The following is a 57,671-nucleotide window of genomic DNA, read 5'->3' as shown; positions in this document are numbered from 1 at the left end:
ACCGTTCACCGCGATCGCGACCGCGTTGCGGAGGCCGAACGGCGCTACGCCCAGCGATATCGGGAGCCGAAACCGAATCCCGAGCGCGTCGTCATCGAGATCGACGTGCAGCGTGTGCTCGGGTCGCACTCGCTGCTCGATTGATCGTCACCCCTTCCCGTGGGGCCTGGGTTTACAACACCACCAACTCGTGCGGGCGCACATTGACCGGTTCGCATCCGTCGTCGGTCACGATGACGATGTCTTCGATCCGCGCGCCCCACTGCCCCGGGAAGTACACGCCCGGTTCGATCGAGAACGCCATCCCGGCCTCGAGGACGAGATCGTTGCCACTGACGATGTAGGGCTCCTCGTGAACAGACAGGCCGATGCCGTGGCCGGTTCGGTGGATGAAGTTCTCGCCGAATCCAGCGTCGACGAGTACCTCGCGCGCGGCGGCGTCGACCTTTTCCGCAGTCACTCCGGGGCGTACGGCGGCAACAGCGGTCCGCTGAGCGAGCTCGAGTGCGGCATACGCTCGTGCTCTGTCGTCGTTCGGTTGGGCGAAGCAGTACGTCCGCGTGGAATCGGAGTTGTAGCCCGGTTCGACAGGTCCCCCGATGTCGATCACGACGATGTCGTCGGCTTGAATCACCCGCTCGGACTGCTCGTGGTGCGGGTCGGCGCCGTTCGGACCCGACCCGACAATGATGAATTCCGGCGCGGTGTGCCCCTCGGCCACGATCGCCTCGCCGATATCGGCGGCGACGTCGGCTTCCGTGCGTCCCGGACGCAGCCACTCACCCATGCGTGCGTGTACCCGGTCGATCGCGGCGCCTGCGCGTCGAAGGGCCTCGACCTCGTTGTCGTCCTTGATCATTCGCATCTGGCGGAGCACCGGCGTCGCGAGGACGGGGGTGGCTCCCAGACGATCTGCGATCGGCACCAGATGCAGCGCGGGCATCGACTCGGAGACCGCAACCGCAGCGGGAGTCGGCAATCCGGCGACCGCCAGCGCATGTGCGTCGTCGCCGTCGACCCAGTCGACGACGTCGATGTCGAGTTCGCTGACCGCGGAGTCGCGCACGGAGGCGAGCTCGAGTCGAGCAATCACCAGCCGAGGGGCGCCGGCAGCGGGGATCACCAAGGCCGTCAGACGCTCGAAGGTGTCGGCCCGCGAACCGGTGAGATAGCGCAGGTCGGGGCCGGGAGAAACGATGAGGGCGTCGAGTCCGGCTTTGCCGGTCAGCACGGCGGCCCGTGCAAGGCGACGGCGGTACACCTCGGCGTCGAAACGCTCTTCTGCAGTGGCGGTCACGAGTCGAAGCCTACGCGGATGGCAGAGTTGAGACATGCCAGGATCCGTGATGTTGCTCGACGGCGCAAGCCTGTGGTTCCGCTCGTTTCACGCTCTGCCCGAGAAGCTCACCGCGGCCGACGGACGGCCCGTGAACGCGGTCCGTGGATTCGTCGACACGATCGCCTCGCTGGTGTCCCAACACCATCCGACGCGTCTCGTCGTGTGCCTCGACCTCGATTGGCGGCCCGCGTTTCGTACGGATTTGTTGCCGTCTTACAAGGCTCACCGGGTGGCGCAAGAGGCGCCGCATTCCGGCGATGCAGGTCGAGAAGAGCCCGACATCGAAGAGGTTCCCGACACCCTCACGCCGCAGGTCGACATGATCCTCGATGTGTTGGCCGCCGCGGGACTCACGACATCGGGAGCGGCTGGGTGCGAAGCCGATGACGTCATCGGCACACTCGCAGCGACCGAGGCTGACGACGACGTGATCGTCGTCAGCGGCGACCGCGATCTGCTGCAGGTCGTGGCCGACGACCCGGTGCCGGTGCGGGTGCTCTACGTCGGACGCGGGCTGGCGAAAGCCGAGCTGATGGGGCCTGCAGAGGTTTCCGACCGATACGGGGTGCCCGTCGAGCGCGCGGGCACCGCCTACGCGGAGATGTCGATGCTGCGCGGCGACCCGTCGGATGGTCTGCCCGGCGTCGCGGGGATCGGCGACAAGACCGCCGCGAAACTGATCACCACCTACGGCGACCTCGACGCACTCGAGGCTGCCGCCGACGACCCCTCGTCGACGCTCACTCCGCGCGTGCGGTCAGCACTGCGTGACTCCACGGACTACCTCCGTGCCGCGCGCACCGTGGTCACTGTCCGCACCGACGCACCGACGGTGGAGAGCATCGACGACGATCACCTGCCGTCGGCGCCCGCCGATCCCGAGCGACTCGCCGACCTCATCGACGAACTGCGTATCGGTACCTCGGTGGGAAGGCTCGCCGATGCGCTCGGGTGGGAGTTGGTCTCGCGCTGATCAGCTCGTGGGACGCGACACCTCATACTTGCCGTCGTCGTCGAGGATCGTGACCTTGACCTGCTGTTTCTGGCCTCCAACGGTGACCGAGCAGCTGAACGAATTGCCCTTCTTCACGCTCTGACCCGACGGGCACGACACGTTCGAGACATCGGTCGCCTGGTAGTCCTTGGTCAGCACCTGCTTCACGCCGTCCTGAACCGCATTCTGGTCGAGCGACTTCGGTGCCCACCCCGGCCAGGCGAACGCGGTGATGAGCAGGATCGCGGCAATGACGACCACGGCTCCGACACCGCCGAAGAGGCCCACGCGCTTGTTTTTCGACGACCCCGACGCGACCGACATCGCCGAGAACTGGTCCCCTTGCTGGCCGGGCTGACCGAACTGGCCCGGCTGGGTTGCCGCCTCACCCGCGGCGCCTGCCTGCCCGTACTGCCCCGGCTGGCCGTACTGACCGGGCTGACCGTACTGGGGTGCCTGACCGTACTGGCCCGGCTGCTGTGGCTGGCCGTACTGGGGCGGCTGTCCGTACGCGGGCTGGCTTGCCTGGCCGTACTGGGGAGGTTGCCCGTACTGGCCCGGCTGCTGCAGTTGACCGTACTGGGGAGGTTGCCCGTACTGGGGCTGGCCTGCCTGGCCGTACTGAGGTGCCTGACCGTACTGGCCCTGCTGCGGGGGCTGGCCGTACTGGGGCGGCTGCCCGTACTGACCCGGCTGCTGCGGTTGGCCGTACTGGGGAGGTTGCCCGTACTGGGGCGGCTGTCCGTACTCGGGCGGTTGCGGGGAGTTCTGCCCCTGCCGGCTGTCCTCGCGCGGCTGATCACCGGTCGAGGACTGGTCACCGGCGTTGCTGGGATCGTACGGATGGCTCATGCGTCTCTCTCTCGATCGGCCCGGCAGTGGCGCACCGGTGTGCAATGTCGAACGGTCACGGTATCGCGGCGTGACGCACTCTCCCCTGCCGTCGTCGCCGACCGATATGCGAAGTGAAGGTTACCCCAGCAAACTGGGGTCGTCGGTCAAGCGGTACACGACTCCCGATCACGTCAACCCGGCCGCGTACACCCACTACGTCAACCGAGTTCGGCAGCGACAACACCGCGTCTGATCGCTCCGACCGCCGCGCGCGCCGAACGGGCGAGCGGAGCGTCGTCGCCGACGCCGAGTCGGACCTGTTCGAGCAGGTCGACGACCTGCCGGTTCCAGCGAACGAAGTCGCCGGGCGAGAGCAGCGTGCCGCGTTCGCCCGCAGCGGCCAACGACTCGGTCAGTGATCGACCCGACGCCCAGAGCGACACCGCGACAGAGAAACCGGTGTCCGGCTCGCGTGTCGGCGACACCCCATGACGCCGCTCGACGTCGGTGACCTGACGCCATATGTCGAGGGTCTCGGCGATCGCGGTCCGCAACTCGACGTTTCCGGACATCGCGTCGGCGCCTGCATGGCTGTCGCGACGCGACTCGAACACCATCGCGGCGATAACCGCAGCAAGTTGCGGCGGTCCGAGCCTGTCCCAGATTCCGGCGCGGATGCACTCGGTCACGAGGAGATCGCTCTCGCTGTAGATGCGACTGAGGAGCTGACCGGTGGGTGTCACCACCACCTCACCACGCTCCTTCTCGACGTACCCGAGTTCGGTGAGCACCCCGACGATTCTGTCGAAGGTCACGCCGAGTGTTGATGTGCGCTCGCTGATCGAGCGTTCCGCGGACACGATGTCCCGTACGAGCCGGTTTCGTTGCTCGGCGAGTCGGAACAGGTCGTCGCCGTTGTCGAGCTGATGAGCGGGGTGGGCGCGCAGTTGATGGCGCATCCGTGCCAGCTCTGTGTCGTCTGCCGCCAGCGCCCGCTTCTTCTGGCGTCCCCGCGGCATTTCGATCCCGGTCGACCGCAGTGCCGACGCCAGGTCGCGTCGACCTCGTCCTGTCCTGCGGTCGGGGTTCTTGGGTAGCCGCATATGACCGAGAACCTCGGGCGGATTCACGAAATCGCGTGTACCCACGCGGCCGCACCAGGCGTCCTCGCTGAGAACGAGCGGCTTGGGATCTGCGGGCTGACTCGCGGCCTCGAGCACCACGGCGAGTCCGCGGTGGCGCCCCGATGACACACCGATGACATGTCCGCGTTTGAGTCCGGCGAGGTCGGCGACCGTCGACTCCTGCGTCGCCACCCGACTGCGGAACTTGAGATCACGCTCCCGTCTGCGAATCTCCTCGCGCAGCGTCACGTAACCGAGGAAGCCTCGATACGAGTCGGATCCGTCGGCCGTGCTGTCGGCTGGATCGCCGTCGTCGAGTGCGGTGATGGTGCCGGGTTCGATGCCGCGTTTGTCGGCGGCTCCCGCGAGCTCGACGTCGAGTTTGCGCAGTCGGCGGTACATGTCGTCGACCTTGCGGGATTGTCCGACGACGGAGCGGTCGGCCTGGAACTGCGCGAACGACCTGTTCAGCAGCTCACGTGATCCCGCGAGTCCTCGACGGCCGATCAGGTTGACCGCCATGTTGTATTCGGGCGCGAATGAGCTGCGCAGCGGGAACGTGCGTGCCCCTGCCAGGCCCGCAACCTGTTCGGGAACCAGCTCGGGCGTCCACACGACAACGGCGTGGCCCTCGACGTCGATGCCCCTACGACCGGCGCGTCCGGTGAGTTGGGTGAACTCGCCAGGTGTCAGATCGACGTGTGACTCTCCGTTGAACTTCACCAGACGTTCGAGAACCACCGACCGGGCAGGCATGTTGATACCGAGCGCGAGGGTTTCGGTGGCGAACACCATCCGCACGAGCCCTCGGACGAACAGTTCCTCCACCGTGTGACGGAACGTCGGGAGGAGGCCGGCGTGATGAGCGGCGAACCCACGCTGCAATCCCGCACGCCACTCGTCGACGCCGAGTACGTCGGCATCTCCGGGGGCGATCTCGGTGAGATGGCGGTCGATGACTTCGTCGACGGCACTCGACTCCTCGGGCGTCAGCAACGACAGTCCCGACCGCAGACATTGGGCCAAGGCGGCGTCGCACCCCACCCTCGAGAAGATGAATCCGATTGCGGGCAGCAGGCCCTCGCGATCAAGGCGAGCAACGAGTTGCGGACGCGAGAGGGCGCCCGGTCCCCTGCCGCGCGTCGACCGCGGTCGTCCACGACCGGAACGTCGATCGTGCCCACGACCGCTGTCGCGCTCGTCGGCCAATAGCATCCGGTGTCGGATGTAGCGTTTGAGTTCGGGGTTGACCTGGGGCTTGCCGCCGTCGCGGTGAGAATCGAACAGGTCGAACATACGCGAGCCGACGAGCATGTGCTGCTGGAGAGGCACCGGTCGATGTTCGTCGACGATGACGGTGACCTCGCCCCGTACGGTCTGAATCCAGTCGCCGAACTCCTCGGCATTACTGACCGTCGCCGACAAGCTCACCACTCGCACCGACGGATCGAGCCCGAGAATGACCTCCTCCCAGACCGCGCCGCGAAAACGATCGGCGAGGAAGTGCACCTCATCCATCACCACATGCGAGAGTCCCTGTAGTGCAGGTGAATTCGCATAGATCATGTTGCGGACGACCTCGGTGGTCATCACCACCACCGGGGCGTCGGAGTTGATCGAGCTGTCGCCGGTGAGGAGCCCGACATTCTGTCTGCCGTGAACGGCGACGAGATCGGCGTACTTCTGGTTGCTCAGCGCCTTGATCGGCGTCGTGTAGAAGCACTTGGTCCCGGCAGCCAACGCCAGATGCACCGCGAACTCGCCGACGATCGTCTTTCCTGCACCGGTCGGCGCACACACCAGCACTCCCTGACCGTCTTCGAGTGCGTGGCAGGCCAGTCGCTGGAACTCGTCGAGCTCGAATGAGAGGCTCGCCGCGAAGCGGTCGAATTCCGCGTGGTCAGTTGACATCGGTCTCAGTGGACATCGGAGTGAGGGACATCGGGGTCAGAGGACATCGTCGAAGGTCGAGGCGTCGCGCACCGAGGCGCGGCCCTGCGTGGCCATTCCCGACGACACCGACGTCGGCGCTCCGACCGTCGACGGTTGCGGACGCGGCGAGACATCGGGCAGTGGGCTCGCCTGGTCGTCTGGGATCGACGCCCAGTCGGGTGTGTTCCGATCGCGGCGCCGGTCGTTGAAGCGCGAGAACTGAATGGCCACCTCGAGCAGCACGGTCAGCGCGAGAGCAAGCGCAAGCATGGTGAACGGATCCTGGCCAGGAGTCACGATGGCCGCGAATACGAACAGGGCGAAGATCAATCCGCGACGCCATGCCTTGAGCCGCGGATAACGCAGTACACCCACGGTGTTCAGCGCGACGATCAGCAGAGGCAGCTCGAAGCTCACGCCGAAGATGATGAGCAGGTGGATCATGAAGCCGAAGTACTGATCGCCCGCCAGCGCGGTCACCTGGACATTGTTGCCGACGGTCAGCAGGAAGTGGAAAGCCTTCGCAACGACGAGGTATGCCAGCACAGCGCCGGCCACGAAGAGCACCGCGGCTGCCGTCACGAACGAGATCGCGTACTTGCGTTCCTTCTCCAGCAGACCGGGGGTGACGAATTGCCAGATCTGGTAGAGCCACACCGGGCAGGCGAGCACGACGCCCGCGGTCAGTGCGACCTTGAGTCGCAGCATGAACTGATCGAAGGGCCCTGTCGCCAGGAGGCGGCAGGAGTCGTCTGCGGTCAGGGTCGCGCGCGAGGATGCCGGTAGCGAACAGTAGGGCTCACGGAGCAGATCGCCGAGCGTCGGGAGTCCGAATATCCCGTAGGAGTACCAGACGAAGCCGAGGATCGTCGAGACGACGATCGCGGCCATCGAGATCAGCAGACGGGTACGCAGCTCGAACAGATGCTCCACCAACGGCATCGTGCCGTCGGGGTTGAGTTTGCGCCTGCGGTACCTCGGGTCGAATGGAATCCGCACTCAGGTGTCCCGGTGCGCGGCTACGCCGACTTCTTGGTCTGATCCGGGGTGGATTGCGCAGTGGTGCTCGCGTCGGAGGACGGGAGTTCACGCTGCGGTGTGGCTTCGTCGGGAGACGCCGTGGTCTTGGGAGGGGTCGAATCGCCCTCGCGCTGCATCTCCTGGACCTCGCTCTTGAAGATCCGCAGCGACTGACCGAGGCCACGCGCCGCGTCGGGAAGCTTCTTGGAGCCGAACAGCAGTAGCACGACCACCAGCACGATCAGCCAGTGCCACCACGACATTGCACCCATCAGGACTACCTTCCGCTTGTCTTCACAACGATCCTACCGCGACACTCAGCGATAGCGCGCTCGAGCTGCGTGTGCCGCATTGGTCACAGCGTCGTCGATCTCTCGATCGTCGACGACCCGCACGGTCCCGCCGAACCCCAGGAGGAATCGCGTCAACCACTCCGGTGAGCCGTACGCGAGTCGACCCCTGATCGGTTCATCGGTCTCCCGGGCGACGACCACGTCGTCGAGCGGATCGATCCGGTAGTAATCGAGAACCCAGGCCTGTTCGGGATCGATCTCGATCTCGACCGAGCGGTGGTCGGGGTCGTCGCCGAGAAGCACGGACTGCTGCGTGCCCGCCACGGATGCGGGCGGCGTCGACGGCTCGTCGCGCAGCTGCGCGGCCTCGATCCGGTCGAACCGGAACAGGCGCACGCCCTCGCTGCCTCGGCACCAGGCTTCGAGGTAGGTGTTGGAGTTCAGACCCTGCAGGCGTATCGGATCGACGATCCGCTGACTGACCGAATCGCGCGTCGCCGAGTAGTACGTGAGGTCGAGTGCTCGGCCTTCGGTCACCGCGCGCCGCACAGTCGCGTAGGTCGGGTTCTTCTCGTCGTCGTCGACCGACACCGTCGCGACCGCCGGAAGCGATTTTCCGACGGCTTGCTCGATCTTGGCGATGGCTCGCCGCGCGGCCTGCTGGTCGAGAACTCCGGCCATATCGACCAGTGCCTGCAGGGCCACCAGCAGCACGCTGGCCTCGGCGCCGGTCAACCTCAGCGGGCGGTCCATGCCCGCCGTGAATCCGACATCGACATAGCCTTCGGAGAACTCGAGCTCGATGAGGTCGTCCGGGTAATAACCCGGCAGTCCGCAGACGAAGAGCTGCTCCAGATCTTTGCGGAGTTGTGCAGGTGTAACCCCGAGGTCACTCGCGGCCTTCTCCATGGAGATGCCGCCGCGCGTCGAAAAGTACGGGACGAGCGCGAGAAGTCGGCTCAGGCGCCGCGATTGTGCGGTCGACATCAGGCGTTCACCCCGGCGATCCGGTCGAGACCCGCGACCACGAGGTCACGAAGTTCGGCCGGTTCTCGGACCACCGCGTCGGGGCCGACGGCCAGGATCATGCGGGCCAGCGTGCTCAGTGACCTGATCTCGATGACGAGGTCGTCGCCGTCCTCACCGTCGAAGACAGCGGGTGCGCTCGACGTCGCGAGACGTCGAAGCCCTGCCGCCCGGCCGCTCGCCACCCAGACATGTGCCGCGCGACCATCCGAACCGGTGGCGGAATCGACTGCGTCGGCGACGATCTGCTGCAGGTCGGTGTGTTCCGGACGGTGCACCACCCCGGCCGGGCCGGTGGCGGTGACGTCAGAAAGCCTGCTCAGTCGGAAGGTCCGTGTTGCCTCGCGACCACGGTCGTGGCCGACGACGTACCACCGACCCCGATGAGTCACCACGCCCCACGGTTCGAGCGTCCGGAGCTCTCCCGACGACGTCGCGCCCGCACGGTAGGTGAACGTGATGGCCTGGCCACCGTCGATCGCTGCCAGCGTTGGCGCGAGCGACTGCTCACCACCGAGGGAACGCTGCGATACAGCCGCAACTCCGATCTCGTCGTCGGCACGGACGTCGATTCCCGCTGCCTGGAGTTTGAGGACGGCGGTCTGCGAGATGGTCGAGACGTCGGAGTTGTCCCAGAGCGCTGCGGCCATCGCGATCGCCGCAGCCTCCTGCTCATCGAGCGTGATGTCGGGCAGTGAGTACGAGTCGGGATCGATGCGATATCCCTCGATCCCGCTCTCCGGCGAAGGACCGGTGACCAGAGGCACCCCGAGGTCGCGCAGATCGTTCTTGTCACGCTCGAACATCCGATTGAACGCCTCGTCGGAACGCTCCTGGTCGTGGTAGCCGGAGACGTTGCGGTGGATGTACTCAGCGGTGACGTATTGCTTGGTCGAGAGCAGACAGATCACCAGGTTGATCTGACGCTCGACTTTCGACGTAACCACGCCATGCAGCTTACGGCTACATGGATGCGATCAAGCGATCGACGCGCTCGTCGACGCTGCGGAACGGGTCCTTGCACAACACCGTGCGCTGAGCTTGGTCGTTGAGCTTCAGGTGGACCCAGTCGACGGTGAAGTCGCGACCGGCCTTCTGCGCCGCGGAGATGAAATCACCGCGCAACTTGGCCCTCGTCGTTTGAGGCGGCTCGTTGACAGCGGTCTTGATCGCCTCGTCCGTCGTCGCGCGTGTGACCAGACCCTTGCGCGAGAGGAGGTCGAAGACACCTCGTCCGCGCTTGATGTCGTGGTAGGCGAGGTCGAGTTGCGCGATCTTCGGATCTGACAACTCCATCGAGTACTTGTCCTGATAGCGCTGGAACAGCTTGCGCTTGATGACCCAGTCGATCTCGGTGTCGACCTTCGAGAAGTCGTCGGCCTCGACGGCGTCGAGCATGCGTCCCCACAGGTCGACCACCATGTCCATCTCCGGATCCGGCGCGCGATTGACCAGATGCTCGACGGCACGTGCGTGGTACTCGCGCTGGATCTCCAGTGCGGTGGCCTGCCGTCCGCCCGCGAGGCGGACCGGGCGCGTGCCCGTCGTGTCGTGGCTGACCTCGCGAATCGCTCGGATCGGGTTGTCGAGGGCGAAGTCGCGGAAAGCGACCCCTGCCTCGATCATCTCGAGCACGAGAGCCGCCGAGCCCACCTTGAGCAGGGTGGTCATCTCCGACATGTTGGAGTCGCCGACGATGACGTGGAGTCGGCGATACTTCTCGGCGTCGGCGTGGGGCTCGTCGCGCGTGTTGATGATCGGACGCGACCGCGTGGTCGCCGACGAGACGCCCTCCCAGATGTGCTCGGCACGCTGCGAGAGACAGAAGGTGGCGGCCTTTGGCGTTGCGAGCACCTTGCCCGCACCGCAGATCAACTGGCGGGTGACGAGGAACGGCAGCAGGACGTCGGAAATCCGGGAGAACTCCCCCGCTCGGACGACGAGATAGTTCTCGTGGCATCCGTACGAGTTCCCTGCCGAGTCGGTGTTGTTCTTGAACAGATAGATGTCGCCGCCGATACCTTCATCGGCGAGTCGCTGTTCGGCGTCGACCAGGAGATCCTCGAGTACCAGCTCACCGGCGCGGTCGTGGTTGATCAGCTGGATGAGGCTGTCGCACTCGGCCGTCGCGTACTCGGGGTGCGACCCCACATCGAGGTAGAGCCGCGCGCCGTTCTGCAGGAACACATTCGATGAGCGCCCCCACGACACGACCCGTCGGAACAGGTACCGCGCGACCTCGTCCGGACTCAGTCGGCGATGACCGTGGAAGGTGCAGGTGACACCGAATTCCGTCTCGATGCCCATGATTCGACGTTGCACTCTTCAACCCTACCCGCGGAATCCGGCGTCGACCGGTTGCACGATCAGGACGCGCCCGAATCGGTCGGGGCGTCGCCCGCCGCATCGCCGCTGTCGTCGGAAGGTGTCGATTCGCTCGACTCCGCAGCAGGTGCGGGCAGCAGGTCGGCCACCGCCGCGGCGGTCAGTCGTCGGAACGCGCGCCTGGGCCGATTGCGGTCGAGGATCGCGACCTCGAGATCGCCAGGACTCAGTTCGCGTGGCGCAGTTGGGGTTCCGTTCGACGCCTCAGTCGGAGTCGAGAGCGCGTCTACCGCGATCTTCAGGGCATCTGCCAGCGGCAGATCCGGCTCGTAGCTGTCCTTGAGCGCCGCCGAGATGGCGTCGGTGGCGCCGCCCATGACGATGAACCGGGTCTCGTCGGCGATCGAGCCGTCGTAGCTTATGCGGAACAACTGCGACGGCTTGGGCTTTCCGAAACGGGCGACCTCGGCCACGCACAACTCGACCTCGTACGGCTTGGGCTGCTCGGTGAATACAGAGCCCAACGCGTTTGCGTACGTGTTGGCCAACGAGAGCGCCGACACGTCGGCCCGATCGTACGAATAGCCACGCATGTCGGCGAGCTGGATACCTGCTTTGCGCAGACTCTCGAACTCGTTGTATTTGCCGACCGCGGCGAAGCCGATCCGATCGTAGATCTCGCTCGTCTTGCGCAGGGTGTTCGACGGATTCTCCGCGACGAAGAGCACACCGTCGGCGTAGGTCAGGATGACCACGCTGCGTCCACGGGCGATTCCCTTGCGCGCGAGATCCGAGCGATCGCGCATGATCTGCTCGGCACTTGCGTAATACGGGAAGGTCATCGCGGCGCCTCCTCATGCTCTGCAGCTCTGCGCTCGATGATCGCCCGGGCTGCCGCCTCGATGTCGGCGGGTGGAACCTCCTGCGCGCCTTCGGCACTCACGACGACGGCGGTCGGGAAGATCTTGCGGACGATGTCGGGACCGCCGGTCGCCGAATCGTCGTCGGCCGCGTCGTACAGCGATTCGACGGCGATAGCGAGCGCCGAGCCGGAGTCGAGATCGTGACGGTAGAGCTTCTTCAACGACGACTTCGCGAACACCGAACCGGAGCCGATGGCCTGGTAGCCGCCGAACTCCTCGTGGCGGTCACCGGCGACGTCGAAGGAGAAGATACGACCCCGCTCGGTCGGGCTGTCGTGGTCGATGTCGTAGCCGACGAGGAGTGGAATGGCGGCCAGCCCCTGCATCGCAGCGCCGAGGTTGCCACGCACCATCGAGGCAAGCCTGCTGACCTTGCCGTCGAGGGTCAGCGGAACACCCTCGATCTTTTCGTAGTGCTCGAGTTCGACGGTGAACAGGCGGACCATCTCGATGGCGATACCGGCCGTGCCCGCGATGCCCGCCGCCGAGTATTCGTCGGTGACGTAGACCTTCTGCACGTCGCGAGTCGCGATGATGTTGCCCATCGTGGCGCGTCGATCACCCGCGAGCACCACACCGCCGGGGAAGCTCACGGCAACGATCGTGGTGCCGTGTGGGATCTCGGAGGTGTCGGTGGTCGAGGTGAAGGTGCCCATGCGTTCAGCTCTCGCCTGTGGCAACTGGTCGGGTGCGTTGACCCGCAGATAGTCGGTGAACGACGAGATGTCGGCGCCGAATGTGGGGTGGGAACTTCTGGTGGGACCGGACGGGGACAGTGAACCGAACGTCTCGCTCACTGGCCGCCCTTCTGCACGTACGCGCGCACGAAGTCTTCTGCGTTCTCTTCGAGCACGTCATCGATCTCGTCGAGGAGGTCATCGGTGTCCTCGGCGAGCTTCTCACGCCGTTCCTGGCCCGCACTGCCGTCGGAGCCGAGTTCGCCGTCGTCTCCACCGCCGCCGCGAGTGGTCTGTTCCTGCGCCATGTGCACTCCCTCGTTTCTGCCGAGGCTCCGCCTCGACGATGCCTGCACCCGTGGTCACCGCTCTTCGTCGTCGGCGACGAGGAGAGCTTCACCCCGCTCGTCGCTTCCTGCTGCATCGCGGTGCGGCGCAGACACTTCCAGCTCGTGAATCCACACTACCTGTGACGTGTACGAAAGGGCGGTTGAAACCAAGACGCGTCGAGAACCGATCAGGTGGTGAGTTGATCGACCAGCTCGGATGCCGAGTGCACGGAGTCGAGGAGTTTGCCGACGTGTGCCCTGCTTCCGCGTAGCGGTTCCAGCGTCGGAATCCGCACCAGCGAATCTCCGCCGAGGTCGAAGATCACCGAGTCCCAGCTCGCTGCGGCGACGTCGGCGCCGAACCGGCGCAGGCATTCGCCACGGAAGTATGCCCGGGTGTTCTCCGGAGGTTCGGTGATCGCGCGCGTCACATCGGCTTCGTCGACGAGCCGCTTCATCGAGCCGCGCGCCACGAGACGGTTATAGAGGCCCTTGTCGAGTCGGACGTCGGAGTACTGGAGGTCGATCAACTGCAGTCGCGGGGCCGACCAGCCGAGTCCCTCGCGTTGCCGGAACCCTTCCAGAATGCGGAGCTTTGCGGGCCAGTCGAGGATGTCGGCGCATTCCATCGGGTCGCGCTCGAGCCGATCGAGCACATCGGCCCAGGTGCTCAGCACGTCCATCGCGCGCGCGTCGTCGGAGTTCTCACGCTCGTGGAACTTCGTGCATCGTTCGAGGTATTCGCGCTGAAGTGCCAGCGCGGTGAGTTCGCGACCGTCGGTCAGCGCCACCGTCGCCTGCAGCGTCGGATCATGGCTGATCGCGTGTACCGCCGAGACGGGGCGCGCGAGTTCGATGTCCGAGAAGTCGACGCCGGCCTCGATGAGGTCGAGCACCAGCGACGTCGTGCCGACCTTGAGGTATGTCGCGGTCTCGGCGAGATTGGCGTCGCCGATGATCACGTGGAGCCTGCGGTAGCGCTCGGGATCGGCGTGCGGTTCGTCGCGGGTGTTGATGATCCCGCGCTTGAGCGTGGTCTCGAGTCCGACTTCTACCTCGATGTAGTCCGAGCGCTGCGAGAGCTGGTAGCCCGCTTCGTCGCCGGATTGCCCGATGCCGACGCGACCCGCGCCGGTGATGACCTGACGCGACGCGAAGAAGGTCGTGAGGCCCCCGATGACCGCGGTGAACGGCGTGTCGCGACTCATCAGGTAGTTCTCGTGGGTGCCGTACGACGCACCCTTTCCGTCGATGTTGTTCTTGTACAACTGCAGACGCGGCGCGCCGGGCACACTCGCGACGTGGCGGGCTGCCGCCTCCATCACCCGCTCGCCCGCCTTGTCCCAGATCACCGCATCGAGAGGATCGGTGACCTCGGGGGCCGAGTACTCGGGATGCGCATGGTCGACGTAGAGACGCGCCCCGTTGGTGAGGATCATGTTCGCGGCGCCGATCTCGTCGGCGTCGATGATGGGTGCTGGTCCGGTACCGCGCCCCAGATCGAATCCGCGGGCATCGCGCAGCGGTGATTCGACCTCGTAGTCCCAGCGCGTGCGCTTGGCGCGCGGCACCCCCGCTGCTGCGGCGTACGCGAGCACCGCCTGTGTCGACGTCATGATCGGATTCGCGGTCGGGTCGCCTGGCGCGGAGATCCCGTACTCGACCTCGGTGCCGATGATTCGCTGCATGGTATTGAGACTAGATGTCGGTCGGATGAAAGGTCGGACCCACCACCTCGCATCGGTCGCACCGGCGACGCTCGTGTGGGACCTTCTACACGTGAAAGCATTCCGCCGGTTCACCGTTCGGGTTCCGTTGCCCGCTCCCCTGTCCGATCTCGCCGTTCTCGCTCATAATCTCCGCTGGGTCTGGCATGCACCGACCCAGGATTTGTTTGCCACCGTCGACCCCGCCAGGTGGGAAGCGACCGGTGATCCGCTGCGGTTGCTCGCGGAGGTGTCGCCCGAGAGACTCACCGAGTTGTCCTCCGACACCGAGTTCCTCACGCGACTCACCGCGCTGCGTGCTGACCTCGACGAGTACTGCACATCGCCCCAGTGGTACGGCGATCGCGCGGCGTCGGGAGACCCCATGCCCGACGGAATCGCCTACTTCTCGATGGAATTCGGCATCTCCGAAGTGCTCCCGATCTACTCCGGCGGTCTTGGCATCCTCGCGGGCGACCACCTCAAGGCGGCGTCGGATCTCGGTCTTCCGTTGATCGGCGTCGGACTCTTCTATCGCTGCGGCTACTTCCGGCAGAGTCTTTCGCACGACGGGTGGCAGATCGAGCGGTACCCGGTGAACGATCCGGGTGCGTTACCGCTGGCGTTGCTGACCGACGCCGCCGAGAAGCCCGTGATCATCGAGATCTCGATGCCCGGCGGACGCACGCTGCACGCACAGGTGTGGGTGGCCACCGTCGGTCGAATCCCGTTGCTGCTCCTCGATTCCGACATCGCTGCCAACGACGACGAGCTGCGCGGCATCACCGACCGGCTCTACGGCGGCGATCAGGATCACCGCATCAAGCAGGAGATCCTGCTCGGAATCGGCGGGGTCCGTGCACTGCGCGAGTACGTCCGCATCGCCGAACGCGCACAGCCCACCGTCTTCCACATGAACGAGGGCCATGCCGGCTTCCTCGGTGTCGAGCGGGTCCGGGAACTCGTCGACTCCGCTGGACTCGACTTCGATTCGGCGGAGTCGGTCGTTCGAGCGTCGACGATCTTCACGACGCACACACCCGTCCCCGCCGGAATCGACCGCTTCCCCGACGATCTCGTGCGCTTCTACCTCGATCCGGGACCCGACGGAACGTCGCATCTGTTGCCAGGGCTGTCGGCGAGCACGGTTCTCGAACTCGGCGACGAATCCAATCGGGGTGTCTTCAACATGGCGCACATGGGTTTTCGCCTCGGTCAGCGATCCAATGGGGTGTCGCAACTGCACGGCGCGGTCAGTCGCGAGATGTTCTCCGACCTGTGGCCCGGATTCGACGCCGACGAGGTGCCGATCGGTGCGGTCACCAATGGCGTGCACGGACCGACCTGGGTCGCGCGCAGATGGCAGGACGTCAGCGGGGGCAACGAGGACGCCGCGCCCGCGGTCTACGAGGCCCTGCCCGCCGCAGACCTCTGGGCGGTCCGCTCGGAGTTGCGAGCGGGACTCGTCGACGAGGTCCGACGTCGCGCCTACGCGAGTGGCCGCGACCGCGACTTCACCGACGCCGAACTCGGTTGGACCGCAGATCTTTTCGACCCCAACTCGTTGACCATCGGCTTCGCGCGACGGGCGGCCACCTACAAGAGACTGACGCTGATGCTGCGTGACCCCGACCGGATGCGCCGGATCCTCACCGATCCGGAACGGCCGGTGCAGCTCGTCGTCGCGGGTAAGGCACATCCGGCCGACGACGGCGGCAAGGCGCTCATCCAGCAGATCGTGAAGTTCACCGAGGATCCCGAACTGCGCGACCGCATCGTCTTCCTTCCTGATTACGACATCTCGATGGCGCGACACATCTACGCGGGCTGCGACGTGTGGCTCAACAATCCGGTACGTCCCATGGAGGCGTGCGGAACGTCGGGGATGAAGTCGGCGCTCAACGGCGGGCTCAACCTGTCGATCCTCGACGGGTGGTGGGACGAGATGGCCGACGGCGAGAACGGTTGGGCGATCCCATCGGCCGAAGGCGTGAACGACGAGAATCGTCGCGACGACCTCGAGGCCGAGGCCTTGTACTCGCTGCTCGAGGAGACCGTCGTGCCGCTGTACTACTCACGCGAGAACGGCGTGCCGACGCGCTGGGTGGAGATGGTCCGCCACACTCTCGCGGTGCTCGGTCCCAAGGTGCTCGCGTCGCGCATGGTCCGCGACTACACGCTCGAACTTTATGTGCCCGCAGGGATTTCGTACCAACAGGCGTGCGCCGACGGGTACGCCTTGGCCACGTCGCTCGCCTCGTACCGCTCGACGCTCGCGTCGTCGTGGAAGTCGGTGGCGATCGCCGGGATCGACGAGTCGACGACGCCCGACGACGAGCTCGACCTGACGGCGCACGTCTCCCTCGGCGAACTCGCACCCGACGAGGTGACCGTGCAGGCCGTGCTCGGTCGGGTGACCGACGACGGCGACATCTACGACGCGGTGCACTCGCCGATGGAACCGGTGCCCGGGACAGATGCCTCCGGCCGAACGCGCTTCCGCGCGGCGGTCGCACCGTATCGATCGGGGGTGCTCGGCTACACCGCGCGTGTGCTGCCGCGGCATCCGCTGCTCACCGACGACGCCGAACTGGGCTTGGTGCGCTACCCGGCGGCGGCGGGTGAACCGCCCGCGATGCCCTCGTAAGCCCGAAACGCAACCGGGAAAAACACAACTGCGGCCGACCCATAACGGGTCGGCCGCAGATGTCTGTACCGAAGGCCTACAAGTACTGACCGGTGTTGGTCTCGGTGTCGATCGCACGGCTTGCACCGGAGCTCTTGCCGGTGACCAGCGTGCGGATGTAGACGATCCGCTCGCCCTTCTTGCCCGAGATACGCGCCCAGTCGTCTGGGTTGGTGGTGTTCGGCAGATCCTCGTTCTCGGCGAACTCGTCGAGGATCGAATCGAACAGGTGCTGCACCCGCAAACCGGGGGCGCCGGTCTCCAACTGCGACTTGATCGCGTACTTCTTCGCACGGTCGACGACGTTCTGGATCATCGCGCCGGAGTTGAAGTCCTTGAAGTACATGATCTCCTTGTCGCCGTTGGCGTAGGTGACCTCCAAGAACCTGTTCTCGTCACTCTCGGCGTACATCCGCTCGACGACCTTCTCGATCATCGTGTTGACGCATGCGGTGCGATCGCCGCCGAACTCGTTGAGATCGTCGGCGTGTACAGGTAGTTCCTCGACGAGGTACTTCGAGAAGATGTCGATCGCCGACTCGGCGTCGGGTCGCTCGATCTTGATCTTCACGTCGAGACGTCCTGGCCGCAGGATTGCCGGGTCGATCATGTCCTCGCGGTTGGACGCACCGATCACGATGACGTTCTCGAGGCCCTCCACACCGTCGATCTCGCTGAGTAGCTGTGGCACGACAGTGGTTTCGACGTCGGACGAGACGCCCGAGCCGCGGGTACGGAAGATCGAGTCCATCTCGTCGAAGAAGACGATGACGGGTGTGCCCTCCGACGCCTTCTCGCGTGCACGCTGGAAGATCAATCGGATGTGGCGCTCGGTCTCGCCGACGAACTTGTTGAGCAGCTCGGGACCCTTGATGTTCAGGAAGTACGACTTCGCTTCCTTGGCATCGTCGCCCCGCGCAGTCGCGATCTTCTTGGCAAGCGAGTTGGCGACGGCCTTGGCGATGAGCGTCTTACCGCAACCGGGAGGTCCGTAGAGCAGCACGCCCTTCGGCGGACGCAGCGCGTAATCGCGGAACAGATCCTTGTGCAGGAACGGCAGTTCGACGGCGTCGCGGATCTGCTCGATCTGCCTGCCGAGACCACCGATGTCCTCGTAACCGACGTCCGGCACCTCTTCGAGAACGAGATCCTCGACCTCGGCCTTGGGGACTCGCTCGAACGCGAAGCCCGCCTTGGTGTCGATCAGCAGCGAATCTCCGGGGCGCAGCTTGCGACGCTTACCGTCCTCACCGTCGACATCGCCGAGCAGTGGTTCGGCGAGCCACACGACCCGCTCCTCGTCGGCATGGCCGACGACCAGTGCGCGTTGACCGTCGCCGAGAACCTCGCGCAACGTGCTGATCTCACCGACCGAATCGAACTCGCATGCCTCGACAATGGTCAGCGCCTCGTTGAGACGCAGCGTCTGACCCTTGCTCAACACGTCGAGATCGATGTTGGGCGAGCAGGTCAGCCGCATCTTACGGCCCGATGTGAAGACATCGACGGTCTGGTCGGGGTAGATCTCGAGGAGTACGCCGTATCCACTCGGTGGCTGTCCGAGGCGGTCGACCTCTTCGCGAAGGGCGACGAGTTGCTGTCGCGCTTCTTTGAGGGTCTCGAGGAGCTTGGCATTGCGTGTCGTCAGGTTGTCGACCCGCTCCTGGAGGTCCGAAGCGTCTGCTTGGCGTCCGAAGGACGGACGGCCGGCTTCTGCGCGCAACGGGGGCGTGTAAGCAGGAGTGAATTGTTCCTCGGCGGAATTGCTCGAATGGCTCGCGGTCTCGTCTGCCACACTCTCACCGGAGGCTTCATGGCGATCAGATTCGGTCATTGCTGACTCCTCTCCCCGGCAACGACCCCAGTGGGTTGCGCCGTAACACCACGCTACCGGGAGGCAGCAAATATCGCCGCGCACCGCGCGATACGCGGTGTTGACGGCGTGTTAAATGTGAATCTTCCCAACGTACTCGCGGTGTTTCTCCGAGCGAACCGCGCTTTGTTCATACCTGCTGCGCTGTGCTCATCCCTTGGTCGGACGACGCTGCGGGCGCAGCGTCGTGACGCCGTCGGCCAGGCGTCGTGCGGTGATGAGAAAGGCCGTGTGTCCTTGCATTTTGTGTTCGGGGCGCACCGCGAGACCCACAGCGCTCCAGTCACGGACGAGCGATTCCCACGCGTGCGGCTCGGTCCAGCACTCTTGTTCACGAAGCGCTTCGACGACCCGCGAGAGTTGCGTGACCGTTGCCACATACACGGTCAAAACCCCGCCTGGTTTCGATACCGTTCGAACGACATCAAGGGTTTCCCACGGCGCGAGCATGTCGAGGATGACGCGATCGAATCGCTCATTTGTATCGATCTCGACGAGGTCGGCGACGGTCAGCGACCAGTTGGCGGGCGTCCCGCCGAAGAACGTCTCGACGTTGCGACGGGCGTAGTCGGCGTGATCCTCGCGGATCTCGTACGACACGACTTCGCCCTCTGACCCGACGGCGCGCAGCAGCGAGCAGGTCAGGGCGCCGGAGCCGGCGCCAGCCTCGAGAACCCGTGCACCCGGGAAGACGTCGCCTTCACTGACGATCTGCGCGGAATCCTTGGGATAGATGACCTGCGCACCGCGCGGCATCGACAGGACGAAGTCGACGAGCAGTGGTCGTAGAGCGAGGTACTCGGTGCCGCTGGTGGCGGAGACGATGCTGCCCTCGGGCGACCCGATCAGATCGTCGTGCGAGATGGCGCCACGGTGGGTGTGGAACTGTTTGCCCTCTTCGAGATTGACCGTGAACTTACGGCCCTTGGCGTCGGTGAGCTGGACCCTGTCGCCCACGACGAACACGCCACTCGACGCCATGTGTGTTTCCTCTCGAGACTGATGTGACGCATGTGACCGATGAGAAACATCCGAGGTCAGGGTGCGCATGTCGGGCGGCAGCAATGTCACTGCCGCGACCTACCCTGCCAAATGTGAGCATGACTGCGTACCCCGGGTCCTCCGCCGACACCATCGCCCAGAAGGACGGCGCGGCCGAACACCCAGCGACCTCGCCCGCCCAGGCCCCCGCGGCATCGTCGGCGCCGAGTACCGAAGCGAGCGGGCAGGAACATGGGCGGGGACTCGTTGGGCGGCCGCTTGCCCTGTCACCGTCGAGGGCCGCCGACTTCAAACAGTGCCCATTGCTCTACCGCTATCGCGCGATCGACCGGTTCCCGGAGACGCCGACGCAGGCGCAGACGCGCGGCACGGTCGTCCACGCGGCGCTGGAGAATCTGTTCGATCTGCCCGCCGAGCTCCGTACCCGCGAGTCTGCCGAATTCCTCGTCGAGGGCGCGTGGGCGGCGATGTGCGAAGCCGACCCGTCGCTGGGGGCGATCCTCGACGGCGACGACGACAAATTCGTCGAGAAGGCGATCAAGCTGATCGGCAACTACTACCGCCTCGAAAACCCCACCGCGTTCACACCGGAGTCCGTCGAAGAACATGTGGAGATCAAAAGCGACGACGTCCTGATGCGTGGCTTCATCGACAGAATCGACGTCGCGCCGACCGGCGAGATCCGGATCGTCGACTACAAGACCGGCCGCGCGCCCGGTGAAGGGTATGAGGCCAAAGCGCTGTTCCAGATGAAGTTCTATGCGTTGGCGATCCTACGAATCCGGGGTGTGGTGCCCCATCGGCTCCAGCTGATGTATCTCTCCGACGGTCAGGTGCTCAGTTACACGCCCGACCGCGACGAGCTCGAACGGTTCGGTCGTACCCTCTCGGCAATCTGGCAGGCGATCCGCGAAGCAGTCGCCTCCGGTGATTTCCGGCCTCGCCGGTCAGCACTGTGTCGGATGTGCGAACACAAGTCTCGGTGTCCTGAGTTCGGTGGCGAGATACCCGAGTACCCCGGTCCCCCGCCCGGATTCGTCGCCTGATCGCGCGACCGGTCAGCCCATCTCGCCCGAATCCTATTGCCTAAGCGGCATTTTCGGCCGCATGCCGACCGTGTCCGGTCATCGCATGCTTGCCGCCTTCCGACACCCCGCCTCCCGACACCCCTTCACGGGGCGCGTCGGGCTGTGAATCGGCCGCGTGTCGGGGTCCGCCTGACTGGAGTCCGTCTGACCGCGTCTGCGGAACCGTCGGTGCCTGCGACCCTGCCGGTGAGTTGGGCGCTGCTGGTGATGGAAGCACTGCTGGTGAGTGCTGCTCGGGTGGGCTCGCGCCCTCGGCCGGTTTGGTCAGCGGCAACGGGTTGGTGGTGTTCGGATCGAGAACGGGTGCCGACGCTGCGGGCGGCGGCGTGGTAGCCCGCTCGGGCGCGCGGTGGCGGCCCTTCGTTGGCGGCTGGGTATCGGTGAGATGTCGGTCGCCTACGGCCTCGTCGGTGTTCGTCGACAACGCGGCGGGAGCGGGCGCTGGGGTGTTCTCGACGGCGGCACGCGACGCCGAACCCGGCTCGTCCGTCGGTGCCGTGTGTGCGGCGGTCGGGTCGACGACGTCGACGGCCGCGTTCTGCACTCCCGGCGCCTGGAGCGGGTAGAACGCGTTGTTCACGCTGTCCCAGCGGGCCACGTCATCGTCGTCGAACGGGATGCCGAGGCGTGTGTTGATCAGTACCGCAAGCGCTGTCAGCGGATGGTGTTTCGGGGTGTAGACGAGGTAGGTGGTGTTGCCGTCCGCACTGTGCAGAACTGTCGGCTCCTCGCTGTAGTCGATGAGGTTGCCGTAGTTCTGTTCGCCGAGTCCGGTGTGGACCGTGAGGAAACCGGCAGCGTCGACGAGGAGTGAACTCACCGGTCGATTCCAGACCCATTGGAAGTTGGCAACGGGATCACCCACCACGATCACCGACGTGACCGGTAGATCGCCTGTCGCCTGCGGGTCGCGCGCCCCGTTGGACTCGGCACCCGCCAGCTCCATCAGCCCGGCCACTGCCGGGTGGTCGGCAGCCCATGCTTTCAGCCCCCAGGGGCTGCGCGGATCCGAGATGAGGAGGACGTAGGACTTGTCGACGTCGATCGCCGTACCGTCTGCGTTGTTGGCGACGGCCTGTTCGGCGGCGTTGCCGAGGGCTTCGGCACCCTGCGAAAAGCCGGTATAGACGACGGTCGGGTTCTCGCCCTGTTGCGTCGCGAAGGCGTGCATGGCCTTGAGGTTCTGCGCGACGGCGATGTCGCGCGACTCGTCGTAGGACGGCGCGAAGATCGGCAGTGAAGCTCCCGATCGTCCGCCAATGATGGGGCCGATCGCCTCGGGGTAGTCGATGATGTACGTCGGTCGATCCCCGGCACGGAAGTCCCTGATCCGTGGATACAGAGTTCCGTCGTCGGTACCCGGGGTGACGACGATCAGAACATCGCCATTGTGCGCTCCGATCGCCGTACTCAACCAGTCCGGACCTGTGCCGTCGTCGGGGTCGGCCGGGCGGAACACGCCATCGGCCGCGAGGCCGTTGACGGTGTCCTGGGTTGCCGCAACGGAAGGTACGCCCGCGTGCGCGGTTGCCGACGAGAGGGCGAGGGGAACAACGGCTCCCACACAGAGCGCGCAACCGACGGCAGCACCGCCGAACGACTTCCGGAGTCGGTACACAGGCAACCTCGTGAGTCGGTGCCGCCGTGCAGTTGGCAGCAGGGATGTCCGTGACCGAATATTGCGATCTCAATAGTCGACATAACTGTCACGAACAGAGCTGAGTCTGGTCGTTTAACCAGATCGACGCCATGCGCACGTTGAGAATTAGTCTGAACGCAGTAATGAAAGCGTCTGATCGGATGACACCGACCTGGTCGGGGACGTGTGGTCCATGTGATCTAGGGTCGAGCCGTGGAGAGTTGCTACTACGAGCGCGTCGACGACATCCCGAACTCCGACGACGATGCTGACGATTTCGAGTACTTCTCGCCGACGGCCGCCACCCTGAGTGTGTGGGCCTCAGACATCCAGCACGGAGGACCCCCGGCGGGGCTGTTGATGCGCAGTCTTCTGCGCTGTGCGCCGGATCCCACACAGGAGTTCACGCGGGTGACCACCGAGATCCTCGGGCCCATCGGTCTGGGGCTCAACCGGGTGCGGGCCAGAGTGGTTCGTCCCGGACAACAGATCGCGCTCATCGAAGCCGATCTGGAGGTCAGGCAACCGGGCGGTAGGTACCGCCTGGCAGCGCAAAGTGTCGGTTGGCGCATGCGCACAACGGATTCGACCACGATCACACGCGCACCGCGCGAACCACTGCCGTCCCCGGAGACGCTGCCCGTGGTTCGCGGTGTGACCGGTGACAGTGACCTGGGCGTCGACTGGGGCACCGTCGGGTTCATCGGCACGACCGACACCGCAGCGACTCCGGGATTGCACGGCCAGACACCCGCGGTATGGATCAAGCCGTCGATTGACCTGGTAGAAGGCGAGACCATGTCGAATCTGGAGTCCGTCTTCACCGTTCTCGACGTGGCGAACGGGCTCGGCACGACGCTGCGACCGGACGAGTGGACGTGGATGAACACGGACACCACGGTGCACCTCGTCGGCCAGCCGACGACGCCCTGGTTGGGCATCGACGCCGACATGGCCGCAGGCAGGCACGGCTACGGCGCCACGTTCGCCGATCTCTACGACGTCGACGGGTTCTTGGGCCGCTCCGCCCAAACCGTTCTGCTCGGTCCGCGCTGACCGTCCGACGAAGCCGGCTCGACCGACGTCAGAAGCGGCAGGATCGGATGTCCGACGCGAGGATCGCGCGCGCACCCAGCTCCGAGAGCTCGTCCATCAGGTTCTGGTGATCGCGACGCGGCACCATTGCGCGCACGGCCGCCCACTCGGGGTCGGCCATCGGAGCGACCGTCGGCGATTCGAGGCCGGGAGTGATGGCGGTCGCCTGCTCCAACAGTGATCGAGGGCAGTCGTAGTCGATCATCACGTACTGCTGTCCGAACACGACGCCCTGCACTCGTTTGATGAACTGCGTTGCGCGCTTGTCGGGGTCGACGCCCGCGCGGCTGATCAGGACCCCTTCGGAGTCGCAGAGCGACTCGCCGAACGCCTCCAGGCCGTGCTGGCGCAGGGTCCGTCCGGAGCCCACGACGTCGGCGATCGCGTCGGCGACCCCGAGCTGGATCGAGATCTCGACCGCGCCGTCGAGGCGGATGATCTCGGCAGTCATCCCCCGCGACGCGAGGTCGTCGCGCACCAGGTTCGGATACGACGTCGCGATGCGCTTACCGCCCAGATCGTCGACGCTCCACTTCTGACCTGCGGGAGCTGCATAGCGGAAGGTCGAGGACCCGAAGCCCATCGCGAGCTCCTCGTCGACCTGGGCACCAGAGTCGCGAGCGAGATCACGCCCGGTGATGCCGAGATCGAGCGTGCCCGCGCCGACGTAGATGGCGACGTCTTTGGGTCGGAGGAAGAAGAACTCGACGTCGTTGTTGATGTCGAGGACGGTGAGATCCTTCGAGTCGGATCGTTTGCGGTAGCCCGCCTCGGCCAGCACGGCGGCTGCCGACTCGGAGAGGGCACCTTTGTTGGGGACTGCAACGCGCAGCATGGTCACTCCAGGGGATGTCGATGAATCGTCTGTGGTCTGTAGGTCGGGCGGGCCGGGACCGAATCGGTCACGGCCTACAGATGGCGGTAGACGTCCTCGAGTGAGAGGCCCCGTTTGATCATCATCACCTGCAGCCAGTAGAGAAGCTGGGAGATCTCCTCGCCGAGCGACTCGTCGGATTCGTATTCGGCGGCCAACCACACCTCGCCGGCCTCTTCGATGATCTTCTTGCCAAGTGTGTGCACGCCGGAGTCGAGTGCGGCGACGGTGCCACTACCTGCGGGACGTGTCGTCGCCTTGTCGGTCAGCTCCGCGAACAACTCATCGAAGGTCTTCACGGGTGTCGATTGTCCCATGCGCGCACATGGGATCGACTCACGGGATCCACTCACGGGATCGCCGAACGACTAGTCGTGCCGTGCGAGGTCGATGATCGTCAGTCCGTCGAGGCTGCGCCGAAAGCGGCGTCGGGGACCCGCCGGGACGTCGGCGGCCGACGGCACGACGATCGTCGTGCAACCTGCAGAGACCGCCGACTGCGTTCCGGTCGGCGAATCCTCCACGGCGACACACTGACTGGCTTCGACGCCGAGCAGCGTCGCCGCCCGTAAATAGGGATCGGGCGCCGGCTTGCCGTACTCCACCTCATCGCCGCACACGGTGACTGCGAAGAAGTGCGGGCCGATCGTGCCGAGAGCCTGATCGGTCAACTCGCGCACCGTATTGGTCACCAACGCCATGGGGATGCCCGCGTCGAAGATCGTCGTCAGCGCCTCGAATGCGCCGGGTCGCCACGGCAGATCGACGGAGAACAGCTGAGCGACCCGATCGAGCAGCCACCGCTCGTCGGCGGCGTAGTCACGCTCGTCGACGGGCACTCCGGAAGCGTCGAAGACCTTGGTCAGCGCGTCGGTCATGGAGTTGCCGAGTGTCGACTCACGGAGCTCCGGTGTCATCACGTAGCCGTGACGTTCGGAGAGTTCGGCGACGGCGATATCCCACAGTTTCTCGGAGTCGAGCAGCGTGCCGTCCATGTCCCAGAGGACCGCGGCCGGACGGGCTGGTTCTGTCGAGGTCGTCACCCGAGCATCATCGCCGATGCGGACAACGCGCAGCGAATCCGGTGATTCGGCTCACGTGGCCGCGTCGTCCTGCGCGGGGCGCGAGGCCGGGCGCCTGACGGTGTCGACGACGCTGATCACCAGTCCCAGCACGGCCGCGGCCATCAGGGAGGCGTAGACGGTCAGCGCGGTATCACCCCGGCCCGATGTGTAGCCACCGCTTCCGCCATGTCCATCCGGTCGACCCGGCCCGTGCTGTCCGCCGCGCCCACCCGATCGGCCCGGTCCGCCGGGACCAGCTTGTTGGCCGGCAGGTGGCTGCCCCGCCGCTTGTCCGGACGGCTGTCCCCCGGGTTGTCCGGAGGGCTGTCCGGCACCACCGCTGTTGCCGTGGAACTGCCTGGTCATGCCGTGACCCTGATCGCCGGACAGTGACGAGTGGTAGACGCCGATCGCCGACGCCTGGATCAGGACCGGCACCGCGATGAACCACAGCGGGAGGTAGAACGCGGCGATCACGCTGAGGATCTCGACGGCGTAGAAGTATCGGTCGTGCATCGCGGGCAAGAGGAACGGCACGATGGCAGCACTTGCCGTTGCCACGACGAGGATCGAGGCAGGTGTAACGGCTGGCTTCTTCCACAACGACCAGGCCAGGAACACCACGATCACCAGCGCGGCCAGCCCGATACCGAGACGTGCCAACCAGGTGGCGTCCCCCGAGATCGGAATGAGCTGATACAGGTTCGCCGCGCCGAGCGTGAGCTGCTTGTACGAGTCGGTCTGGTTCAGATACACCGAGAGCGCCGTCGACCACGACGCGCCCGCCAACACCGCGGGAATGTCGAGCAGCACGTAGACGGCCGGTATCGCCAGCAGGGCATACCAGGGGATTCGACGGCGAGCGAGCAACCACAACACCACGGGCAACACGAAGATCGCCTGCAGTTTGAAGCTGATCGCCAGGCCGAAGAACACACACGCGACCACGGAGTTCGACACGTACGGATTCCACGCACGCACATTCCACGCACGCACATTCCACGCAGACCGATTCCATGCGTGCGCCTGTCGACCAGAATCGCCCCCGGAAGTATCGCCCTGACGAGTATCGCTTCGTTGAGCGCGCAGCAGGAAGTAGATCCCGGCGACCACGCACGCGGTGTAGATGGCGTCGGCCTGACCCCACCAGGCGCTGTTCATGATCACCGACGGCAGGAGGAACACGACGCCAAAGGCCAACGCGCGCAACCAGAATCGATCGGTGCGCAGTGCGACGATCCGGTACGCCAAGCTTGCGAGCGCCACGTCGAAGATGATCGACAGCGCCTTGATGCCGATCAGTGACGGCACGTGCAGCACGGTGAGGAGCCAGATCAGATAGAGGTAGGGGTAGTTGTAGTCGGCGAACTGCTCACGAAACGCACCGAATCCCTGCTGGTCGAGAGTGTCGTACCAGCGGCTCAAGAAGTTCTGGTAGTCCATCGTCTGACGATCGAGGAAGTACCACCGCACACCTAGCCCTATCGCCAGCACGACGCCGAGAACGCACCAGCGCAGCCACCGGGGCACAGCGTCGCGCTGGGTCGGGTGAGGCGGGATCGGGGCGGGCTGCGCGGCTCCGGCGACGGGGATGCTCGAGTTTTCGGGCAGGTCTGCGGGAGTGAGAGTCGACGACACGGTGTCCACTGTGATCGGCGAGCCTGGGAAGTGGATGGACACAAGCTGTCCGGTTCTTCCCAGGTTCATTCACCCAGATTGATTCACGCCGCTTGATCAACCCCGTTCGATTCACCCCGGGCCGGCTCGTCCATGGTCAGATCGCCCCACGCAGAATCGTCGTAGTGTCGAATCGTCGTAGTGTCGAATCGTCGTAGTGTCGAATCGTCGTAGTGTCGAATCGTCGTAGTGTCGAATCGTCGTAGCGTCGAGGGGGCACGGACGTAGTCGAGCAGTCTCGGAGGACTCATGTCGAAGGTTTTCGTCTTCGGTCACCGCAACCCGGACACCGACGCCATCGCGTCGGCGCTCGCGATGGCGTATCTCGAGCGCACTCTCGACCCCTCAGTCGACGTAGAAGCCGTCGCCCTGGGCGAACCCGGCGTCGAAACCCGTTATGCGCTTGATCATTTCGGTGTCGACGCGCCGCGTGTCATCGAGCGGGCGCGACCGGAGGCCGACGGGGTGATTCTCGTCGACCACAACGAACGTCAGCAGAGCGTCGCCGATGTCGCCGACGTGACCGTTCACAAGGTGGTCGATCATCATCGGATCGCCAACTTCGAGACCGCTGCACCACTGTGGTTTCGCGCTGAGCCCGTCGGCTGCACCTGCACGATCCTTCACCGGATGTTCGGCGAGAACGATCTCACCCCACCGGCAGACCTCGCGGGGATGATGGTGTCTGCGATCGTCTCCGACACTCTTCTGTTGCACTCGCCGACCACCACCGACCTCGACCGGACAGCCGCACAGGCACTTGCCGAGCGCGCCGGCATCGACCTCGACCACTACGGCACCGACCTGCTCCGCGCCGGCTCCGACGTCGGCGACGCATCTGCGGCCGAACTCATCGACCGCGACGCCAAGAGCTACACCATGGGGTCGGCGACGGTCCGCGTCGCACAGATCAACACCGTCGACGTCGACAGTCTGCTCGCACGCCGCGACGAGTTCCTCGCCGCGATGAACGCCGAAGCGCGACAACAGGGATACGACCTGTTCCTGCTACTGCTCACCGACGTGCTGAAGGTCGACTCCGACCTTCTCGTCGTCGGGTCGCCTGTCGAGGCCGTCGAGAAGGCACTCGGCGTCACCGTTCGTGACGGCCACGCCAAGGCGCCAGGGATCGTCTCCAGGAAGAAGCAGATCGTCCCGCAGCTGACCGAGGTACTGCGCACCACGTGACGCGCAGGCTCAGACGTTGAAGTACTTGGCCTCCGGATGGTGTAGGACGAAGGCGTCCGTCGACTGCTCGGGATGAAGCTGCAACTCCTCCGAGAGTTCGACGCCGATGCGTTCCGGCTCAAGGAGTTTCATCATGGTGACGCGGTCCTCGAGATTCGGGCACGCGCCATAGCCGAACGAGAAACGTGCACCGCGGTACTCGAGGTCGAAGAAGCCTTGGGCAGCGTCGGGATCCTCAGAGCCGAATGACTTGTCCCCCACCGTCAGTTCGCTGCGCACCCGCTGGTGCCAGTACTCGGCCAGCGCCTCGGTCAACTGCACTCCGATGCCGTGGACTTCGAGGTAGTCGCGGTACGCGTCGTCGGCGAAGAGCTTGTTGGCGAAGTCGGCGATCGGCTGACCCATCGTGACGAGTTGGAACGGCAGCACGTCGACCTGTCCGGTGGCGATGGCGTCGTCGCGCGAGCGGATGAAGTCGGCGATGCACAGGAACTTCGGCCGCTGCTGGCGTGGGAACGAGAAGCTGTACCGCACAGGGGCATCCGGGCGAGGCTCGGTCAACACATGCACGGTGTCGCCCTCGCTGACCGCAGGGAAGTACCCGTACACCACGGCCGCGTGCTGCAGAATGCCCTCGGTCGACAACCGGTCGATCCAGTAGCGCAGCCGCGGACGACCCTCTGTTTCGACCAGCTCTTCGTACGACGGCCCGTCGCCGCCGCGTGCTCCACGCAGTCCCCACTGGCCCAGGAAGAGCGCACGCTCGTCGAGTAGTTGGCGGTACTCGGCAACTGGTACGCCCTTGATGATCCGAGTCCCCCAGAACGGCGGTGTCGGAACGTCGTTGTCGGCGGCCACATCCGAGCGTGCAGGTACCTCGATCGGAGTCTCCGCGGCCTTGCGCTTGGCGGCGATGCGTTTCGATCGTTCATGGCGTGCCTTGCGCTCGGCAGCCTTCTGTGCGGCAGCGATCGAGTCGGCGCTCTCGGGCACCGATCCCCCGCCGCGTTTGAGCGCCATGATGTCGTCCATCAGTCGCAGACCCTCGAAGGCGTCACGCGCATAATGCACGTCGCCCTCATAGGCTTCCGAGAGATCGTTCTCGACGTACGACCGCGTCAGCGCCGCGCCGCCGAGCAGGACGGGATAGTTGTCCGCCAACCCTCGGGCGTTGATCTCCTCGAGGTTCTCCTTCATGACGACCGTCGACTTCACCAGCAGCCCCGACATGCCGATCACGTCGGCACGCTTGTCCTCGGCCACCTCGAGGATCGTCGAGATCGGTTGCTTGATACCGATGTTCACGACCTCGTAGCCGTTGTTGCTCAGAATGATGTCGACGAGGTTCTTGCCGATGTCGTGGACGTCGCCCTTCACAGTGGCAAGAACGATGCGTCCCTTGCCGTCTTCTCCGGTCGCTTCCATGTGCGGTTCGAGATGTGCCACAGCGGTTTTCATGACCTCGGCCGACTGCAACACGAATGGCAGCTGCATCTGGCCGGAACCGAAGAGCTCGCCGACGGTCTTCATGCCGGACAGGAGTGTCTCGTTGATGATCTCCAGCGGGGGCTTCTGCGTCATCGCCTCGTCGAGGTCGGCCTCGAGTCCGTTGCGCTCGCCGTCGACGATGCGTCGCTCGAGTCGCTCGAACAGTGGAAGCCGATTCAGTTCTGCCGCACGGGTTTCGCGGGCCGACGCCGCCGAGACGCCCTCGAAGAGCTCCATGAGCTTTTGCAGCGGATCGTATCCGTCTCGTCGACGGTCGTAGATCAGATCGAGCGCCACGTCGCGCTGCTCGTCGGGGATGCGTGCCATCGGCAGGATCTTCGACGCGTGCACGATCGCGGTGTCGAGACCCGCCTGCACGCATTCGTGGAGGAAGACCGAGTTGAGCACTTGGCGCGCAGCGGGATTCAGGCCGAACGAGATGTTGGAGATACCCAGGGTGAAGTGCACCTCCGGATGTGCCTCGTGCAGCCGTCGGATGGCCTCGATGGTTTCGATGCCGTCCTTGCGGACCTCCTCCTGTCCCGTCGAGATCGGGAACGTCAGGGTGTCGAGGATGATGTCCTCTTCGGCGAGTCCCCAATTGTCGGTGATATCGGCGATGAGCCGCTCTGCCACACGGACTTTCCAGTCAGCGGTACGCGCCTGACCTTCTTCGTCGATCGTCAGTGCCACCACAGCGGCACCGTGTTCGACGGCGAGCCGCATGATCCGTGCGAATCGCGAATCGGGTCCGTCTCCGTCCTCGTAGTTGACGGAGTTGACCGCACACCGACCGCCGAGCGCCTCGAGTCCTGCGCGAATCACCTCGGGCTCGGTGGAGTCGAGCATGATCGGCAGCGTCGACGACGTCGCGAAACGGCTGGCGAGCGCAGTCATGTCCGCGGCTCCGTCGCGGCCGACGTAGTCGACGTTGAGGTCGAGCATGTGCGCACCGTCGCGGGTCTGGTCCTTGGCGATGTCGAGGCACTTCTGGTAGTCCTCGGCGAGCATCGCCTCGCGGAATGCCTTGGAGCCGTTGGAGTTGGTGCGCTCGCCGATCACCAGGAAGCTGGCGTCCTGGTCGAAGGGGACCGCGGTGTACAGCGACGACGTCTCCGACTCGTGCTGCGGGTTCCGCTGCGCCTTGGTCACGTCGGCGACCGCGGCCGCGACCTCACGGATGTGGTCGGGCGTCGTGCCGCAACAGCCACCGACGAAGGACAGGCCGAATTCACCGACGAACGTCGCCAGAGAGGACGCGAGCTCGTCGGGCTGCAACGGGTACACCGCGCCGTGGGGACCGAGCTCGGGAAGACCGGCGTTGGGCATGACCGAGACCGGGATGGTGGCGTGCCGCGACAGGTAGCGCAGATGCTCACTCATCTCGGCGGGCCCGGTGGCGCAGTTGAGTCCGATCATGTCGACGCCGAGCGGCTCGATGGCGGTCAGCGCCGCCCCGATCTCGGAACCGAGCAGCATGGTGCCCGTGGTCTCGACCGTCACGTGCGAGATGATCGGAATCCGACGCCCGAGCTGGGCCATCGCCCGCTTGGCAGCAAGCACGGCAGCCTTCACCTGCAGCAGATCCTGGGAGGTCTCCACAAGGATCGCGTCGGCGCCACCGTCGAGCATGCCTGCGACGCATTCGAAGTAGGCGTCGCGGATGGCCTCGAACGTGGTGTGGCCGAGGCTCGGCAGCTTTGTGCCGGGGCCGATGGACCCGAGGACGTAACGTCCGGTGCCATCACTCGACGGCCCCATCTCGTCGGCGACACCGCGGGCGATGGAGGTGCCCTTGAAGGACAGTTCGCGGATGCGGTCGGCGATGTCGTAGTCGCCGAGGTTCGAGAGGTTGCAGCCGAACGTGTTGGTCTCCACGGCATCGGCGCCGGCCTCGAAGTAGGCGCGGTGGATGTCGGCGAGAACGTCGGGGCGGGTGTCGTTGAGGATTTCGTTGCAACCCTCGAGGTTGTTGAAATCGTCGAGCGTCAGATCCGCGGCCTGCAACATGGTGCCCATCGCCCCATCGCCGATCAATACTCGACGCGACATGTCCGTGAGGAACGTCGTGTCGAAGTCGGTTGCGGTACGGGAGGGGTTGGACATGGTTCTCAGCGTAGTTCGCTCTCTTTTGTGATCAGGTCGTAGGCTGGTTCAGTGAACGCAGAGCAGTTGTCGAATCTTCCCCGGTTGCGCCGGCCGATCCTGCTGGCTGCCTTCGAGGGCTGGAACGACGCCGGAGACGCGGCCAGTAGCGCCGTCGAGCATCTCGCGCTGACCTGGGATGCGCAGCCCCTCGTCGATATCGACGCAGACGACTATTACGACTTCCAGGTCAATCGGCCCACGGTGAAGCAAATCGACGGAGTCACCCGCCGAATCGACTGGCCGACGACGTCGATCTCCTACTGCAGCCCCGAGGGAGCCGACCGTGACATCGTACTGGTGCGCGGAATCGAACCCAACATGCGCTGGCGTGCGTTCTGCGCCGAGATCGTCGACCTCGCGCATGAGTTGGGCGTCGAGACGACAGTGATGCTCGGCGCGCTACTCGCCGACACCCCTCACACCCGTCCGGTGCCGGTGACCGGGAGCGCCTACAGCAGCGAAGCGGCCGAGCGCTACAACCTCGCCGAAAACCGCTACGAGGGCCCGACCGGGATCACCGGTGTGCTGCAGGATCTGTTCGTGCAGGCAGGGCTGCCCGCGGTGTCATTCTGGGCCGCGGTCCCGCACTACGTGTCGACGCCGCCCAACCCCAAGGCGACGGTCGCGCTGCTCAACAGGGTCGAGGAGGTCCTCGACATCGAGGTACCGCTCGGCACGCTGCCCGAGCAGGCCGAGGAATGGGAGCAGGCCGTCACCGAGATGACCGAGGACGACGAGGAGATCGCCGACTACGTCCGAGGCCTCGAGGAGCGTGGCGACGCCGAACTCGACACCGACGAGGCGATGGCCAAGATCGACGGCGACGCGTTGGCAGCGGAATTCGAGCGCTATCTCAAGCGGCGTCGACCCGGCCCGTTCGGAAGCTGAGCCGCAACGACCGCTCGCCGCGTCAGGTGTCGGCGTTCAGTCGATGCGTTCGATGGAGACGACCGGCGTCGTGATTCGCCAGGTCCGTACGTCCGGGTCGTCGGCGGCGCGAACCCAGAACTGCGCTGATTCGCCCACGCGGCATGACTTCACGCCGAGAAGCGGGATGTCTTCGGAGTCGCGTCGCAGTCTGCTGACCGCCCACTCCTCGCTGTCGGTGCCACCCACTCCCGGAGCCCGCAGCAGAGTCATGTCGTTGAAGTCGAGCAGATACGTCGAGGTCCGTGTGATCACGGTGTACACGCCGGATTCGGTGTTGGGTCGGATCTCCTGAACGCGGGCCACCCGGAGAACTCTACTAAGCTGCGCCGCCGACGTACGAATCGAGTCGGATCATCGTGTCGCGTGGCTCAATTCGACGCCGAGCAGCGCTTCGACGGCCGAAGCGAGATCGCCCGGGGCCGTCGTCGACTGTCCGATTCCCTGCTCGACGTCCCTGCACCACCCATCGATGGCCGCAAGGGCTTTGGGTGTGTCGAGGTCGTCGGCGAGATGCTCCCGCACGCGGGCGATGACCGGTGCGGCGTCGGGGCCGGACATCGCCGACGTGGCGGCCCGCCATCGCTCGAGACGTGCGCGACCCTCGTCGAGAACGGCGTCACTCCACATGCGGTCGGCACGGTAGTGCTCGGCGAGCAGCGCCAGCCTGATGGCCGCGGGATCCTCACCCGCGCGGCGCAGCACCGACACGAAGACCAGGTTTCCGCGGCTCTTCGACATCTTCTCGCCGTCGAGTCCGACCATTCCGGTGTGCACGTAGTGGCGGGCAAAGCGACGGGCGCCCGTGTACGCCTCGCCATGCGCTGCGGAGAACTCGTGATGGGGGAAGATCAGGTCGTTTCCGCCACCCTGGATGTCGAATTCGACGCCGAGCCGATTCAGCGCGATCGCCGAACATTCGACGTGCCAACCGGGACGCCCCGGTCCGAACGGCGACTCCCACGACGGTTCGTCGGGTCGGCGGGCGCGCCACAGGATGGGATCGAGGCGGTCGCGCTTGCCCTCACGGTCGGGGTCGCCGCCCCGCTCGGCGAAGAAGCGTTCCATCGTCGCCCGGTCGTATCCCGATTCGTAGCCGAACTGCTCGGTGGCGTCCGCGCGGTAGTACACGTCTGGGAACTCGGGATCGTCGACGACGTACGCCGCACCGGAGGCGAGGAGTTTCTCGACCATCTCGATGACCTCGTCGACCGACTCCATCGCACCGATGTAGTCGCGCGGCGGCAGGACGCGCAGCGCCGTCATGTCGTCGCGGAAGAGCTGGATCTGCTCGGAGCCGAGCGCACGCCAGTCGACACCGTCGCGTGCGGCACGCTCGAACAGCGGATCGTCGACGTCGGTGATGTTCTGCACGTAGTGCACCTCGTGCCCCTGGTCGCGCAGCACCCGGTTGACGATGTCGAACGTGAGATACGTGGCCGCGTGGCCGAGATGCGTTGCGTCGTAGGGCGTGATGCCACAGACGTACATGGTCGCGGTCGCGCCGGGCGAGACGGGGCGCACGGAGCGGCTCGACGTGTCGTACAGGCGGAGCGCGGGTCCGGATCCACCGACGGTGGGCACAGCCGGTTCAGGCCACGATTGCATATCCCCCACTGTATTGGCCGCTGCAGAGCGGAACTGAACAGGGCTGTCAGAACGAACCGGGACGCCTCAGAAGGGCGGCCACGGAATGGGTCGGTGAGGCGGCGGCATGGGAAGCCTGCCGGATTCGGCGAGGATGATGGCGCGCAGGGTGAGCGCGTCGATCTCGTCGTCTGTGATGTGCGGGGCGAGTGCCGCGCGGAGCTGCGAGTTGTCGGACTCCAGGGCCTCGGCGAGTCCTGCGATGTCGGCGATCAGGTGGCCGGGGATCTGATCGCCCGCCCAGCCCCACAGCACTGTGCGCAGCTTGTCTTCGGCGTGTAGGCAGATGCCGTGGTCGACGCCGTAGACGTTGCCGTCGAGACCTTCGAGTACGTGTCCGCCCTTACGGTCTGCGTTGTTGAGGATGACGTCGAGCACCGCCATCCGCAGTAGGCGCGGATCGTCGGCGTGGACGAGAACGACCTGCTCTCCGAGTGGATCGAGCGCCCGCAGGATCGGCCGATAGTTGTCGGGGACCGTGCCGGGTGGGCACAGGTCCACGAGGTCGATGCGGGCCGCCGGGAGGTCGCCGGAGTCGGGATCGGGGGTGTCGATCCAGCGCTGGACCATTCCGGGGCCGAGCGGACCGTCGCGCATCACCGTCGTCGGGATCGTGTGCCAGCCGAGTGCCTCGGAGATCAGGTACGACCCGACCTCGCGCCCGGCAAGCGTGCCGTCGGGGAAGTCCCACAGCGGCACTTCTCCACGAATCGGTTTGTATACGCACCGAACGCTGCCGCCTGTTGACGGTGTTGCCTCGCAGACGAGGGTCGCGTTGCTCGCCGTCGGGATTCGGCCGACGATGACCAGTTCTCCCTCACGGAGCGAATCATCGGAGGTGATGGAGCCCGTGCCGGGCTCGGGCTCGTCGGCGGCCTCCCCCGGCTGCATCGGTGTCAATCCCGCCCCGGGCCCTCGGCGTCGGGTCCATCCCCTGAGTCGTCGCCCTCGTCGTCGGTGTCGTAGAGACCCGAGTCGTCGCCGAGTGACAGGTCGCGGAACACCTCGGGGTCGACGAATTCGATCGATTTGCTCAGCTCTGCGTCGCGTTTGAAGCCGTTCGTGCGGACACAGAGGTGGCCGGCAGGATCGAGGGACTCGGCACACAGCGGGCATGGCGGACGACCGGCGGAGATGACCCGCGATGATCGCGCGGCGAACTCGCGGGCGGCCTGCGTGGTGAGGAACACGCGGACGGCGTCGGGACCCTCGTCGGTGTCGTCGAGTACGACGCTCTCATCGAACTCACCCTCGGTGATGGCGAGCAACTCGACGACGACAGCCTCGGACTCGGCATCCCAGCCGAGGCCCATGGTGCCAACACGGAACTCGGCGTCGACCGGCATCACCAGGGGGCTGAGATCTCCGACACGGTCGGACGGCGGTGGAATCGGGGTGCCAAACCTGCGATGGATCTCGTCGAGCAGAGCGCCGATCCGATCAGCGAGGATCTGGACCTGCTGCTTTTCGAGCATCACGCTGATGATGCGCGCCTCGTGGACAGCCTGGAGGTAGAACGTCCGGTCTCCCGGTTGTCCGACGGTACCGGCGACAAACCGGTCCGGGCTGCGGAAGACATGGATCGCTCGAGACATCACACCTCCTTTTCTCGTGTGTTCATTATCCGCGCCCGGCAGGAGCCTGTGCAGAAGTTGCCGGTCGCGGGGTGTTGTCGGTGCCGGTCTCGCCACCGATGGTCGCGTCGTCCTCGGCTGTGGCGTTGTGGGAGGGGGCGTCGTGACTCTTCTTCGGCGGGGGCGACGGTATCGAGATCACGGCGGTGTTGTTGACGGTCTGCACGTACGGGCGCGTCGCGCCGTAGCGCACGATGCTGATCGACGCCGGTTCGATGACTATCCGTTGGAAGGTATCGAGGTGGGCGCCCATCGCGTCGGAGATCACCGATTTGATCACGTCCCCGTGCGAGCACGCGATCCAGACACCGGAGCCGTCCTCACCACCGAGTTCGCGGTCGAGCCTTCGGATCGCGGCAACGGCACGGGCCTGTACCTGAGAGAGTCCTTCCCCCTCTGGGAAGACGGCGGCGGACGGGTGTTGCTGCACCACCTTCCACAGGGGCTCGGCGAGAAGGTCTTTGATCGGCCGGTTGGTCCAACTGCCGTAGTCGACCTCGGCGAGATCGTCGACGACCACCTCGGGGACCCGACGACCGGTCTGCTCGGCAATCGCTGCGAGCAACGGGGCAACGGTCTCACCACAGCGTTGCAGCGGTGAGCGAGCCACCGCCGTGATCTGCTCGACGCACGGGCCGAGTCGATTCACCAGTTCCGCCGCCTGCGAGCGTCCCTTGTCGTCGAGGGCGACACCCGGCGTGCGGCCGGCGAGTACGCCCGAGGTATTGGCAACCGACCGGCCATGGCGAACCAAGATCACGGTCATCCCTCAACCATAGGCACTTGCGCCCGCCGCGGCACAGATAGCCGTCGCGGCGCGGGTCAGGTCGCGCTGATGACCCCGGCGGAGAGCAGACCGATCACGACGAGACCGAGGGCGACGCGGTAGACGCCGAACCAGTTCAGCGAATGGCCGCTGACGAAGCGCAACAGCCAGGCGATGGAGATGTAGCCGACGACGAAGGAGATCAGCGTGGCCACCGCGAGTTGTGCACCGGTGGCCTCCATACCGTCGCCGGAGGGGTGGAAGGCGTCGGGAAGACTGAACAGTCCGGATGCGAGCACCGCGGGAATCGCGAGCAGGAACGAGAAGCGGAACGCGGCCTCACGCTCGAGTCCGAGGAACAGACCGGCGCTGGCCGTCGCACCCGACCGCGACACACCGGGCACCAGGGCGAGGCATTGCGCGAGACCCATGACGAGGCCGTCGCGCAGGGTGAGCTGCTCGATCGACCGGGACTGCGTTGCGACGCGTTCGGCGAGCCAGAACACTCCCGAGAACACGATCAGGACGATCGCGGTGATCCAGAGGTTGCGTGCTGCGGTGCGGATCTCATCCTTCAGCAGGAAGCCGATGATGCCGATCGGGATGGTCGCGAAGATCACGTACCAGCCGATCCGGTAGTCGAGGTTGCGTTCGTGTTCGTTGAACAGTCCGCGGAACCAGGCGGTGATGATCCGCCCGATGTCGCGGGCGAAGAACACGAGGACCGCGGCCTCGGTGCCGAGTTGGATCACCGCAGTGAACGACGCACCGGCGTCGCCGCCGAACATCAGTTCCGAAGCGATACGCAGGTGGGCCGACGATGAGATGGGCAGAAACTCGGTGAGGCCCTGGATGATTCCCAGCACGATCGCCTGGGCCCAGGTCATGGTCTCGGTCACGGGCGACGATGCTACCGGTCGCATGCGGCGTACGAGCGGCGCACCGTATGTGATCCGGCGAACGGCGACGCCGACCTGTCGACGGGCGTGCGATGTGCGTCGCGCAAGATGGTCACATGCGCTCACCCAGGCTTGTCGACACCCCTGCCACTGCCCGCCGACGTCCGGCGTGGGTCTGCGGTGTCACAGCGATCGTGGCCGCGACGATGGTGCTGGCCGGGTGCGGATCGTCGAACGACAGCGGCGACAAGAAGGAGACCGTGGCGCCCGCGACCGCGAGTGCCGCGCCTTCCGGACCCGCCGCCACACCCGCGGGAACGGTGGTACCCACACCGCCGGGCAGCACGGTGCTCGCTCATTCGGGTAACTCGCTCGGCGTTCTCGGCCGCGACGGAACGTCGGTGCTGCGATTGTCGACCGAGGCGATCACCGCTGAGCCGACCACCATTGCGGTACCCCGCCTCACACGATTGATCGGGGTCGGCGACGGCGCATTCGTGGGGGCGGGCCCGGAAATCCTGGTGCGCATCGGCGCCGACGGAGCCGTGACGTCGGCACGAACCTCGGCCTCGGATCCCACCGCGCTGGCTCGCACGGCGTCAGGACAGATCCTCGTCGGCACGGCCAACGGTCACCTCGTCGTCTTCGACGCGGCGCTGAAGCAGACCCGCGATATCGGCGGCTTCGTCGGCGTGGATCAGATCACGGTCTCCCCCCTCGGCGCCGACCTGCCCGACGAGCAGGTCGTCGTGCTCGACAAAGCGCAGTCGTCTGTCACACCGGTCAACATCTCCACCGGCGAGTTCGGTGCGGCACTACGCGCCGGCAACGGCGCCACCGAGGCGACGGTCGACCACTACGGGCGAATCCTCGTGAGCAACACACGCGACGACGAGATCATCGGATTCTTCGGATCACCGCTGGTGATGCGGTTCCGCTATCCCGTGCCGAACGGGCCCTACGCCGTAGACTACGACGACACCCGCAATCTCCTATGGGTGTCGACGACGGCGAACAACGAGGTGGTGGCGTATGACCTTGCCGGTGGTGAACCCGTCGAGAAGCATCGCTTCGCCGCGGTCGCCCAGCCCGACGCCCTCACCGTCGACGACGCGTCCGGCACCCTCTACGTCTTGTCCGCCCGCGACGGCGGCGTGCAGGTCGTCACTCCGCCGTACAACCAAGGGGCGCCCGTGAGCAGTTCGACTGCCGCGCCGAGCGAGGCGGGACGCTGATGTCGACACCCGGTCAGCACCGGCTCCCCCAGCATCACCGCACCAGCGCACGTATCGGTGCGCGTTATCCCCGTGGGTGGGAGGTGACGTCGGAGGACTACGAGACGATGTTGATCAAGCTCCCGCCGGACATCACCAGGGTGACCGCGTCGATGCGTCTGTCCCTCGAAGCCGAGTTCGGCGGTTGGGAACTGTCGCGGGTTCGGCTGTATACCGATGGCACCCGCAAAGTGTTGCTACGACGCAAGAAGCCGCCGCGGGGCAGGGGTGGCGAGCAGTTCGGCGGAAGCGCCGAGGCATGCTGACCCGCGTCAACCGGGTCTTGTACCCGATCGCGCTGGAGGCGATGTTCCTGCTCGCGCCCGAGCGCATTCACTCGATCATCATGGCGTCGATCCGCACCACCAGCAGGCTGGGAATCGCGCGGACCCTCCTCGCGCGACTGTTCACCGTTCCCGACCCGGTGCTGCGCCAAGAGGTCTTCGGTGTCACCTTCCCGGCACCCCTGGGACTGGCAGCAGGTTTCGACAAGTCAGCGGCAGCGGCCGACGCCTGGGGGCTTCTCGGCTTCGGGTACGCCGAGGTCGGCACAGTCACCGGCCAGGCTCAGCCGGGCAATCCGCCACCGCGGCTATTCCGTTTGCCAGCCGACCGCGCGCTCATCAACCGCATGGGATTCAACAATCCCGGCGCGCCGGCGGCCGCCGACAATCTGACGGCGGCCCGCGGGCGCGGGATCCCTGTTCCGATCGGCGCGAACATCGGCAAGACCAAGGTGGTGCCGCTCGACGGCGCCGTCGAGGACTACCGCATCTCGGCTCGCCTGCTGGGCCCGCATGCCGATTTCGTTGTGGTCAACGTGAGTTCACCGAACACTCCCGGTCTCCGCGATCTCCAGGCCGTTGACTCGCTGCGGCCGATTCTCGCCGCGGTACTCGACGAGGTGTCGGTTCCCGTCCTCGTGAAGATCGCTCCCGACCTCGCCGACGCCGATGTCGACACGGTGGCCGATCTGGCCGTCGAACTCGGTCTGGCGGGCATCGTCGCCACCAATACGACGATCTCGCGCGACGGACTCACCACCCCGCCAGATGAGGTCGAGGCAATGGGTCCGGGCGGCCTTTCCGGCGCTCCGCTCGCCGATCGGTCGCTGGAGGTGTTGCGTCGCTTGTACTCTCGCGTCGGCGGCAAGCTCGCCTTGATCAGCGTCGGCGGTATCGAGACTCCTGAGCAGGCCTGGGAGCGCATCTGCGCGGGCGCCGACCTGTTGCAGAGCTACACCGGCTTCATCTACGGAGGGCCGATGCGACTACGCGAGATCCATGAGGGGATCGCAGCCCGCGTGCGCGCCGCCGGATGGAACAACATCTCCGAGGCGGTCGGCAGCGCGGCACGCGGCTGATCGTCGACTCAGACGTTCTCGGCGGGCTGCTCGTACGTCCCGATGATGCGCGCGCGCCCGATCGCATGCGAGAACAGGTTGAACCCGAGGTAGGCGGGCGTCGCGTTCTCGGGTAGTTCGAGCGACTCGACGTCGACGGCGTGCACGACGATCATGTACCGGTGCGGTCCGTGTCCGGGCGGTGGCGCAGCTCCGACGAACCGCTTGAGCGAGGCATCGTTGGCCAGCGTGACCGCCCCGGCCGGAAGACCACTGCCGTTCTCGTCGCCTGCATTCTCGGCGAGACTCGTCACAGATGCGGGAATGTCGGCGACGGCCCAGTGCCAAAAGCCTGCGGCGGTCGGGGCGTCGGGGTCGTAGACCGTGACAGCGAAACTCTTTGTCTCCGAGGGAGATCCAGACCACGAGAGCTGCGGCGAGGCGTCGGCGCCGCCCGCTCCCATGATCCCGCTGACCTGCGGAGTTGCCAGCGGTGCGCCGTCGGCCACGCTCTCCGACGTCAGCGTGAACGTCGGCAGGTTCGGCAGGTCTGCGTAGGGGTCGTACGAGGTCATCGAACACCTTTCTCTCGCGAGTACGGCCGGTGTGGCCGAGCGTGCTTGGACTCGTTCGCGAGTCTAATCCGCAGCGCGCGGAGCCCGAGATGCACTTTCACGTCCCGCCGTCGGAAGTTGTGTAGTAACTTTCAGTTGACCACTTGGTCAACTTTGGGAGCCGGGTACTCCGATCTCCCCACGACACGTCCGGGAGCAGCACATATGGGCCGTCTCGAGGCCGCGACAACCCGATCGGGCAGAGTCGCATCGTCACAGCCGTGGTCGACCGACCCCGACGCGTACTACGCGGGAATCGACGCGGCGGTGCGCGATGCGGGACTCGACGCGCCGACCCTCGCACTCGATCTCACCGCGCTCGAACACAACATCGCCGACCTGACCGCCCGGGCGGGCGGTGTGCCGATTCGGTTGGCCAGCAAGTCGCTTCGTGTGCGATCGATCATCGACGACGTCGTCGCGCGCGACGGATTTGCGGGAGTGCTCGCCTTCGACGTCGCCGAGGCGCAGTGGTTGGCCACCGAGTCGGACATCGACGATGTACTCCTCGGGTATCCGTCGGTTCGACGTGCCGCTCTCGCCGATCTACTCGCCGACGAGGTCGCACTGACGCGCGTCATGCTGCTCGTCGACGACATCGCGCAACTCGACGTCGTCGACTCCGTCGTCTCGCCAGAGCACCGTTCGGTGGTTCGCGTGGCCATCGACCTCGACGCGTCGTTGCGGCTGTTCGGGGGGCGCGTCCATCTCGGTGTCCGACGCTCCCCTGTGCACGATGCAGACGCCGCCCTGACCTTGGCCCGCGCGATCGTTGCACGTCCGGGTTTCGCGCTGGTCGGCGTGATGTCGTACGAGGCTCAGGTTGCGGGTGTCGCCGACGACGTGGACGGCAAACCACTGATGAACCGGGCGACCCGTGCCATGCAGCGCGTGTCCATGCTCGAACTGCGACGACGACGGGGCGCGATCATCTCCTCACTACGAGAGCTCGCCGACATCGAGATCGTCAACGCGGGCGGAACCGGCTCGCTCGAAGAGACCGCGCGCGACGGTTCCGTCACCGACATCGCTGCGGGCAGTGGACTTTTCGGCGGCCATCTGTTCGACGGGTACCGGCGTTTTCAGCCCGCTCCCGGGTTGATGTTCGGTCTCGACGTGACGCGCAGACCCGCGCCAAAGATCATCACGTGCGCGGGTGGCGGATGGATCGCGTCCGGCCCACCCGCGCCCGACAGGCTGCCGCGTCCGGTGTGGCCCGCAGGTTTGGCCTACATCGGCACCGAGGCCGCAGGCGAGGTGCAGACGCCGCTGACCGGCGACGCGGCGTCGAAGCTGGTGCCGGGTGATCGAGTGTGGTTCCGCCACACCAAGTCCGGCGAGGTGTGCGAGCGCGCCAGGACAGTCGCTCTGATCGGACGTGACCAGAACGGACAGGCACGAGTCGACGATCTCGTTCCGACCTACCGAGGGGAAGAAAAGTGCTACCTGTGACAACGCGGACGCGCACGCAGTGGCGCAATTGGAGTGGAAACCAGTCGGCCACAACAGCAGTCGCGACACCCGACAGCGTCGACGCCGTCGCGGAGCTCGTCGCGACAGCAGCGGCCGACGGGACACGTATCAAGCCGATCGGCTCCGGGCACAGCTTCACCGGCATCGGCGTGCCAGAGGGCATCCAGCTCGATATGTCCGCGCTCCGCGGCGTGGTGGGTGTCGACGGACATCGGGTGACGTTGCGCGCGGGCACCCGGCTGCACGAAATCCCTGCTCTGCTCGCCCCTTTCGTGCTCGGAATGCGCAATCTCGGTGACATCGACCGCCAGACGATCACCGGGGCCACGTCGACGGGTACACACGGAACCGGTCTGAACTTCGGTGGGATCTCGACGCAGATCGTCGGCGCGAAGATCGTCACCGGTACCGGCGACGTCGTCACTCTCACGTCCGACGACGACGAATTGCGCGCTGTTGCTCTGGGATTGGGTGCACTTGGGGTCATTGTCGAGTTGACCATCGAATGCGTCGACGCGTTCAGTCTCCGGGCCCACGACGAGCCTCTAGACCTCGACGATGCGGTCGGAGGTTTTCTCGACCGGGTCGAGTCCTTCGACCATCACGAGTTCTACTGGTTCCCACACACTCGTCGCGCGTTGGCCAAAACCAATACAAGGCTTCCTGCGGATGCCACGCCAAGCGGACCGGGCGCGGTCCGCAGGTATATCGACGACGACCTGATCAGCAACAAGATCTACGGCGTGGTCTGCGAACTCGGACGACGGGCGCCCACAGTTGTTCCGACGCTGAATCGGGTTGCCAGTCATGCACTTTCGGAGCGCACGTACGTCGCGCCGTCGGCTGAGGTCTTTGCGTCGATCCGCGACGTTCGCTTCCGTGAGATGGAGTACGCGGTTGAATTGCCCGCCGTGGCAGAGGTACTCAACGAGATAGAGAAACTCATCGCGCGCAAGGGATACCGCATCAGTTTCCCAGTGGAGGTGCGCGCAGCCGCCGCCGACGATCTCATGCTCTCGACAGCCTCGGGACGTACTACCGGTTACATCGCAGTCCACCGTTACCACCGTGACGATCCCGCAGACATCTCGGCGTTCTTCGCCGACGTCGAGGAGATCATGGTTGCCCACCACGGCAGGCCACACTGGGGCAAGCTACACACTCGCGACGCGGAGTACTTCCGCGCTGTGTACCCGCAATTCGACGACTTCCTCGCGGTTCGGGACAAGTACGACCCCTCGCGTGTCTTCAGCAACGACTACCTGCGGCGAGTGCTCGGCGACTGATCGCGCTGACGCGTCGCAGCTGAACCGTAGGTCGGGGGACCGCTCAGCTGTGATGCAGGAAGTGCTCGAACACCTGCGTGCCGAACAGGACCGAGTCCACCGGGACACGTTCGTCGACACCATGGAACAGCGCGGCGAAGTCGAGTTCGGGCGGCAGGCGCAGCGGCGCAAAGCCGAAGCACCTGATTCCGAGCTTGGCGAACGCCTTGGCGTCGGTGCCGCCCGACATCATGTACGGGACGGTCCGACCGTCCTCGTCGTAGGCGAGGATCGCGTCGTTCATCGCATCGACGAGGTTGCCGTCGAATGTCGTCTCGTAGGAGTCGAGGTGGGTGATCCATTCGCGTCGGACGTTGGGGCCGATCAACTCGTCGATCTCGGCCTCAAATGCCTTCTGGCGTCCGGGAAGAACGCGGCAGTCGACGACGGCCTCAGCCTTCTGCGGGATGACGTTGGCCTTGTAACCGGCCTTGAGCATGGTCGGGTTGGCGGTGTCGCGCAGCGTGGCACCGAGGATCCGGGCGAGGCTGCCCAGCTTGAACAAGGCGGTCTCGAGGTCAGGAGTGTCGGGACCGAGATCCCAACCGGTCTCCTCGGACACCGCCTGCAGGAACTCGGCCACCGAATCGCTGATCACGAGGGGGAATTCGTGATTTCCGATACGCGCGACCGCGGAGGCGATTTCCGTGACAGCGTTGTCGGAGTGCAGGAACGACCCGTGGCCCGCGGTCGCTTCGGCGGTCAGCCGCATCCACGACAGCCCCTTCTCGGCCGTCTCCACCAAGTAGAGACGACGCTGCGTGCCGTCCGGACGGTCGACGGTCAGTGAGTATCCACCAACCTCACCGACTGCCTCGGTGATGCCTTCGAACAGATCCGGCCGATGCTCCACCAGCCAGTGAGAACCCCACGTCCCCCCGGCCTCTTCGTCGGCAAGGAAAGCGAAGACAAGTTCACGCGGCGGCACGGTTCCGTCACGCTTGAACTGGCGGGCAAGTGCCAGTGCCATTCCCGCCATGTCCTTCATGTCGACGGCGCCGCGGCCCCAGATGTAGCCGTCGGACACCGAGCCCGAAAACGGGTGGACACTCCAATCGGCCGGTTCCGCGGGCACGACGTCGAGATGCGCGTGCACCAGGAGCGCACCACGGTCAGAATCAGGCGGACCGGCGAGCCGCGCGAACACGTTGCCGCGTCCCGGTCGTCCCGACTCGACGTACTGAGTGGTGTAGCCCACCTCTTCGAGCATCCCCGCCACCCACTTGGCGCAGTCCTCCTCGCCCTTGGTGGTCTCGGGCTCGCCTGTGTTGGAGGTGTCGAAGCGGATCAGTTTGCTCACGATATCGACCACTTCGTCGACGGCTTTGATGGTCCCGGCGGTGGTCTCAGGCTCCGAAGTCACCCCTCACTCCTACGGGATTTGGGATACGGGGGCAACCTCGGTTAGTGTTATCCGGCCCGGTGCGGAACGGAGAAATCCGCGAGACACCGAAGCATCGAGTCCGAGTGGCGGAATGGCAGACGCGCTAGCTTGAGGTGCTAGTGCCCTATTAACGGGCGTGGGGGTTCAAGTCCCCCCTCGGACACCGCGAGAATCCCGGAGAGCATTGCACTCCGGGATTTTTTCGTTGGGCGGCTGGGCGGCCCGATCGGAAACCTGTGGATCGTGTCGGGCCAATAGCGAGTTCTGATCCTCAAGTCATCCCCCGGCCGGACGGCGACAGCATCTTCACGGTCGGTCCAGTGCGCCACGGCTAGCAGCCTCCCCTATCAGCGCCGTCGTGCACTCCTGTGTGGCGCAGGCGCAACGGCCGCCGGAATCCGCGCAGGCGTTCCCACAGCCCCGTCGCCGGGGCCGCACTTAGAGGGCGCCAGCCCCGTGTGGGCCAGTCGGCTCATGAGTGGTGCGCGGGTGGCGGGCACGGTGCGGCGCAGCGTCTTGGGCCCGGGTGTCATCATCGAGCGGGGTGCCGAAGTTCTCGATTCGATCGTGTTCTCCGACGCCATTGTTCGCGCCAACTCTCGGGTCGGCATCGGCGAGAGACTCGCGCCCGCTTCCCGCCGCACCGCCGGTCATTACTCAACCGGCGGGCGTCGACACCGCCGACGTCAGTAGCCGGAGTCCGGTGACCGGTTCGCGCTCGCGTTCACCCGGTCCCGCACCGTGAGGTAGTACTCCCGTTGCGCCGGGTAGTAGTCATCGAAGTCGAGGTCGGCCGGGTCCGTTCCGGTCACTACCGCCGAGAGACGATCGAGGTAGTACTCCCACCCCGGGCCGGTGCTTTCGATGATCTCCGGGTCGTGGACGATCTGACTGAGCCTCAGCGTCGTGATGCCACTGTTCTCGTCCAGCTCAAGGATCAGATCCCACGTACCGGCATCGTCGGTCGTGTGCACCTGAAGGACATGTGGCGGCTCGCAGCGTCGAATGTCGTAGCGCACCGGGGTCATGTTCTCCTCCCCCTCGGCGTTCATCGTGAAGGCGACGTAACCCTCGTCGGGGTCGCCGTCGAAGAAACCGATCCAGCGGGCGAGCCGATCGGACTCGGTCACGGCGGCCCACACGTCGTCGACGGCGGCGCGGTAGATACGGGTGAATTCGACCACGTCGCCGTCTCGGCGGACGCGGTGCCGGCCGCTGGGTATGGGTGCATTCGTCATCCTGGCTCCTGTATCTGGTGGGATGTGACGTCGGGTTCGGCAGCGTGTCGGCTGGACCTGTCTGGGCTTGCGGCCCTGCGTCTTTCGCGTCGGGTTCGGACACCTCGGTGTTCAGGGCGTCGAGTGCCGACTCCGCGATCGGCACGCGGGAAGCGTCCGCGGCGTCCCCGGATCCGAGGTCGGACAACAACTTCCGCACCTCGAGCAGTGGTGTCGGGTCGAGTCGGTAGTGACGTTCCCGGCCCGTCGTGGCGGCCTCGACCAGGCCGGCCTCGGCGAGCACCCGTAAGTGTCGACTCACCGCGGGCCGCGAGATCAGGTGACGGGCGGCGAGCAACCGTTGGATGTCGACGACTCGTTGCGGGCCGTCGACCAGGATCCGCAGGATCCCGCGACGCACCGGGTCGGCGATTGCGACGAAGACGGACACTCATAAATGGTAACTGAGTAGTTACCAATTATCAGGGTGTCTTTGTGGAAGGGGCAGCGAGCGGCGACTGCCATGTTTTGGCAACTATCGCCACGGAGAATCTTGCCGCCGTCGCGTTCTCGGCGATCACGAGCATCCTTGACACCTCGAGTGTTCAACGCCGCAATGCTGGACCGAAAATGCGTGGTCGGGACTCGGCGAAACGCGTGTCCACAAGGTCGAAAAATTGTTCGAGAACGCTGTCGGTATTGTCGGGTAATATAGAACACATATTCGACACGACGTGGGGCGGGGGTGGCGGCACGTGAACAGCAACAGCAAGCGCAGCAACAGCGGAACCAGTGGCGCACCTTCGGCTTTAGTGTCGGCGGCCGTGGGGTCGGCCGATGCCGTGGTCGCCGAGAAACTGTCACGCCTGGCAGCGGTGTTGGATGAGTTGGCGACGGTCGATGTGTCGTTGGTGTCCGATGACGTGCTCGTGGAAGCCACCGTCGAAGCGGAACGGCTAGCACTGCGGACGTCCGGTGCGGTCACCGATCGGTTGATTGTGGAAGCGTCCGACCGGGATCTGCCCCACGGTTTGGGTTTCCGCGATATCCGCAACTTCATGGGACAACGCCTGCACATCGGTGATCCGGCAGCACGATACCGCGTGATCGCAGCGACCGGCTCCTTCACCACGATCTGCGGCGACCGCCTCCCACCCTCCTGTCCGACGTTGGCCGGCTACGTCGTGGAAGGGCGCGTCGCCGGCGCACACGTCCGCGCGGTGTTGGAGGTGTTGGAGGCCATCCCCGCCGACATTTCGGCGGAGACCAAAGCTGCCGCCGAAGCGCAGATAGCCGGCTACGCAGTCCAGTTCACGCCCGCCGAAATCACCAACCTCGGTTCACGGCTACTCGCCCATCTCGATCCGGACGGAACGCTAACCAACCCGAAAGACCGCAAACGTCGACGCCGGTTGTGGGTGAACCGGCAAAACGCACAACTCATGTCGCGGTTGACCGCCGATTTGGATCCGATCGCCCGCGCCCGGCTGGACACCGTGTTGGATGCGTGGGCCAAACCCGGCATGAACAACCCCGACGATCCCGACTCGCCGGTCGGGCCGATCACCACCGCCAATGCCGAACAGGTCGCGGCGGCAGCGCTGCGGGATCAACGCTCACCCGCCCAACGCAACCACGACGCCTTCTCCGCCCTCCTCGGGCAAGTACTCGAATCAGGGATGTTGGGTCACACGCATCGGGGGTTGCCGATCCAAGTGATCGTCACCACCAGCCTGCACGAGTTGGAAGCCCAGGCAGGGATCGCACAAACCACGTCCGGAACACTGCTCCCGATCCAGGATGTGATCGAGATGGCCGCCACCAGTGGGGCGAGTCAGTATGTGGCGGTGTTCGGTGACCACACCAGTGTGCCGTTGTATTTGGGTCGGTCGAAACGGATCGCGTCGTTGGGGCAACGGTTCGCGTCGTTCGCCTCATGTAGGTTCCGCGGATCGGTGTCACTTCGCGGATCTCCGACCTGCAGGTTCTCGCCGTCGTGTCAGTGCCTTATTCCCACGAACTTGTCAGAATCCTCAGCCCGGTCGCTATCCCGTAAGGAGATCGATGCCCAGTCATTGGCCCGTTTGCCCCTAATGGATCGATCAGCGGGGTGCACCGAGCGGACCAGATCCCGCGGGTTGTGGTCGTGTCCGCGGTGCATCCTCAGACGCTGCGGGGTGTCTACCGGACACGGACTGGCAGCCGATATCCGTGGCGGGCGCTGTGATCGACTCGCACCCACAGCCTGGAGTTTGGGGACACACCGGGCGGGTACGCGAAGGCGGTGACGGCGAACGAGCATCTGCAGGCGGGGCACTCCGGTGCCGCGGGTGAGCAGGTTTCGGTGCTGCTGATCGCGGATCCGGGCGAACCAGCGGCTCTTGCCGAACGCATCGCCGACTACCTGCCGGAACGCCTGCAAAGCCCTGACCGGCCCGAGCGCCGGTGGACGACCTGTGTGCGCCGCAAACCGTACCTGCCGGACGAGCAAGCCGATTTCACCGATGTCATCGACACGGTCGATCCGTCCTCCGAACAGGAAGACATCGTCGTGTATCTCACCGATCTGCCGCGCCGGGAGGACACCCTGCCGGTGGTGGCCGACGTCAGCGTCGACCACAGATTCGCACCCATCTCGGTCGCCGGTGTGGGCGGCGTCCGGATCGAGCGCCGCATCCGCACCGTCACCGAACTCGCGCTCGCCCGCGTTCTCGGTGAACCCGAACTCATGCCTCCCGGCGCGGCGCGACGGTACCCGTGTGTGCAGATCAAGGACGGCATCCGATACTTGGCGCCCTCGGGACTGCGGCGACTGCGACTGCTGTCGGGGATGGTGCGGGCCAACCGGCCGTGGCGACTGGTCACCGGACTGTCGAAGGTGCTCGTCGGCGCCTTCGCCACGGGTGCGATCGCACTGGCCACCAACACGATCTGGTTGTTCGCCGACACGATGGGTCCATGGCGGATGAGTGCGGCGACGGTCCTGTCGATCGTGGCGATGATTCTCTGGCTGCTCGTCGAACACGAACTGTGGGAACGACCGAAGTCGCCGGAGGAGCGCGATCGTTCGGTGCTGTACAACACCGCCACCGTCGTCACCCTGGTCATCGGCGTGATCGTCCTCCACGTGGCTTTGTTCGGCCTGCTGCTGTTCACCGCGTGTCTGACTCTTCCCCCGGAACTGCTGTCCCGCATTCTCGGGCACGGGGTGAATTTTTCCGACTACCTCACCCTCGCCTGGCTACTGGCGTCCATCGCGACCATCGGTGGGGCGCTCGGGTCGGGTCTCGAGGACGACGCCGCCGTCAGAGAGGCGGCGTACGGGGTCCGGCAGCGGCAACGCATCGAGCAGACGCGACAACCGTCGAACGAGGCGGGATGATCATTGCCGGCGCAGCGCGCGCGACCCAGCCGTCCCCGGATGCGCGGGTGCCAGATCGGGTGCTCGACCGGTCGGCAGCCCGGTCCAGGTTTCGTTTGACTCCCTACACCCCGCGGGACTGTCACTCACTCAGCCCTGTTGCCGGGTTCGCTGGTGGGCGGTGAGCAGAAGGTGGTCGAACCGGGTCCGTAGGTCCGCAGCGGGTTCGCACTCGACGAATCCGGTGACGAGTTGTTCGGCGATCGTGCGAAGTCGGGTGTTGGTCTGCTGGGAACACCAGGTGAGAACGTCGAAGGCGCGGTCGGCGGGTATCCCGTAGACCAGCATCAGTGCGCCCGTGGCCTGTTCGATTACCGCCCGTGACTCGGCGAGTTCGGCGACCGCCGCGTCGACCGACTCCTTGACATCGCTGCGGTAGGACTGGGTGATGTCATGTAGAAGCCGGTGGTCCCGATCACGGCGTCTGTGTCGTCGTGCAAGAGGTCGCCGACGACCACGACGAGGTGAACTTTGCCGGCGGTGTCTGATGATGCGGTGTTTGCTGCTGAACGGTTCGGCGTCACTGATCATCCGTTCGAGGACGCGGGCGACGCGCCGGTGATCCTCGGGATGCTTGTGGGACAGCAGCAGTTCGGTGGTCGGCGTGACGTCCCCGGGCCGGTAGCCGTGCATCTGGGCGACGGCGTCGGACCATTCCCACCGCTGACCGTCGAGGAAGAATCGGAAGCTGCCGACTCGCTGCGGCTCCCCACCGAACACCTGCTCTGAATCCGCCCCAATTTCTCTCGCACCAGGCACGGCGTCTCACTCCCGCTCGCTTCTCAGGCGTGCGCTCTAGCTGGACTTCCCGCTACGGCCAAGGCCGAGATGGACCCGCACACGTCCTGCACGTTTGCGATTTGGGTGACGGTGTAGTCGCCGACGTCGCAGTGGGGTGGGAAATCGATCTCTGTCGCCCCCGGCAGCCGCCCGGGGTCAGAGCAGTAGGTGGAAGATGTCGAAGGCGACGCTCCATTCGGCGGTCCCGGGGTTCTTGCGGTCCGGCTCGACCGTGACGAAGGTTTGCGCCAGCGCCACGCTCAGGCCTCCGGCGATCAGCGGCAGTCGTTGCTCGGTCTCCTCGGAGAGAGCCACGTCCAAGGGTGGCCGGGCCGTGAGCTGATCGAGCAGCGGTTGAAGTTCGATCTCCTCGTCGAGTTTTTCGAACCGGTGGATGCTTTCCTGCAGCCCCTTGGTGATCGGCAGGTCCCACGGTTCGATCACGTCGCGCAAGTTTGCTTTCGCGGAGGCTTTCCCGATCAGGATCAGGTCGTAGATCTTGTCGTCGATGAAATCGGTATAGCGCTTGAGGTCGTTCCGGTCGACCTGTAGTCCGGCCGCTGCCCGGAAGAACCGCTGGAATTTCACGGTGCCCATCACTGGCATGTCGTCAGCTCCTTTCGAAGTATTCATGGATTTGGCGTACGGCCATCGCTCCTTCACCGACGGCGGATGCGACTCGTTTCACCGAACCGCGGCGGATGTCGCCCGCCGCGAACAGGCCGGGCAGGCTGGTTTCGAGCGTCCTGGACAGCCCGGCGCTGATCGGCCGGTTGCCGTCCGCTCGTGCGTGGACCGCGTCCATGCCGGTGAGGACGAAGCCGTGGTCGTCGAGTGCGATCGCTTCGGCCAGCCACCCTGTGTGCGGTACTGCCCCGATGAAGACGAACAGGGCGCGCACCCGAATCGTGTCCTGCTCGCCGCTGCGATTGTCCTCGACTGCAATTGCTTCGAGGTATTTCTCGCCGTGGACCGCACGAATCTCGGTGTTCCGGTGCACAGTGACCCGCGGATGCCGCTCGATCTGGTCGACCAGGTATCGGGACATGCTCTTTCCGAGGTCACCGCCGCGGATGAGCAGGTGAACGTGGGAGACATGGTCGGCGAGGAAGACGGTGGCCTGTCCGGCGGAGTTTCCGCCGCCGACGATGGCCACCGGGTCGGTGCCGCATATCCGTGCTTCCTGATGCGTCGCGGCGTAGTACACGCTTCTCCCCTCCAGTGCCTCGATCCCCGGAACGGCCAACTTGCGATATCGCGCCCCGGTGGCGAGCACGACCGCCCGGGCGCGGATCTCGCCGCCGTCCGCCAGTCGGAGCACATGGTTCCCGGCCTCGGATCCCAAACCGGTCACCTCCGCCGACACGAGAAGGCGGGTACCGAACTTCCCGGCCTGAATCACGGCCCGCTCCGCCAATTCGGCACCGGAGATCCCTGCCGGAAAGCCCAGGTAGTTCTCGATCCGGGAGGAGGTTCTAGCCTGCCCACCTGCAGCGATCGACTCCAGTGTCACCGTGTTCAACCCGTCGGATGAGCCGTACACGGACGCGGCCAGACCCGCCGGTCCGGCACCTACGACGACGAGGTCGCATACGTCGTGCGCTGCGTCCGGGACCGGAAGCCCGACGATGCGGGCGAGTTCGGCGTTCGTCGGATTGCGCAGCACCTTCTCGCCGTGCCAGATCACGACGGGAGTGTCCTCTGGGGCGACACCCAGGCTTTGCAGCAGTTGCTCCGCCCGTTCGTCTTGCTCCAGATCGATCCATTTGTGGGGCAGCCGGTTGCGCATCGCGAACTCGCGAAGCCGCAACGTGTCCGGGGAATAGCAGGAGCCGATGATTCGGAACCCCGAACCGAGCCCGATCAGTAGGTGCCGGCGCACCAGGTAGGCCCGCAGGATCAGATCGCTGAGCACGAGGTCGTGGGCGACGAGCTCGCGCACCCGCTCGGCTGGGACGACGAGCACCTCGCCGTCCTCGATCGCCTCGGCGGTGAAGAACGCCACCTGGCTATCCAGCAGTCCGAGCTCGCCCAGGAATCGGCCCGGACCGTGCAGGCGCAATATCCGACGCTCACCGTCCTCGGCGCCCTCGTCGATGATCGCGACCTTGCCGGAAAGGACGACGAAGAAGTCGCTGCTGCGGGTGCCCGCTCGAATCAGCACCTCGCCGGCGTGAACCGATCGACGTGTGCCTCCGGTCTCGAGCGTCGCTACCTGGGCGTCCGTCAACCGCGGGAATGCCCCGACTGTATCCGGAGTCTCGTCGTCGACGAGCTGACCGTCGCCGAGGCGTGGGGCGTCCTCAGACGAAGTTCTGGTCGACATAACACCAGCGCCAATCTTCACCGGGTTCCATCGACTGGACGATCGGATGGCCGATGGTGTGAGCGTGTGCGCTCGCGTGCTTGCCCGGCGAGGAGTCGCAGCATCCGACGTGTCCGCACGTCAGGCACAGCCTCAGATGTACCCACGGGGTGCCGAGGCGAAGACATTCCTCGCAGCCCTGTTGGGTGCGGGGCGCCACGGCCCGGATCGCGATCACGTGCGGGTCGGCATGGACCGAGGTCATGAGTTCGCCTCCTTGCCTGCTTTTTCCGAGAGCGCCTGATCGAGCCATGTGCGCAGCTGGGGGACCGGAGCTGCGCCCGCCTGACGAGCGAGTACCTCACCTCGGTCCATCACCAGCAGCGTCGGAACGGCGCGGACGGTGAAACGCTCGGCCGTCTGGGGTGCAGCATCCACGTCAACCTTGACGAGCTTGATCTGGCCGGCGTGTTCTGTGGCGAGCTGCTCGAGCGCAGGGCTGACCATTCGGCACGGAGCGCACCACGTCGCCCAGAGATCGACGAGTACAGGCACCGAAGATTTCTCGGCGACCTCCGCGAAGTCGCCATCCCCTGCCGCGGCGATCCAGGGCAGCGGCTCGTGGCAATTTCCGCAGCGGGGTCTCCCGTTCCCGGCCGCCGGTACCCTGTTGACCTTGCCGCAGTGTGGGCACTTCACCTTGTCGGATCAGATCCCATGACGACACCCCTTCTCAGGCCGCGATGGCGGGTTCCGTATATGCGACGGACAGTTCGCCGTCATCGACCGTGACATCGATGGTGCCGCCCGGTTCGATTTCGCCGCGCAACAGCGCACGACCGATCTTAGTCTCGACCTCATGGGCGATATACCTGCGCAGGGGTCGTGCACCGTAGACCGGGTCGAAACCGTGTTCGGCGATGAGCCGGCGTGCTTCCGGCGTGATATTCAAGTGTATCTGTCTCTCCGACAACCTGTTCCGAAGATCGGCGAGCTGCAGCTCGACGATATGTTCGATCTGGGGCAGCGTGAGCGGGGTGAACAACACGATGTCGTCGACCCGGTTGAGGAACTCGGGACGGAAGTGCCCGCGCAGTTCCGCCATCACCCGCGCCCGGGCGTCCGGCTTGATCTCGCCGTCCGCTGTGACTCCCTCGAGGAGATGCTGGGATCCGATGTTCGAGGTCATGATGATCACCGTGTTCCGGAAATCGACCTGCCTGCCTTGAGAATCGGTGATCCGGCCGTCATCGAGCACCTGCAGCAGGGTATTGAAGACGTCGGCATGGGCCTTCTCGATCTCGTCGAAGAGCACCACGGAGTACGGCTTGCGACGCACCGCCTCAGTGAGCTGACCCCCCTCGTCATACCCGACGTACCCGGGGGGCGCACCGATGAGCCGACTCACCGTGTGCCGCTCCTGGTACTCGCTCATATCCAGGCGCACCATGTTGTCTTCGCTGTCGAAGAGGGCACTGGCCAGCGTCTTTGCGAGCTCGGTCTTCCCCACACCTGTCGGTCCCAGGAAGATGAACGAACCGATCGGCCGGCGCGGATCACGGATGCCGGACCTCGCCCGGATCACCGCGTCTGCGACCAGTTGCACCGCCTCGTCCTGACCGACGACCCTCTCGTGCAGGATCTCGTCGAGCTTCAACAGCTTCTCCCGCTCACCTTCCTGCAGTCGAGCGACCGGGATACCCGTCCATGCGGCCACGATCTCGGCGATCTCGTCTTCGGTGACCACCTCGCGCAGCAACGGATTCCGGCCCTGCCTGGTAGCCAATTGCTCCTCCGCCGCCTCGAGCCTGCGCTCCAGCGCGGTGATCTCGCCGTACCGCAACTCGGCGGCCCGATTGAGGTCGTAATTGCGTTCGGCCTCCTCGGCCTCGTGTCGCAATCGTTCCAGCTCTCCCCGCAGCTCCTGCACCCGCCGGATCGCTTGGCGCTCCGCCTCCCACTGAGCGTGCCGGGCGTCTGCCTCGGCCCGCAGATCGGCCAGCTCCTTACGCAACTCCTCGAGGCGCGTCTTGCTGGCCGCGTCCGTTTCCTTGGACAGCGCGGCCTCTTCGATCTCCAGCCGGGTCACCTTCCGGGTGAGCTCGTCGAGTTCGGCGGGCATCGAATCGATTTCGGTTCGTAGCCGGGCGCACGCCTCATCGACCAGGTCGATCGCCTTGTCCGGAAGGAAACGGTCGGTGATGTACCGGTGCGAGAGGGTCACGGCGGCCACCAATGCGCCGTCCTGGATCTTCACGCCGTGAAACACCTCGAGGCGTTCTCGAAGTCCGCGCAGAATCGAGATTGCATCCTCGGCACTGGGCTCGTCGACGAGCACGGTCTGGAATCGACGCTCCAATGCTGCATCGGATTCGATGTGCTTGCGATACTCGTCGAGAGTGGTGGCACCGATCATGTGCAGTTCGCCGCGGGCGAGCATCGGTTTGAGCATGTTGCCGGCGTCGAGAGATCCCTCGCCGCCGACCGATCCTGCGCCGACGACGGTGTGTAACTCGTCGACGAACAACAGGATGCGCCCCTCGGCCGCTTTCACCTCGGACAGCACCGCCTGTAGCCGTTCCTCGAACTCGCCGCGGTACTTCGCACCGGCCACCAGGGAACCCATGTCGAGCGAGAAGATCGTCTTGTCGCGCAGGCCCTCGGGCACGTCGCCGCGGACGATCCGCTGGGCGAGTCCCTCGACGATCGCGGTCTTGCCGACGCCGGGGTCGCCGATCAGCACCGGATTGTTCTTCGTCTTCCGGCTCAGGATCTGCGTTACCCTGCGGATCTCGGCATCTCGCCCGATGACCGGATCGAGTTTGCCTGCCCGCCCCTCGGAGACGAGGTCGCGTCCGTACTTCTCCAGCGCCTCGTACGCCCCCTCCGGGGTGGCCGAGGTGACGCGCTGATTGCCGCGCACTGTGGTCAAGGCGGCGAGGAAGGTCTCTCGTGTGACCCCATGGCTGGTGAGAACCCGCCCGGCCGCACTGGTCGATCCCTCCTCGGAGAGGGCCATCACGAGATGCTCCACCGACACGTAGGAATCCTTGAGTCGCTTCGCCTCCCGTTCCGCGGCGTCGAGCAGCTTGGCCAGGCGCTGGGTGATCATCACCTGACCGGGCGTCGCACCGGGGCCGCTGACCTTCGGCCTACGCGACAGTTCACGTTCCAGATCGGATCGCAGGGCATCGACGTTCGCGCCGGCCTGCTCGAGCAGTCGCGGTACCAACCCTTCCTGCTGATCGACCAACGCGAGCAGCAGGTGCTCTCCGTCGACCTCGGTGTGACCCATTCTGGTCGCGACGTTCTGGGCTTCCTGCAGGGCTTCTCGTGACTTTTCAGTCAGACTGCCGGTGTCCATGGGGGTGTCCTCCTTCTGCGGGAAGCTGCTTCGAGTTTCTCGATTCGATCCAGCAGATCGAGCACGAGCCCGATTGCCGAGTAGTTCAGGCCCAGGCCGGTCCGCAGCCGTTGGATGCGGGCAGCGTGGACCACTTCGGATGGGTCGAACGACATCTCTCCGCCGGCGTAGCGGTGGGCGTCGATCAGGCCGAGAGCCACAAGCTTTCGTGCCAGATCCGGGTGCAGGCCAGTACGTTCGGCGAAGACATCCAGCGACAAACCGGCACGGCGAACCAATACGTACTGGGTGCCCGGGGTCGGGGTGCTCATGGCTGTTTCCTCGGATCGAAGTTCGATTCGGCGGCCAACTGCTCGAACAGCTCGCGTTCACGTGCTGTCGGTTTCGGCGGCACCATCACCTTGATTTCGGCGTAGAGGTTGCCGTTGGCGCCCCGCGGATTGGGCATTCCCTCTCCGCGCAGGCGAAGCTTCCGTCCCGTCGACGAGCCCGGCACCACTTTGACTTTCGCCTCGCCACCCGGGGTGGGAACGACGACGGTCGACCCGAGAACCGCCTCCCATGGCGATACGGGCAGATCGACGTAGATGTCCCGACCCTGCACGCGGAACCGTGAATGCGGCTTGATCCGCACCACGAGGTACAGATCCCCAGGCGGCGCGTCACCGTTGCCCCGGCCGCCTTGCCCGGCCAACCGGATTCGCTGGCCGTCCAGGACACCGACCGGAATGTCGACGTCATACTGCCGTCCGTCCAGACGGAGAGTGCGTTTGCCGCCCCGATACGCCTCTTCCAGGGTCAGTTCCAGTTCCGCTTCCTGATCGGCGCCGGGAATCGGCCCGTACCCGCCACCGCCGCCGAACATCTGCCCGAAGAGGTCCTCGAAGTCGACGCCGCCCTCGCCACCGACACCGCGACCGAAGTGCACCCTTCTGCCCTGTCTCTTATACACATC

General features: G+C 65.5%; 50 protein-coding genes, 1 tRNA gene and 2 pseudogenes (1 of these 53 running past the window's edge). 15 read left to right on the top strand and 38 right to left on the bottom strand.

Going from position 1 to position 57,671, the window contains the following annotated elements; genetic code table 11:
- Positions 1–144: the final stretch of a pyridoxamine 5'-phosphate oxidase family protein gene (locus A5785_RS16175; protein ID WP_064867587.1), read on the top strand. 258 nt of this gene lie to the left of the window's left edge; only the last 144 of its 402 coding nucleotides appear in the window; its start codon lies off the left edge, out of view; it ends in the stop codon at positions 142–144.
- A gap of 28 nt (positions 145–172) precedes the next feature.
- Here A5785_RS16175 and A5785_RS16170 read toward each other — a convergent pair whose 3' ends face one another.
- Positions 173–1,333: a M24 family metallopeptidase gene (locus tag A5785_RS16170; protein WP_064867546.1), complete on the bottom strand. Its 1,161-nt coding sequence runs from the start codon at positions 1,331–1,333 to the stop codon at positions 173–175.
- 13 nt (positions 1,334–1,346) lie between these two features.
- Here A5785_RS16170 and A5785_RS16165 point away from each other — a divergent pair, with 13 nt between their 5' ends.
- Positions 1,347–2,312, top strand: coding sequence for a 5'-3' exonuclease (locus A5785_RS16165; RefSeq protein WP_197500834.1), 966 nt, complete (start codon positions 1,347–1,349; stop codon positions 2,310–2,312).
- On the opposite strand, the gene A5785_RS16160 is transcribed toward A5785_RS16165, so the two are convergent.
- The 11 genes from A5785_RS16160 to dop all read right to left on the bottom strand — a co-directional run bounded on the left by A5785_RS16160 (position 2,313) and on the right by dop (position 14,504).
- Entirely contained in the window at positions 2,313–3,185 is an 873-nt protein-coding gene (locus A5785_RS16160; RefSeq protein ID WP_064867542.1) for a DUF4333 domain-containing protein, read from the bottom strand. It lies immediately after the preceding gene.
- A gap of 200 nt (positions 3,186–3,385) precedes the next feature.
- The gene (locus A5785_RS16155; protein ID WP_064867541.1) at positions 3,386–6,202 is read right to left on the bottom strand and encodes a DEAD/DEAH box helicase; all 2,817 of its coding nucleotides are present in this window, start codon (positions 6,200–6,202) and stop codon (positions 3,386–3,388) included.
- Positions 6,203–6,238: 36 nt separating this feature from the next.
- Positions 6,239–7,222 (bottom strand): twin-arginine translocase subunit TatC, encoded by a 984-nt coding sequence (gene tatC, locus A5785_RS16150; protein WP_064867539.1) that lies wholly within the window; start codon positions 7,220–7,222, stop codon positions 6,239–6,241.
- A 20-nt stretch (positions 7,223–7,242) separates the two neighbouring features.
- Positions 7,243–7,515: a Sec-independent protein translocase subunit TatA gene (gene tatA / locus A5785_RS16145; protein WP_005202946.1), complete on the bottom strand. Its 273-nt coding sequence runs from the start codon at positions 7,513–7,515 to the stop codon at positions 7,243–7,245.
- A gap of 45 nt (positions 7,516–7,560) precedes the next feature.
- Positions 7,561–8,523, bottom strand: a complete 963-nt coding sequence (locus A5785_RS16140) for a helix-turn-helix transcriptional regulator (protein WP_064867537.1) — start codon at positions 8,521–8,523, stop codon at positions 7,561–7,563.
- On the bottom strand, positions 8,523–9,509 hold the full coding sequence (locus tag A5785_RS16135) for a helix-turn-helix transcriptional regulator (RefSeq protein ID WP_064867535.1): 987 nt from the start codon (positions 9,507–9,509) through the stop codon (positions 8,523–8,525). Before A5785_RS16135 ends, A5785_RS16140 begins: the two co-directional genes overlap by 1 nt.
- Before the next feature lie 16 nt (positions 9,510–9,525).
- A complete protein-coding gene (gene pafA, locus A5785_RS16130) occupies positions 9,526–10,884 on the bottom strand; it encodes a Pup--protein ligase (RefSeq protein WP_049697377.1) in 1,359 nt (452 codons plus the stop codon).
- Between the two features lie 44 nt (positions 10,885–10,928).
- Positions 10,929–11,729: a proteasome subunit alpha gene (gene prcA, locus A5785_RS16125; RefSeq protein WP_064867533.1), complete on the bottom strand. Its 801-nt coding sequence runs from the start codon at positions 11,727–11,729 to the stop codon at positions 10,929–10,931.
- On the bottom strand, positions 11,726–12,607 hold the full coding sequence (prcB, locus tag A5785_RS16120) for a proteasome subunit beta (protein ID WP_064867531.1): 882 nt from the start codon (positions 12,605–12,607) through the stop codon (positions 11,726–11,728). Before prcB ends, prcA begins: the two co-directional genes overlap by 4 nt.
- Complete coding sequence (locus A5785_RS16115) at positions 12,604–12,795, bottom strand: ubiquitin-like protein Pup (protein WP_005202935.1); 192 nt, start codon at positions 12,793–12,795, stop codon at positions 12,604–12,606. The genes prcB and A5785_RS16115 overlap by 4 nt, the downstream gene beginning before the upstream one ends.
- 209 nt (positions 12,796–13,004) lie before the next feature.
- On the bottom strand, positions 13,005–14,504 hold the full coding sequence (dop, locus tag A5785_RS16110) for a depupylase/deamidase Dop (protein WP_064867529.1): 1,500 nt from the start codon (positions 14,502–14,504) through the stop codon (positions 13,005–13,007).
- 91 nt (positions 14,505–14,595) lie between these two features.
- On the opposite strand from dop, the gene glgP reads away from it, so the two are divergent.
- Positions 14,596–17,169 carry an alpha-glucan family phosphorylase gene (gene glgP / locus A5785_RS16105; RefSeq protein ID WP_064867583.1) on the top strand — a complete coding sequence of 858 codons (2,574 nt, stop codon included), beginning with the start codon at positions 14,596–14,598 and terminating at the stop codon, positions 17,167–17,169.
- A 76-nt stretch (positions 17,170–17,245) separates the two neighbouring features.
- Here glgP and arc read toward each other — a convergent pair whose 3' ends face one another.
- Entirely contained in the window at positions 17,246–19,042 is a 1,797-nt protein-coding gene (arc, locus tag A5785_RS16100) for a proteasome ATPase (protein ID WP_064867527.1), read from the bottom strand.
- Positions 19,043–19,231: 189 nt separating this feature from the next.
- Complete coding sequence (locus A5785_RS16095) at positions 19,232–20,062, bottom strand: tRNA (adenine-N1)-methyltransferase (protein ID WP_064867525.1); 831 nt, start codon at positions 20,060–20,062, stop codon at positions 19,232–19,234.
- Positions 20,063–20,181: 119 nt separating this feature from the next.
- Here A5785_RS16095 and A5785_RS16090 point away from each other — a divergent pair, with 119 nt between their 5' ends.
- Positions 20,182–21,129 carry a RecB family exonuclease gene (locus tag A5785_RS16090; protein ID WP_156528078.1) on the top strand — a complete coding sequence of 316 codons (948 nt, stop codon included), beginning with the start codon at positions 20,182–20,184 and terminating at the stop codon, positions 21,127–21,129.
- 40 nt (positions 21,130–21,169) lie between these two features.
- Here A5785_RS16090 and A5785_RS16085 read toward each other — a convergent pair whose 3' ends face one another.
- Positions 21,170–22,789, bottom strand: coding sequence for a hypothetical protein (locus tag A5785_RS16085; protein ID WP_064867523.1), 1,620 nt, complete (start codon positions 22,787–22,789; stop codon positions 21,170–21,172).
- Positions 22,790–23,023: 234 nt separating this feature from the next.
- On the opposite strand from A5785_RS16085, the gene A5785_RS16080 reads away from it, so the two are divergent.
- Complete coding sequence (locus A5785_RS16080; protein ID WP_064867521.1) at positions 23,024–23,866, top strand: thioesterase family protein; 843 nt, start codon at positions 23,024–23,026, stop codon at positions 23,864–23,866.
- A gap of 28 nt (positions 23,867–23,894) precedes the next feature.
- Here A5785_RS16080 and hisG read toward each other — a convergent pair whose 3' ends face one another.
- The 4 genes from hisG to A5785_RS16060 form a co-directional block, all read right to left on the bottom strand.
- Entirely contained in the window at positions 23,895–24,740 is an 846-nt protein-coding gene (hisG, locus tag A5785_RS16075) for an ATP phosphoribosyltransferase (RefSeq protein ID WP_064864014.1), read from the bottom strand.
- Between the two features lie 74 nt (positions 24,741–24,814).
- A complete protein-coding gene (locus A5785_RS16070; RefSeq protein ID WP_197494490.1) occupies positions 24,815–25,096 on the bottom strand; it encodes a phosphoribosyl-ATP diphosphatase in 282 nt (93 codons plus the stop codon).
- A gap of 51 nt (positions 25,097–25,147) precedes the next feature.
- Positions 25,148–25,774: an HAD family hydrolase gene (locus A5785_RS16065; protein WP_156528075.1), complete on the bottom strand. Its 627-nt coding sequence runs from the start codon at positions 25,772–25,774 to the stop codon at positions 25,148–25,150.
- 99 nt (positions 25,775–25,873) lie between these two features.
- Complete coding sequence (locus A5785_RS16060; RefSeq protein ID WP_231895479.1) at positions 25,874–27,550, bottom strand: hypothetical protein; 1,677 nt, start codon at positions 27,548–27,550, stop codon at positions 25,874–25,876.
- 219 nt (positions 27,551–27,769) lie between these two features.
- On the opposite strand from A5785_RS16060, the gene A5785_RS16050 reads away from it, so the two are divergent.
- The gene (locus A5785_RS16050) at positions 27,770–28,708 is read left to right on the top strand and encodes a manganese-dependent inorganic pyrophosphatase (RefSeq protein ID WP_064867515.1); all 939 of its coding nucleotides are present in this window, start codon (positions 27,770–27,772) and stop codon (positions 28,706–28,708) included.
- Positions 28,709–28,717: 9 nt separating this feature from the next.
- Here the strand turns inward: A5785_RS16050 and metH are convergent, their stop codons facing one another.
- Entirely contained in the window at positions 28,718–32,302 is a 3,585-nt protein-coding gene (metH, locus tag A5785_RS16045) for a methionine synthase (RefSeq protein ID WP_064867513.1), read from the bottom strand.
- 51 nt (positions 32,303–32,353) lie between these two features.
- Between metH and A5785_RS16040 the strand changes: the two genes are divergently transcribed.
- Positions 32,354–33,232: a PAC2 family protein gene (locus A5785_RS16040; RefSeq protein ID WP_005202918.1), complete on the top strand. Its 879-nt coding sequence runs from the start codon at positions 32,354–32,356 to the stop codon at positions 33,230–33,232.
- Between the two features lie 36 nt (positions 33,233–33,268).
- Here A5785_RS16040 and A5785_RS16035 read toward each other — a convergent pair whose 3' ends face one another.
- The 6 genes from A5785_RS16035 to A5785_RS16010 all read right to left on the bottom strand — a co-directional run bounded on the left by A5785_RS16035 (position 33,269) and on the right by A5785_RS16010 (position 38,217).
- Entirely contained in the window at positions 33,269–33,577 is a 309-nt protein-coding gene (locus A5785_RS16035; protein ID WP_005202917.1) for a hypothetical protein, read from the bottom strand.
- 48 nt (positions 33,578–33,625) lie between these two features.
- On the bottom strand, positions 33,626–34,879 hold the full coding sequence (gene mshC, locus A5785_RS16030) for a cysteine--1-D-myo-inosityl 2-amino-2-deoxy-alpha-D-glucopyranoside ligase (RefSeq protein ID WP_064867511.1): 1,254 nt from the start codon (positions 34,877–34,879) through the stop codon (positions 33,626–33,628).
- Between the two features lie 66 nt (positions 34,880–34,945).
- Positions 34,946–35,809 carry an SCO1664 family protein gene (locus A5785_RS16025; protein WP_064867509.1) on the bottom strand — a complete coding sequence of 288 codons (864 nt, stop codon included), beginning with the start codon at positions 35,807–35,809 and terminating at the stop codon, positions 34,946–34,948.
- A gap of 5 nt (positions 35,810–35,814) precedes the next feature.
- Positions 35,815–36,513, bottom strand: coding sequence for a DUF3090 domain-containing protein (locus tag A5785_RS16020; protein ID WP_064867507.1), 699 nt, complete (start codon positions 36,511–36,513; stop codon positions 35,815–35,817).
- A 25-nt stretch (positions 36,514–36,538) separates the two neighbouring features.
- Complete coding sequence (locus A5785_RS16015) at positions 36,539–37,318, bottom strand: MSMEG_4193 family putative phosphomutase (protein WP_064867505.1); 780 nt, start codon at positions 37,316–37,318, stop codon at positions 36,539–36,541.
- 56 nt (positions 37,319–37,374) lie between these two features.
- Positions 37,375–38,217: an undecaprenyl-diphosphate phosphatase gene (locus tag A5785_RS16010; RefSeq protein WP_064867503.1), complete on the bottom strand. Its 843-nt coding sequence runs from the start codon at positions 38,215–38,217 to the stop codon at positions 37,375–37,377.
- A 116-nt stretch (positions 38,218–38,333) separates the two neighbouring features.
- Here A5785_RS16010 and A5785_RS16005 point away from each other — a divergent pair, with 116 nt between their 5' ends.
- From A5785_RS16005 to A5785_RS15995, 3 genes are read left to right on the top strand one after another with little or no spacing between them, the layout of a single operon-like run.
- Positions 38,334–39,452, top strand: coding sequence for a YncE family protein (locus A5785_RS16005; RefSeq protein WP_064867501.1), 1,119 nt, complete (start codon positions 38,334–38,336; stop codon positions 39,450–39,452).
- Entirely contained in the window at positions 39,452–39,757 is a 306-nt protein-coding gene (locus A5785_RS16000) for a DUF5703 family protein (RefSeq protein WP_005202907.1), read from the top strand. Before A5785_RS16005 ends, A5785_RS16000 begins: the two co-directional genes overlap by 1 nt.
- Positions 39,751–40,854, top strand: coding sequence for a quinone-dependent dihydroorotate dehydrogenase (locus tag A5785_RS15995; RefSeq protein WP_064867499.1), 1,104 nt, complete (start codon positions 39,751–39,753; stop codon positions 40,852–40,854). Before A5785_RS16000 ends, A5785_RS15995 begins: the two co-directional genes overlap by 7 nt.
- Positions 40,855–40,862: 8 nt before the next feature.
- Here A5785_RS15995 and A5785_RS15990 read toward each other — a convergent pair whose 3' ends face one another.
- Positions 40,863–41,408, bottom strand: a complete 546-nt coding sequence (locus A5785_RS15990; RefSeq protein ID WP_064867497.1) for a YbhB/YbcL family Raf kinase inhibitor-like protein — start codon at positions 41,406–41,408, stop codon at positions 40,863–40,865.
- A gap of 204 nt (positions 41,409–41,612) precedes the next feature.
- Here A5785_RS15990 and A5785_RS15985 point away from each other — a divergent pair, with 204 nt between their 5' ends.
- Together A5785_RS15985 and A5785_RS15980 are read left to right on the top strand one after the other, a co-directional pair.
- Positions 41,613–42,899 (top strand): alanine racemase, encoded by a 1,287-nt coding sequence (locus A5785_RS15985; RefSeq protein WP_064867495.1) that lies wholly within the window; start codon positions 41,613–41,615, stop codon positions 42,897–42,899.
- Entirely contained in the window at positions 42,896–44,206 is a 1,311-nt protein-coding gene (locus A5785_RS15980; protein WP_064867493.1) for a D-arabinono-1,4-lactone oxidase, read from the top strand. Before A5785_RS15985 ends, A5785_RS15980 begins: the two co-directional genes overlap by 4 nt.
- Positions 44,207–44,249: 43 nt before the next feature.
- Here A5785_RS15980 and A5785_RS15975 read toward each other — a convergent pair whose 3' ends face one another.
- The gene (locus A5785_RS15975) at positions 44,250–45,608 is read right to left on the bottom strand and encodes a M20/M25/M40 family metallo-hydrolase (RefSeq protein ID WP_064867491.1); all 1,359 of its coding nucleotides are present in this window, start codon (positions 45,606–45,608) and stop codon (positions 44,250–44,252) included.
- A 98-nt stretch (positions 45,609–45,706) separates the two neighbouring features.
- On the opposite strand from A5785_RS15975, the gene A5785_RS15970 reads away from it, so the two are divergent.
- Positions 45,707–45,792: transfer RNA gene (locus A5785_RS15970), tRNA-Leu, on the top strand.
- Positions 45,793–46,315: 523 nt separating this feature from the next.
- Here A5785_RS15970 and A5785_RS15960 read toward each other — a convergent pair.
- A complete protein-coding gene (locus A5785_RS15960) occupies positions 46,316–46,867 on the bottom strand; it encodes an SRPBCC family protein (protein ID WP_064867487.1) in 552 nt (183 codons plus the stop codon).
- Positions 46,868–47,126: 259 nt separating this feature from the next.
- Positions 47,127–47,267, bottom strand: a pseudogene (locus A5785_RS23975) (ArsR/SmtB family transcription factor); the annotation flags it as partial.
- A 334-nt stretch (positions 47,268–47,601) separates the two neighbouring features.
- On the opposite strand from A5785_RS23975, the gene A5785_RS15950 reads away from it, so the two are divergent.
- A complete protein-coding gene (locus A5785_RS15950) occupies positions 47,602–49,134 on the top strand; it encodes a DUF222 domain-containing protein (protein WP_231895478.1) in 1,533 nt (510 codons plus the stop codon).
- Positions 49,131–50,228: a hypothetical protein gene (locus tag A5785_RS15945; protein WP_005203470.1), complete on the top strand. Its 1,098-nt coding sequence runs from the start codon at positions 49,131–49,133 to the stop codon at positions 50,226–50,228. The genes A5785_RS15950 and A5785_RS15945 overlap by 4 nt, the downstream gene beginning before the upstream one ends.
- A 129-nt stretch (positions 50,229–50,357) precedes the next feature.
- On the opposite strand, the pseudogene A5785_RS15940 reads toward A5785_RS15945, so the two are convergent.
- From A5785_RS15940 to A5785_RS15905, 8 genes and pseudogenes are all read right to left on the bottom strand, one after another.
- A pseudogene (locus A5785_RS15940) lies at positions 50,358–51,008 on the bottom strand (PAS and ANTAR domain-containing protein).
- 195 nt (positions 51,009–51,203) lie between these two features.
- Positions 51,204–51,644 (bottom strand): DUF1931 family protein, encoded by a 441-nt coding sequence (locus A5785_RS15935; protein ID WP_197500833.1) that lies wholly within the window; start codon positions 51,642–51,644, stop codon positions 51,204–51,206.
- Positions 51,645–51,657: 13 nt separating this feature from the next.
- Complete coding sequence (locus tag A5785_RS15930; protein ID WP_064867481.1) at positions 51,658–53,373, bottom strand: FAD-dependent oxidoreductase; 1,716 nt, start codon at positions 53,371–53,373, stop codon at positions 51,658–51,660.
- The gene (locus tag A5785_RS15925) at positions 53,351–53,617 is read right to left on the bottom strand and encodes a UBP-type zinc finger domain-containing protein (protein ID WP_064867479.1); all 267 of its coding nucleotides are present in this window, start codon (positions 53,615–53,617) and stop codon (positions 53,351–53,353) included. Before A5785_RS15925 ends, A5785_RS15930 begins: the two co-directional genes overlap by 23 nt.
- Positions 53,614–54,051 carry a thioredoxin gene (gene trxA, locus A5785_RS15920; RefSeq protein WP_064867477.1) on the bottom strand — a complete coding sequence of 146 codons (438 nt, stop codon included), beginning with the start codon at positions 54,049–54,051 and terminating at the stop codon, positions 53,614–53,616. The genes A5785_RS15925 and trxA overlap by 4 nt, the downstream gene beginning before the upstream one ends.
- A gap of 34 nt (positions 54,052–54,085) precedes the next feature.
- A complete protein-coding gene (clpB, locus tag A5785_RS15915; protein ID WP_064867475.1) occupies positions 54,086–56,716 on the bottom strand; it encodes an ATP-dependent chaperone ClpB in 2,631 nt (876 codons plus the stop codon).
- Positions 56,698–57,027, bottom strand: coding sequence for a chaperone modulator CbpM (locus A5785_RS15910; RefSeq protein WP_064867473.1), 330 nt, complete (start codon positions 57,025–57,027; stop codon positions 56,698–56,700). Before A5785_RS15910 ends, clpB begins: the two co-directional genes overlap by 19 nt.
- Positions 57,024–57,671, bottom strand: a 648-nt coding sequence (locus A5785_RS15905) for a DnaJ C-terminal domain-containing protein (RefSeq protein ID WP_064867471.1), incomplete at its 5' end; no start/stop codon positions are given. The genes A5785_RS15910 and A5785_RS15905, both read right to left, overlap by 4 nt.

Source organism: Gordonia sp. 852002-50395_SCH5434458, from assembly GCF_001665905.1.
In the GTDB taxonomy this organism is placed as follows: Bacteria; Actinomycetota; Actinomycetes; order Mycobacteriales; family Mycobacteriaceae; genus Gordonia; species Gordonia jacobaea.
The sequence above is the reverse complement of the archived record's forward strand: the minus strand, read 5'-3'. Positions and strand labels throughout refer to the sequence as shown.

Excerpts from the sequence above, each read along its gene's own strand:
- A5785_RS16015 (WP_064867505.1), bottom strand. The coding sequence starts at position 37,318 with ATGACCGTGATCTTGGTTCGCCATGGCCGGTCGGTTGCCAATACCTCG.
- A5785_RS16065 (WP_156528075.1), bottom strand. The coding sequence starts at position 25,774 with ATGGACGGCACGCTGCTCGACTCCGAGAAACTGTGGGATATCGCCGTC.
- A5785_RS16005 (WP_064867501.1), top strand. The coding sequence starts at position 38,334 with ATGCGCTCACCCAGGCTTGTCGACACCCCTGCCACTGCCCGCCGACGT.
- A5785_RS15910 (WP_064867473.1), bottom strand. The coding sequence starts at position 57,027 with ATGAGCACCCCGACCCCGGGCACCCAGTACGTATTGGTTCGCCGTGCC.
- A5785_RS16160 (WP_064867542.1), bottom strand. The coding sequence starts at position 3,185 with ATGAGCCATCCGTACGATCCCAGCAACGCCGGTGACCAGTCCTCGACC.
- metH (WP_064867513.1), bottom strand. The coding sequence starts at position 32,302 with ATGTCCAACCCCTCCCGTACCGCAACCGACTTCGACACGACGTTCCTC.
- arc (WP_064867527.1), bottom strand. The coding sequence starts at position 19,042 with ATGACCGAATCTGATCGCCATGAAGCCTCCGGTGAGAGTGTGGCAGAC.
- A5785_RS16090 (WP_156528078.1), top strand. The coding sequence starts at position 20,182 with ATGACTGCGTACCCCGGGTCCTCCGCCGACACCATCGCCCAGAAGGAC.
- A5785_RS15925 (WP_064867479.1), bottom strand. The coding sequence starts at position 53,617 with ATGACCTCGGTCCATGCCGACCCGCACGTGATCGCGATCCGGGCCGTG.
- clpB (WP_064867475.1), bottom strand. The coding sequence starts at position 56,716 with ATGGACACCGGCAGTCTGACTGAAAAGTCACGAGAAGCCCTGCAGGAA.
- A5785_RS15935 (WP_197500833.1), bottom strand. The coding sequence starts at position 51,644 with ATGGGCACCGTGAAATTCCAGCGGTTCTTCCGGGCAGCGGCCGGACTA.
- A5785_RS15985 (WP_064867495.1), top strand. The coding sequence starts at position 41,613 with ATGGGCCGTCTCGAGGCCGCGACAACCCGATCGGGCAGAGTCGCATCG.
- A5785_RS16070 (WP_197494490.1), bottom strand. The coding sequence starts at position 25,096 with ATGGGACAATCGACACCCGTGAAGACCTTCGATGAGTTGTTCGCGGAG.
- A5785_RS16095 (WP_064867525.1), bottom strand. The coding sequence starts at position 20,062 with ATGGCGTCGAGTGGCGTGTTCGTCGTGGGCGACAGGGTCCAGCTCACC.
- A5785_RS16170 (WP_064867546.1), bottom strand. The coding sequence starts at position 1,333 with ATGTCTCAACTCTGCCATCCGCGTAGGCTTCGACTCGTGACCGCCACT.
- A5785_RS16155 (WP_064867541.1), bottom strand. The coding sequence starts at position 6,202 with ATGTCAACTGACCACGCGGAATTCGACCGCTTCGCGGCGAGCCTCTCA.
- A5785_RS16000 (WP_005202907.1), top strand. The coding sequence starts at position 39,452 with ATGTCGACACCCGGTCAGCACCGGCTCCCCCAGCATCACCGCACCAGC.
- A5785_RS16060 (WP_231895479.1), bottom strand. The coding sequence starts at position 27,550 with ATGAACCTGGGAAGAACCGGACAGCTTGTGTCCATCCACTTCCCAGGC.
- A5785_RS16025 (WP_064867509.1), bottom strand. The coding sequence starts at position 35,809 with ATGCAGCCGGGGGAGGCCGCCGACGAGCCCGAGCCCGGCACGGGCTCC.
- prcA (WP_064867533.1), bottom strand. The coding sequence starts at position 11,729 with ATGACCTTCCCGTATTACGCAAGTGCCGAGCAGATCATGCGCGATCGC.
- A5785_RS15995 (WP_064867499.1), top strand. The coding sequence starts at position 39,751 with ATGCTGACCCGCGTCAACCGGGTCTTGTACCCGATCGCGCTGGAGGCG.
- A5785_RS15960 (WP_064867487.1), bottom strand. The coding sequence starts at position 46,867 with ATGACGAATGCACCCATACCCAGCGGCCGGCACCGCGTCCGCCGAGAC.
- mshC (WP_064867511.1), bottom strand. The coding sequence starts at position 34,879 with ATGCAATCGTGGCCTGAACCGGCTGTGCCCACCGTCGGTGGATCCGGA.
- A5785_RS16020 (WP_064867507.1), bottom strand. The coding sequence starts at position 36,513 with ATGTCTCGAGCGATCCATGTCTTCCGCAGCCCGGACCGGTTTGTCGCC.
- A5785_RS15930 (WP_064867481.1), bottom strand. The coding sequence starts at position 53,373 with ATGTCGACCAGAACTTCGTCTGAGGACGCCCCACGCCTCGGCGACGGT.
- dop (WP_064867529.1), bottom strand. The coding sequence starts at position 14,504 with ATGCAGCGAATCATCGGCACCGAGGTCGAGTACGGGATCTCCGCGCCA.
- hisG (WP_064864014.1), bottom strand. The coding sequence starts at position 24,740 with ATGCTGCGCGTTGCAGTCCCCAACAAAGGTGCCCTCTCCGAGTCGGCA.
- A5785_RS15990 (WP_064867497.1), bottom strand. The coding sequence starts at position 41,408 with ATGACCTCGTACGACCCCTACGCAGACCTGCCGAACCTGCCGACGTTC.
- A5785_RS16165 (WP_197500834.1), top strand. The coding sequence starts at position 1,347 with ATGTTGCTCGACGGCGCAAGCCTGTGGTTCCGCTCGTTTCACGCTCTG.
- tatA (WP_005202946.1), bottom strand. The coding sequence starts at position 7,515 with ATGGGTGCAATGTCGTGGTGGCACTGGCTGATCGTGCTGGTGGTCGTG.
- A5785_RS16115 (WP_005202935.1), bottom strand. The coding sequence starts at position 12,795 with ATGGCGCAGGAACAGACCACTCGCGGCGGCGGTGGAGACGACGGCGAA.
- A5785_RS16050 (WP_064867515.1), top strand. The coding sequence starts at position 27,770 with ATGTCGAAGGTTTTCGTCTTCGGTCACCGCAACCCGGACACCGACGCC.
- A5785_RS16140 (WP_064867537.1), bottom strand. The coding sequence starts at position 8,523 with ATGTCGACCGCACAATCGCGGCGCCTGAGCCGACTTCTCGCGCTCGTC.